49 protein-coding genes, 1 tRNA gene, 2 other RNA genes and 1 pseudogene (1 of these 53 cut by a window edge) are annotated in these 56,092 nt (G+C 68.0%); 21 read left to right on the top strand and 32 right to left on the bottom strand.

Going from position 1 to position 56,092, the window contains the following annotated elements; translation table 11 throughout:
- Window positions 1–350: 350 nt before the first annotated feature.
- The 5 genes from EV668_RS19990 to EV668_RS19970 all read right to left on the bottom strand — a co-directional run bounded on the left by EV668_RS19990 (window position 351) and on the right by EV668_RS19970 (window position 4,374).
- Window positions 351–425: transfer RNA gene (locus EV668_RS19990), tRNA-Gly, on the bottom strand.
- Window positions 426–521: 96 nt separating this feature from the next.
- Complete coding sequence (locus EV668_RS19985; RefSeq protein ID WP_245513326.1) at window positions 522–1,196, bottom strand: class I SAM-dependent methyltransferase; 675 nt, start codon at window positions 1,194–1,196, stop codon at window positions 522–524.
- A gap of 13 nt (window positions 1,197–1,209) precedes the next feature.
- Entirely contained in the window at window positions 1,210–2,379 is a 1,170-nt protein-coding gene (locus EV668_RS19980) for a GNAT family N-acetyltransferase (RefSeq protein WP_133773429.1), read from the bottom strand.
- A 1-nt stretch (window position 2,380) separates the two neighbouring features.
- Window positions 2,381–3,319, bottom strand: a complete 939-nt coding sequence (locus EV668_RS19975) for a hypothetical protein (protein ID WP_133773427.1) — start codon at window positions 3,317–3,319, stop codon at window positions 2,381–2,383.
- Window positions 3,320–3,468: 149 nt separating this feature from the next.
- Entirely contained in the window at window positions 3,469–4,374 is a 906-nt protein-coding gene (locus tag EV668_RS19970) for a LysR substrate-binding domain-containing protein (RefSeq protein ID WP_133773425.1), read from the bottom strand.
- Between the two features lie 283 nt (window positions 4,375–4,657).
- Here EV668_RS19970 and EV668_RS19965 point away from each other — a divergent pair, with 283 nt between their 5' ends.
- The 5 genes from EV668_RS19965 (at window position 4,658) to EV668_RS19945 (ending at window position 10,378) form a co-directional block, all read left to right on the top strand.
- On the top strand, window positions 4,658–6,019 hold the full coding sequence (locus EV668_RS19965) for an NAD(P)H-dependent oxidoreductase (RefSeq protein WP_133773423.1): 1,362 nt from the start codon (window positions 4,658–4,660) through the stop codon (window positions 6,017–6,019).
- A 55-nt stretch (window positions 6,020–6,074) separates the two neighbouring features.
- Window positions 6,075–7,067 (top strand): TRAP transporter substrate-binding protein, encoded by a 993-nt coding sequence (locus EV668_RS19960; RefSeq protein WP_166652564.1) that lies wholly within the window; start codon window positions 6,075–6,077, stop codon window positions 7,065–7,067.
- 187 nt (window positions 7,068–7,254) lie between these two features.
- Entirely contained in the window at window positions 7,255–7,755 is a 501-nt protein-coding gene (locus tag EV668_RS19955; RefSeq protein WP_166652563.1) for a TRAP transporter small permease, read from the top strand.
- 190 nt (window positions 7,756–7,945) lie between these two features.
- A complete protein-coding gene (locus EV668_RS19950) occupies window positions 7,946–9,232 on the top strand; it encodes a TRAP transporter large permease (RefSeq protein ID WP_133773417.1) in 1,287 nt (428 codons plus the stop codon).
- Between the two features lie 171 nt (window positions 9,233–9,403).
- Entirely contained in the window at window positions 9,404–10,378 is a 975-nt protein-coding gene (locus EV668_RS19945) for an alpha/beta hydrolase (RefSeq protein ID WP_133773415.1), read from the top strand.
- A gap of 55 nt (window positions 10,379–10,433) precedes the next feature.
- Here EV668_RS19945 and murD read toward each other — a convergent pair whose 3' ends face one another.
- From murD to EV668_RS19905, 8 genes and pseudogenes are all read right to left on the bottom strand, one after another.
- The gene (gene murD / locus EV668_RS19940; RefSeq protein ID WP_133773413.1) at window positions 10,434–11,882 is read right to left on the bottom strand and encodes a UDP-N-acetylmuramoyl-L-alanine--D-glutamate ligase; all 1,449 of its coding nucleotides are present in this window, start codon (window positions 11,880–11,882) and stop codon (window positions 10,434–10,436) included.
- 202 nt (window positions 11,883–12,084) lie between these two features.
- On the bottom strand, window positions 12,085–13,170 hold the full coding sequence (mraY, locus tag EV668_RS19935; RefSeq protein ID WP_133773412.1) for a phospho-N-acetylmuramoyl-pentapeptide-transferase: 1,086 nt from the start codon (window positions 13,168–13,170) through the stop codon (window positions 12,085–12,087).
- Between the two features lie 96 nt (window positions 13,171–13,266).
- Window positions 13,267–14,709, bottom strand: coding sequence for a UDP-N-acetylmuramoylalanyl-D-glutamyl-2,6-diaminopimelate--D-alanyl-D-alanine ligase (locus tag EV668_RS19930; RefSeq protein ID WP_133773410.1), 1,443 nt, complete (start codon window positions 14,707–14,709; stop codon window positions 13,267–13,269).
- Complete coding sequence (locus tag EV668_RS19925) at window positions 14,706–16,181, bottom strand: UDP-N-acetylmuramoyl-L-alanyl-D-glutamate--2,6-diaminopimelate ligase (protein WP_133773408.1); 1,476 nt, start codon at window positions 16,179–16,181, stop codon at window positions 14,706–14,708. The genes EV668_RS19930 and EV668_RS19925 overlap by 4 nt, the downstream gene beginning before the upstream one ends.
- Before the next feature lie 191 nt (window positions 16,182–16,372).
- Window positions 16,373–18,175, bottom strand: a complete 1,803-nt coding sequence (locus EV668_RS19920; protein ID WP_133773406.1) for a peptidoglycan D,D-transpeptidase FtsI family protein — start codon at window positions 18,173–18,175, stop codon at window positions 16,373–16,375.
- Between the two features lie 4 nt (window positions 18,176–18,179).
- Window positions 18,180–18,755, bottom strand: coding sequence for a cell division protein FtsL (gene ftsL / locus EV668_RS25620; RefSeq protein ID WP_208111589.1), 576 nt, complete (start codon window positions 18,753–18,755; stop codon window positions 18,180–18,182).
- A gap of 35 nt (window positions 18,756–18,790) precedes the next feature.
- Window positions 18,791–19,765: pseudogene (gene rsmH, locus EV668_RS19910) on the bottom strand (16S rRNA (cytosine(1402)-N(4))-methyltransferase RsmH); the annotation flags it as partial.
- Window positions 19,762–20,247 (bottom strand): division/cell wall cluster transcriptional repressor MraZ, encoded by a 486-nt coding sequence (locus EV668_RS19905; RefSeq protein ID WP_133773402.1) that lies wholly within the window; start codon window positions 20,245–20,247, stop codon window positions 19,762–19,764. The gene EV668_RS19905 and the pseudogene rsmH, both read right to left, overlap by 4 nt.
- A gap of 356 nt (window positions 20,248–20,603) precedes the next feature.
- On the opposite strand from EV668_RS19905, the gene EV668_RS19900 reads away from it, so the two are divergent.
- Window positions 20,604–20,912: a hypothetical protein gene (locus EV668_RS19900; RefSeq protein ID WP_133773400.1), complete on the top strand. Its 309-nt coding sequence runs from the start codon at window positions 20,604–20,606 to the stop codon at window positions 20,910–20,912.
- 15 nt (window positions 20,913–20,927) lie between these two features.
- On the opposite strand, the gene rnpB is transcribed toward EV668_RS19900, so the two are convergent.
- An RNA gene (gene rnpB / locus EV668_RS19895) (RNase P RNA component class A) lies at window positions 20,928–21,322 on the bottom strand.
- Window positions 21,323–21,530: 208 nt separating this feature from the next.
- Here rnpB and EV668_RS24915 point away from each other — a divergent pair.
- The 4 genes from EV668_RS24915 to EV668_RS19880 are packed head-to-tail and all read left to right on the top strand — an operon-like array spanning window position 21,531 to window position 24,228.
- Window positions 21,531–21,800: a hypothetical protein gene (locus EV668_RS24915; protein ID WP_166652562.1), complete on the top strand. Its 270-nt coding sequence runs from the start codon at window positions 21,531–21,533 to the stop codon at window positions 21,798–21,800.
- Window positions 21,801–21,860: 60 nt separating this feature from the next.
- The gene (locus tag EV668_RS19890) at window positions 21,861–22,577 is read left to right on the top strand and encodes a TerB family tellurite resistance protein (RefSeq protein WP_133773398.1); all 717 of its coding nucleotides are present in this window, start codon (window positions 21,861–21,863) and stop codon (window positions 22,575–22,577) included.
- A 2-nt stretch (window positions 22,578–22,579) separates the two neighbouring features.
- On the top strand, window positions 22,580–23,362 hold the full coding sequence (locus EV668_RS19885) for an N-acetylmuramoyl-L-alanine amidase (protein ID WP_133773396.1): 783 nt from the start codon (window positions 22,580–22,582) through the stop codon (window positions 23,360–23,362).
- A 14-nt stretch (window positions 23,363–23,376) separates the two neighbouring features.
- Window positions 23,377–24,228 carry a VanW family protein gene (locus tag EV668_RS19880; protein WP_133773394.1) on the top strand — a complete coding sequence of 284 codons (852 nt, stop codon included), beginning with the start codon at window positions 23,377–23,379 and terminating at the stop codon, window positions 24,226–24,228.
- A gap of 25 nt (window positions 24,229–24,253) precedes the next feature.
- Here EV668_RS19880 and EV668_RS19875 read toward each other — a convergent pair whose 3' ends face one another.
- A complete protein-coding gene (locus EV668_RS19875; RefSeq protein WP_245513325.1) occupies window positions 24,254–24,607 on the bottom strand; it encodes a tautomerase family protein in 354 nt (117 codons plus the stop codon).
- A 197-nt stretch (window positions 24,608–24,804) separates the two neighbouring features.
- Between EV668_RS19875 and EV668_RS19870 the strand changes: the two genes are divergently transcribed.
- Window positions 24,805–25,863 (top strand): ketopantoate reductase family protein, encoded by a 1,059-nt coding sequence (locus EV668_RS19870; RefSeq protein ID WP_133773390.1) that lies wholly within the window; start codon window positions 24,805–24,807, stop codon window positions 25,861–25,863.
- A gap of 23 nt (window positions 25,864–25,886) precedes the next feature.
- Here the strand turns inward: EV668_RS19870 and EV668_RS19865 are convergent, their stop codons facing one another.
- A complete protein-coding gene (locus tag EV668_RS19865) occupies window positions 25,887–27,098 on the bottom strand; it encodes a pyridoxal phosphate-dependent aminotransferase (RefSeq protein WP_133773388.1) in 1,212 nt (403 codons plus the stop codon).
- A gap of 90 nt (window positions 27,099–27,188) precedes the next feature.
- Window positions 27,189–27,635 carry a large conductance mechanosensitive channel protein MscL gene (gene mscL / locus EV668_RS19860; protein WP_133773386.1) on the bottom strand — a complete coding sequence of 149 codons (447 nt, stop codon included), beginning with the start codon at window positions 27,633–27,635 and terminating at the stop codon, window positions 27,189–27,191.
- A 99-nt stretch (window positions 27,636–27,734) separates the two neighbouring features.
- Here mscL and EV668_RS19855 point away from each other — a divergent pair, with 99 nt between their 5' ends.
- A complete protein-coding gene (locus tag EV668_RS19855) occupies window positions 27,735–31,259 on the top strand; it encodes a hybrid sensor histidine kinase/response regulator (RefSeq protein WP_133773384.1) in 3,525 nt (1,174 codons plus the stop codon).
- 48 nt (window positions 31,260–31,307) lie between these two features.
- Here the strand turns inward: EV668_RS19855 and EV668_RS19850 are convergent, their stop codons facing one another.
- The 7 genes from EV668_RS19850 to EV668_RS19820 form a co-directional block, all read right to left on the bottom strand.
- Window positions 31,308–32,021, bottom strand: a complete 714-nt coding sequence (locus EV668_RS19850; protein ID WP_133773382.1) for an ABC transporter ATP-binding protein — start codon at window positions 32,019–32,021, stop codon at window positions 31,308–31,310.
- Between the two features lie 16 nt (window positions 32,022–32,037).
- A complete protein-coding gene (locus EV668_RS19845; RefSeq protein WP_133773380.1) occupies window positions 32,038–32,805 on the bottom strand; it encodes an ABC transporter ATP-binding protein in 768 nt (255 codons plus the stop codon).
- Window positions 32,805–33,800: a branched-chain amino acid ABC transporter permease gene (locus tag EV668_RS19840; RefSeq protein ID WP_133773378.1), complete on the bottom strand. Its 996-nt coding sequence runs from the start codon at window positions 33,798–33,800 to the stop codon at window positions 32,805–32,807. The genes EV668_RS19845 and EV668_RS19840 overlap by 1 nt, the downstream gene beginning before the upstream one ends.
- Complete coding sequence (locus EV668_RS19835) at window positions 33,797–34,702, bottom strand: branched-chain amino acid ABC transporter permease (RefSeq protein ID WP_133773376.1); 906 nt, start codon at window positions 34,700–34,702, stop codon at window positions 33,797–33,799. The genes EV668_RS19840 and EV668_RS19835 overlap by 4 nt, the downstream gene beginning before the upstream one ends.
- A 178-nt stretch (window positions 34,703–34,880) precedes the next feature.
- Window positions 34,881–36,140 carry an ABC transporter substrate-binding protein gene (locus EV668_RS19830; RefSeq protein WP_133773374.1) on the bottom strand — a complete coding sequence of 420 codons (1,260 nt, stop codon included), beginning with the start codon at window positions 36,138–36,140 and terminating at the stop codon, window positions 34,881–34,883.
- A gap of 136 nt (window positions 36,141–36,276) precedes the next feature.
- Window positions 36,277–37,272, bottom strand: a complete 996-nt coding sequence (locus tag EV668_RS19825) for an alpha/beta hydrolase (RefSeq protein WP_133773372.1) — start codon at window positions 37,270–37,272, stop codon at window positions 36,277–36,279.
- A gap of 180 nt (window positions 37,273–37,452) precedes the next feature.
- On the bottom strand, window positions 37,453–39,078 hold the full coding sequence (locus tag EV668_RS19820; protein ID WP_133773370.1) for a flavin-containing monooxygenase: 1,626 nt from the start codon (window positions 39,076–39,078) through the stop codon (window positions 37,453–37,455).
- 181 nt (window positions 39,079–39,259) lie between these two features.
- Here EV668_RS19820 and EV668_RS19815 point away from each other — a divergent pair, with 181 nt between their 5' ends.
- Window positions 39,260–40,201 carry a LysR family transcriptional regulator gene (locus tag EV668_RS19815; protein WP_133773368.1) on the top strand — a complete coding sequence of 314 codons (942 nt, stop codon included), beginning with the start codon at window positions 39,260–39,262 and terminating at the stop codon, window positions 40,199–40,201.
- On the opposite strand, the gene truA is transcribed toward EV668_RS19815, so the two are convergent.
- The 5 genes from truA to EV668_RS19790 are packed head-to-tail and all read right to left on the bottom strand — an operon-like array spanning window position 40,186 to window position 43,776.
- Window positions 40,186–40,932 (bottom strand): tRNA pseudouridine(38-40) synthase TruA, encoded by a 747-nt coding sequence (gene truA / locus EV668_RS19810; RefSeq protein WP_133773366.1) that lies wholly within the window; start codon window positions 40,930–40,932, stop codon window positions 40,186–40,188. The genes EV668_RS19815 and truA overlap by 16 nt on opposite strands.
- Window position 40,933: 1 nt before the next feature.
- Complete coding sequence (gene fmt, locus EV668_RS19805) at window positions 40,934–41,848, bottom strand: methionyl-tRNA formyltransferase (RefSeq protein WP_133773364.1); 915 nt, start codon at window positions 41,846–41,848, stop codon at window positions 40,934–40,936.
- Entirely contained in the window at window positions 41,845–42,366 is a 522-nt protein-coding gene (gene def / locus EV668_RS19800; protein WP_133773362.1) for a peptide deformylase, read from the bottom strand. The genes fmt and def overlap by 4 nt, the downstream gene beginning before the upstream one ends.
- Window positions 42,367–42,397: 31 nt before the next feature.
- The gene (locus EV668_RS19795) at window positions 42,398–43,183 is read right to left on the bottom strand and encodes a hypothetical protein (RefSeq protein WP_133773360.1); all 786 of its coding nucleotides are present in this window, start codon (window positions 43,181–43,183) and stop codon (window positions 42,398–42,400) included.
- Between the two features lie 53 nt (window positions 43,184–43,236).
- Window positions 43,237–43,776, bottom strand: coding sequence for a type III secretion system chaperone family protein (locus tag EV668_RS19790; protein WP_133773358.1), 540 nt, complete (start codon window positions 43,774–43,776; stop codon window positions 43,237–43,239).
- Between the two features lie 180 nt (window positions 43,777–43,956).
- On the opposite strand from EV668_RS19790, the gene EV668_RS19785 reads away from it, so the two are divergent.
- Window positions 43,957–44,436: a hypothetical protein gene (locus EV668_RS19785; RefSeq protein WP_133773356.1), complete on the top strand. Its 480-nt coding sequence runs from the start codon at window positions 43,957–43,959 to the stop codon at window positions 44,434–44,436.
- A 95-nt stretch (window positions 44,437–44,531) separates the two neighbouring features.
- On the opposite strand, the gene EV668_RS19780 is transcribed toward EV668_RS19785, so the two are convergent.
- Together EV668_RS19780 and dnaN are read right to left on the bottom strand one after the other, a co-directional pair.
- A complete protein-coding gene (locus tag EV668_RS19780) occupies window positions 44,532–44,888 on the bottom strand; it encodes a PAAR domain-containing protein (protein ID WP_133773354.1) in 357 nt (118 codons plus the stop codon).
- 55 nt (window positions 44,889–44,943) lie between these two features.
- On the bottom strand, window positions 44,944–46,074 hold the full coding sequence (gene dnaN / locus EV668_RS19775) for a DNA polymerase III subunit beta (protein ID WP_133773352.1): 1,131 nt from the start codon (window positions 46,072–46,074) through the stop codon (window positions 44,944–44,946).
- Window positions 46,075–46,187: 113 nt separating this feature from the next.
- Here dnaN and ssrA point away from each other — a divergent pair.
- Both ssrA and EV668_RS19765 read left to right on the top strand, forming a co-directional pair.
- Window positions 46,188–46,523: a transfer-messenger RNA gene (ssrA, locus tag EV668_RS19770) on the top strand.
- Between the two features lie 149 nt (window positions 46,524–46,672).
- A complete protein-coding gene (locus tag EV668_RS19765) occupies window positions 46,673–48,523 on the top strand; it encodes an ABC transporter ATP-binding protein (protein WP_133773350.1) in 1,851 nt (616 codons plus the stop codon).
- A 97-nt stretch (window positions 48,524–48,620) separates the two neighbouring features.
- Here EV668_RS19765 and EV668_RS19760 read toward each other — a convergent pair whose 3' ends face one another.
- Window positions 48,621–51,314 (bottom strand): calcium-binding protein, encoded by a 2,694-nt coding sequence (locus EV668_RS19760; protein WP_166652561.1) that lies wholly within the window; start codon window positions 51,312–51,314, stop codon window positions 48,621–48,623.
- 336 nt (window positions 51,315–51,650) lie between these two features.
- Between EV668_RS19760 and EV668_RS19755 the strand changes: the two genes are divergently transcribed.
- From EV668_RS19755 to EV668_RS19735, 5 genes are all read left to right on the top strand, one after another.
- Window positions 51,651–53,072 (top strand): MATE family efflux transporter, encoded by a 1,422-nt coding sequence (locus EV668_RS19755; RefSeq protein ID WP_133773346.1) that lies wholly within the window; start codon window positions 51,651–51,653, stop codon window positions 53,070–53,072.
- A gap of 142 nt (window positions 53,073–53,214) precedes the next feature.
- Entirely contained in the window at window positions 53,215–53,781 is a 567-nt protein-coding gene (gene petA / locus EV668_RS19750) for a ubiquinol-cytochrome c reductase iron-sulfur subunit (RefSeq protein ID WP_133773344.1), read from the top strand.
- A gap of 22 nt (window positions 53,782–53,803) precedes the next feature.
- Complete coding sequence (locus EV668_RS19745; protein WP_133773342.1) at window positions 53,804–55,078, top strand: cytochrome b; 1,275 nt, start codon at window positions 53,804–53,806, stop codon at window positions 55,076–55,078.
- A 23-nt stretch (window positions 55,079–55,101) separates the two neighbouring features.
- Complete coding sequence (locus tag EV668_RS19740) at window positions 55,102–55,974, top strand: cytochrome c1 (RefSeq protein WP_133773340.1); 873 nt, start codon at window positions 55,102–55,104, stop codon at window positions 55,972–55,974.
- Window positions 55,975–56,078: 104 nt separating this feature from the next.
- On the top strand, window positions 56,079–56,092 hold the 5' end (the start) of the coding sequence (locus EV668_RS19735) for an S-methyl-5'-thioadenosine phosphorylase (protein ID WP_133773338.1). Its footprint extends 868 nt past the window's final position; only the first 14 of its 882 coding nucleotides appear in the window; its start codon is at window positions 56,079–56,081; its stop codon lies off the right edge, out of view.

Genomic DNA, 56,092 nt, shown 5'->3' with positions numbered 1-56,092 from the left:
ATAATATCGCCAATATCCGTTATTTCTTCAATAGCGATATCGCTACAGTATCGCACCAGCGGGCATACCCTTTCACGCTCTCGGATATCGACGCGACGCTGAGCCGGGGCGATCACGGAGACGGAAGACACCGGAGCTGATCTGGATACGATCCGATCGGCAGCGGGCCATAGCCAGGTGTCGACGACGATCCGATTTTCGCGTGGAGCAGTCGGGAAGTCCCGATCGGTGGCCTTGAAGCGGGCGGCCGCGCAGAAGCGGAACAAGACCTAGAACCGGTCCTGGGGAACGCGGCTGGGAACGGAGCTCGACGGCAATCGCCAAACGAGCTGACGCTTCAATGGGTTAGTTGGAGCGGGTGATCGGGATCGAACCGACGACATTCAGCTTGGGAAGCTGACGTTCTACCACTGAACTACACCCGCGCTCCCACGCGCCGTCCGGCGAGCGGCCGGTCTGTGGAAGTCCGGCATGTCGATAGCACGAAATCGCGCGCCGGCCAGCCCCTCTGCTGCGCCGTGTCAGTGGATCGCGATGAGCGATTTCGTGAGGCCGAACACGCGCTCGCGCTCGATCCGGGCCTCGGGAAACAGCTCGGCCATCTCGCGCGCATCGACGAGGGAGGCGTCGTCGAGGATGCGGTGGGCTTCGTCGAGCGTCTGCGCCTTCGGATAGAAGCCGAGCGCCCGGCGCATCACGAGGCCGCGGCGCCACATCCGCGGCATCCAATGGATCGCGGGGGTGCGGAAATGCGGCTCGACCGGAAACCAGTAGTTCGGCGTCTGCACGAAGTAGCGGGGCGCGAGGCGGCGCACCTCGTTGGCCATGCGCCGCTTCTGCTCCCAGCCGCCGACATGCTCGATGACCGAATTCGAATGGACGATGTCGAAGGAGCCGTCCGCCATCTCCGGCAGGCTGCAGGCATTGCCGGCGAGGCTGACGAAGCGGGCATCCGGCACCGGCTCCTCGGCGAGATTCACCAGCGTGATCTCGATCGGCCGGTCGCGCCATGCCTCCTCGAGGCCCTTCCAGTAGGACACCCCGCCGCCGAGATCGAGCACGCGGACGCGGTCCTGCTCCTTCAGCACGTCGTCGACGAGCGCGAGGAAGGCGGCGAAACGGCGCCGGCGGAAGGCATTGCCGTAGACCGCCTTCTCGCGCGACGCCTGATCCTTCCACAGCAATGTCGCGATCATCGATGAACTCCTGTTACGAGCCCTGGCAGGCTGGGCGGCGGAGCCAGTGCCGCACACGGCCTTCCAGGGCGGGATTGTCGCGCAGCCAGGCTTTCGCGCGGGTTTCGGCGAGGATCGGCAGGCCCAGCGGCGTCAGGGCCCGCACGAGATCGACGAGCGGCCGGGGCTCGACCATGAACCGGCGCTTATAGTCGAAATTGCCCACGCTGAAATCGAAGTTCCTCACGCCCTCGGCATGAAGATGCGCCATGGCCTGGATGATGACCAGACGGCCGGGCGAACAGTTCGACCAGACCGGGTCGGCGTCGTGGCTCACGCGGATCATGGTGAAGGCGTCGCCGTGCCGCAGCCCCATCAGGGCCGCGACGACGCCTGTCTTGGCCGTGAGGCACAGCAGCACCACACGCTCGCCGCAGGGGTCGCTTTCGACGAGGCGCCGATAGAAATCGGCGGCACTCGGCTCGTCGAGCCAGTAATGCTTGCCGACGATCTGCATCCGGATCGGCTGCTGGTGCTCGATGGCGGCCAGGAGCTCGCGCCTCGCATCGAGGGTGCTTGGGACGTTGAAATGAGCACCTTCATGCCGCGTGAAGACGCGCCACGACCGCTCGAACTCCTTGCGCATCACGCGCTTCAGGGTGCCGCGCAGATACTCGTCGAAACTGTCGCCGACCTGCACGAGATTGCTGTTGAGACGGCTCGGCACGGTCGGCAGCAGCGCGAAGGGGTTCGGCACGCCCTCGACCTCCGGCGGCATCTTGCGGAGGTCCAGGACGTCCGCGGGCGGCAGGGCGCGGCGCAGCGCGCGAAGCAGGCGCTCCGCCCCCGCGGCGTCGCGCGGCGAGGCGGGACCGATGATCGGCGCATTGGTGTCGACGAGGTCGAAATCCGCAAATCCGATCGTCCGAACGGCGCCCCGGCGCGTGCGCACCAGCGGAAGATGCAAAGCCGCCTCGCCCGTGCGCGCATCGCGGATGGCGACGAGCAGCGGGTCGATCCCCGGCCGCGCCGCCATCGCGGCATACCAGGCCTCGAGAACGGGCACGTCCTGGAACGGCGTCTTGGCTCCTCCCCGTCTGGCCGCGGCCCACGACTCCGCGCCCGCATCCCAGTCGCGCTCGATCTCGACGCGATACTCGGACGTTGGGATCGCCAGATCGGGCAGGACCGCCGCGACCGCCATGTCAGGCAGCCGCCTTCAGGTCGACGATCCCGCCGAGATGCTGGTCGTCGAGGCGGAAATCGACCGTGCGGCCTTCCGTGCGCTTCTTCTTCGCCCAACTCGTCTGGCGCATCACCTTCTGGAACACCGCCTTCGCCCAGAAGGATGCGCCGCCGGTCTGCCTGCCGAGCCCGTCCATCCCGAAGCGGTGCCGGAGAAGGCCGTTGGCGAGATTGATCGTCTGGAGGCGCCGGATCTCCTCGGTGACGTATGACACGGTCATCGAGACGTTGAGCGTGTCGAGGTTCTCGACCCGGTGCGGCGCGTTGAGCGGCCAGGCGAGCATCTGGCCCGGCTCGAGATCGTAGGGCACCGCATGCTCCTCGTACCAGTCGGCATAGGGCATGCTGACCTCGATATCGTTGACGGCGATGTCCTCGAGATGGCGCGGCGTCACGAACGGCGCGGCCGCCGGATAGACGTGGACGCGCTTGCGGCCGGCGATCTGCCAGAGGCACTGGCCGGGCAGATCGGTGTGATAATAGACCTGCGCCGAGGGCGAGGAGATGAGGATGCCGGCGGTGCGGGTCGGGGCGGAGAAGCCCGGCACGCGCTCGGAGAGTTCCGCGAAGACCTCGTCGAGCATGTCCTTATAGGCGCGATCGGCGCTCGTGATGTCGCGCAGGTTCAGCCACATGCGCCCGTTCGCGATCGCGTCGATGACCTGACGGCCACCGAGCGAGCCGATCTCGCCCTCGCGCCAGAACCGCTTCGATTCCCCTTTCGCACCCATATGGACGAGGCTGTAATTGGCGCGGGGATAGCGCGAGATCAGGTCGGCGAGACCGTCCATCGAGAAGAGCGGCAGCTGATGGAGCCTGTGTTCGAGGCGCAGCGGCTGGTTCTCCCAGAGCGCGCTCGCCTTCTGCGGCCAGGACGTGAAGATCGGATCGCTACGCATCGCATCCTCCTCGGATCGGCCCCTTCCGGCACGGAGCGTTCCCGATCCGGACAGGCTGTCCCACGATGGATCAGGCAACGGGCCGGACGTCGTCCGATGCCAGTCCTACGCAATCCCGATGCGAGGACGACGTGCTCGGGCTGATCGGCTCAGCGCCGATCGGGATGGCGCTCCTGCGCGAGCAGGCCCGTGATCCACTCCAGGAAGGCCATGATCTCCGGATTGTCGCGATCCTCGCGGCGATAGACGAGACGATGAGCGATGGCCGGCACGCCGAGCGCTCCGAACGGCATCAGCAGTTCGCCGCGGCGCAGATGATCGCCCGCCTGCAGGGTCGATTCGAGCGCGAGCCCGAGGCCGTCCGCCGCCGCCGCGAGCGCCAGATGGGCGCGATCGAATTGCAGGCCGCGCGGATTGAGCGGGACGTGCGGCGAATGCCGGGCCGCCCATTGGTCCCATGGCGCGACGCACCGAAGCGAATGGATCAGCGGCACGCGGGCAATGTCGCCCGGCTCGCGCAGCCGATGCTCGGCGACGAAGGTCGGACCCGCCATCGGCACGATCAGTTCTTCCGCAAGCGGCACCGCCTCGCAGGATTCGGGCACGGGCCGCGCATATTGGATATCCACCAGGATGCCGTCCTGCCCGAGGCGCGCAGGTTCGTGGCTGGCATAAAGGGCGACATCGATCGACGGATGCGCGCGCAGGAACTGCTTGAGCCGCGGGACCAGCCACAACGTCGCGAAGCTCGGCGAAGCGTGGATCGGCAGGCGGCGGGCGTCGGCCCCGGACGAGACCCGGCTCGTCGCCGTGACGAGCCGGGCGAAACTCTCGCCGATCGAGGCGCTGTAGGCCAGCGCCTCCTCGGTCGGAACGACGGTCCGCTTCACGCGCAGGAAGAGCGGGCGCTGCAGTCTGCCTTCCAGGGCACGCATCTGATGGCTGACGGCGGACGGCGTCAGGTTCAGCAGCTTGGCCGCTCCGGCGAAGCTGCCGGCCTCCATCACCGCGCGGAAGGTCAGCAGCCATTGCAGCGGCGGCAGCCCGCCGATCATTGACGAATCCTCATCATCGATATGGGCATCCTAATTCGCTTTTGGGCGCCTGATATCCCGTGCTAGCATTCGATATTGAGGAATACAGCTCACCAAAAGAGCTGCAGATGATCGGGAGGAGACGTCGCCCGCTTGCGCGGGAGGCGGAGATCGTCGGGGCGCCCTGCGCACCCGCCGACTGGCAGTCCGCCGCCGGATACGCGGCGCGGCGCGCGCTTTTCGTTCGTCCTGTCCTCGCTGGATGAGGCAGGCCTGATCGGCCGAAGGCGGAAGGCGCGACGTCATGAATCTGCATCGCATGCTGCTCGAGCGTAAGGCGGCCGGGCGTCCGGTCACGGTCGGCGTGGTCGGCGCGGGCAAGTTCGGCACCATGTTCCTGGCTCAGGCGCGCACGACCGACGGCATGCATGTCGTCGCGGTGGCCGATCTGAACGTCCAGCGCGCAAAATCCCAGCTCGCGATGGCATCCTGGCCGGCCGAGCAATCCGCAGCGACCTCGCTCGACGATGCGCTGAAGTCCGGCAAGACCTTCCTCACCGAAGACGCCGAGGCGATGATCAAGCATCCCGCCATCGAGGTGATCGTGGAGGCGACCGGCGATCCGCGCACGGGCATCCGCCTGTCGACGATGGCGATCGAGAACGGCAAGCACATCGTGATGGTCAATGTCGAGGCCGACGCCCTCGCAGGGCCGATCCTGGCGCGCCGCGCGCAGCGCGCAGGTGTCGTCTATTCGCTCGCCTGGGGCGATCAGCCGGCCCTCGTCTGCGAGCATGTGGACTGGGCGCGGGCGGCCGGCTTCAAGATCGTCGCGGCCGGCAAGGGCACGCGGTACCATCCGACCTATCACCAATCGACGCCCGACACGGTCTGGGACATCCTGTCAAAATACATGCACATCAAGGACGAGGATCGCGGCTCGATCAATCCGAAGATGTTCAACTCCTTCGTCGACGGCACGAAATCCGGCATCGAGATGACGGCGATCTGCAACGCGACGGGCCTGCATTCGCAGACGGAAGGTCTCTCCTTCCCGCCGGCCTCGCGGTTCGAGCATGCCGAGATCTGCAAGCCGAGGGCCGATGGCGGCGTCCTCGAGAAGTCGGGCGTCACGGAGGTCACCTCGTCCGTGAACCGCGACGGGTCGGACCGGCCGCACAACCTCGTCATGGGCACCTACGTCGTCTTCGAGGCGGCCGAGGACAACGACTATTCGCGGCGCTGCTTCACCGAATACTCGATGCTGCCCGACAAGAGCGGCCGCTATGCCGCCCTCTACCGGCCGATCCACATGATCGGGCTCGAACTCGGCATCTCCGTCGCGTCCGCCGCGCTTCGCAGGGAGGCGACCGGCGCGCCCTTCTGCTTCAATTCCGACGTCGTCGCGACGGCCAAGCGCGACCTCAAGCCCGGCGAGATGCTCGACGGCGAGGGCGGCTTCTGCGTCTGGGGCAAGCAGACGCCGGCCGAGGCGTCGCTCCGCGAGGGCTACCTGCCTCTCGGCCTCTCGCACAACGTCAAGCTCAAGACCGCCATCAAGGCGGGCGAGCGCCTGAAATGGAGCGATGTCGAGATCGACGAGACCGATGTCGCCGTCACGACGCGCCGCGAAATGGAGGCCGCCTTCGCGAGACCCAACGCCTGATCTTCGCTTCATCTTCGGTTCAATCAGAAAAACATCGACATCGAGGGAGTGGAACATGACAAGGATCACGCTGACGCCGAGCCGCCGGGGCGCCCTCGGCCTTCTCGCGGGGGCCGGCGCCGCCGTCGCGATGCCGTCCATCGCCAAGGCGCAGAAGGTGACGTGGATCGGCGCCTCCGCCGTCGCGCCGAGCGACTTCATCGCCCAGTCGATCGACTTCTTCGCCAAGCGCCTCGGCGAGTTGAGCAAGGGTCAGATGACCCTCAACAACCATCATGGCGGCGCCCTCGGCGGCGAGCGCGAGCATATCGAGGCGATGCTCCAGGGTGCCGTGCATTTCGCGACACCCGGCCAGGGCCTGCTCGCCGGCTGGTATCGCCCGGCCGAGGTCTGGACGCATCCTTATCTCTTCAAGGACGTGCCCCATAAGGACCGCGTCTGGGACGCGGTCCGCGTCGAATACATCGCCGACGTCGCCAAGACCGCGAAGCTGCGGCCGATCGCGGCCATCCCGCGCATGCCGCGGCAGCTCTCCTGCAACAAGGTCGTGAAGACGCCGGCCGACATGAAGGGGCTCAAGATCCGCGTGCCGGAGACGGCCCTGTGGCGGCGCACCTTCGAGATGTTCGGCTCCTCCCCGACGCCCCTGCCCTTCCCGGAGGTGTTCCAGGCGCTGAAGTCGAGCATCATCGACGGCCAGGAGAACCCGATCGCGCTGACCTGGAACTCCGGCATCTTCGACGCCAACACGCATCTGTCGCTGACCGAGCACATGATGCAGGACAACTGCATCCTCATGGGCGAGGCGGTCTATGCCAAGCTGACGCCCGACCAGCAGAAGATCGTCGATCAGGCCGCCCGCGACGCCGAGGCCGAGATGCGCCCCAAGGTCGTCGCCGACGACAAGGAGATCCTCGACAAGGTCAAGGCCAAGAAGATCGTCATCTCCGAGGTCGACAAGCCGGCCTTCGCCGCGACGGTGAAGACGCTCGTGAACGAGTTCCCGGCCGGCAAGAAATGGGTCGAGCGCTTCGCGCAGGTGTCGTGAGCCTATCCGCTCCGCAGGCCCCTTCTCCCCTCGCGAGAGAAGGGACCCCGCGGAGCAGGGTCGGATGAGGGGGAACTCTGTCGACGCAGGGTCTCACCCCTCGTCCGTCCTCCGGGACAAGCCCGGGGGCCACCTTCTCCCGCAAGGGGAGAGGGAACTTCGCCCTACACGGCATGCGCGAGATCTCATGGCCCGAACGCTCACCCGCCTCTGCGACGTCGTCACCGAGATCGGCAAGGCCGCCATCGCGCTCTGCATGCTGGCGATCGTCCTGATCACCCTCGCGGCCGTGATCTGGCGCTATGCGCTCAACTCACCGATCGCCTGGATCGAGCAGGTCTCGAACATGCTCTTCATCTGGATGATCTTCATCGGCGCCGCGATCCTCTATCGGCAGATGCTGCATATCGCGGTCGATTTCGCGCTCGAATGGCTGCCGCAGCATGTCAAGCCGATCTATTTCTGGGTCGTGGAGTGCCTGAACCTCCTCTTCATCGTCATCCTCTTCATCTACAGCCTGAAACTCTCCATCGACGTGCTGCCGAACCAGACCGGGGCGCTCGATATCTCGCCGGCCTGGTACTACTTCTCGGCTCCCGTCGCCTCGGCGATGATGATGCTCTACTTCGTCGAGAAGATCTTCGATCCCGACAAGCGCGTGCCGCACGGCCAGGCCGGCGACTTCTGATGCCGGCACCGCGGAACCAACCCTCCCCTGTAGGGTCGCCGGCAAAGCCGGCGGGGTGGGGTGAGACCCACCTCTTCTCATCGTCGACCGCGGGGATGACGCGACCGCGCACCACCCCACCCCGGACCTTCGGTCCGACCCTCCCCCTGCTGGGGAGGGTGTCCGCTCTCTCGCGAGGACGAGACAAGGCATGAGCACGATCCTCGTCGGAGGCTTCTTCCTCTTCATCCTGATGGCGGTGCCGATCGCCTTCGCGATGGGGCTCGCCATCATCTTCACGATCTGGTGGCAGGGCTCGCTGCCGATGACGCTGATGGCCCAGCGCACGCTCGTCGGCGCCGACAGCTACGCGCTTCTCGCGATCCCCTTCTTCATCCTCGCCGGCAACCTGATGAATGTCGGCGGCATCACGACCCGCATCATCGATCTCGCCATGGCCATGGTCGGCCGCTTCCGGGGCGGCCTCGCGCTGACCTCGGTCACGGCGGCGATGATCTTCTCGGGCCTCTCGGGATCGGCCGCCGCCGACGCCTCGGCGCTCGGCAAGGTGCTGATCCCCGCCATGAAGCGGCAGGGCTACCATCCGGGATTCGCGGCGGCGCTGATGGCCTCGGCCTGCGTCAACGGGCCGATCATCCCGCCCTCGATCCCGCTCGTCATCTACGGGCTCTCGGCCGGCAAGGGCGTCTCGATCATCGCGCTGTTCATCGGCGGTCTGATCCCCGGCATCCTCCTCGGCATCGCGCTGATGATCGCCGCCTACTGGATCTCCGTGAAGCGCAACTATCCGACGACGCGGAAATTCGCCCTGCGCGAGATCCCGGGCCTCGCCATCCCGGCCATCCCGGCCCTCCTGATGCCGGTCATCATCCTCGTCGGCGTCACCGGCGGCATCGTGACGGTGACGGAAAGCGCGACCGTCGCCGTCGTCTATGCCTTCCTCGTCGGCATCTTCGTCTATCGGCAGCTCAAGCTCGCGGACCTCTGGCCGATGCTCGTCCAGACGGCGCTCGACACCGCGCTCGTCATGTTCATCATCGCCCTCTCGGCGGGCTTCGCCTGGCTCCTGGCGGTCTCGGGCACGACGGCGTGGCTGGCCCAACTCATCGCCGGCGTCTCGAAGGATCCGCTCGTGATCCTGATGCTGATCAACGTGCTCCTGCTCATCATCGGCATCTTCATGGAGCCGCTGCCGGCCATGCTGATCATGATGCCGGTGCTGATCCCGGTCGTGAGCGCGGTCGGGATCGACCTCGTCCATTTCGGGCTGGTGATGGTGTTCAACCTCTGCCTCGGGCTCCTCACGCCGCCCGTCGGCATCCTCCTCTACATCTGCGCCAATTTCGCCGGCATCAAGCTCGAGGAGGAGGTCAAGGAAATCTGGCCCTTCTTCGGGGCGGGGCTCGCGGTGCTCTTCATCATCACGGTCTTCCCGCAGACCGTGCTCTGGCTGCCGAACCTGCTGCTCGCGCCCTAGCCCCACAGGCTGGCGGCACGAATCGACGACAGGTTTTCGGCAGAGGTGCCCGATCCAGGAAGGGTGGCGATGACGAGGCAGCGACCGGCTGCCCTACGGCACGCTCCCTGCATGTCATGCTCTGGTCATGCTTCGCTGAAGATTGGGCCATGAAGGGGAGAGTACCGCTCGATGGCGCAACCGCTTTTCGTTGACGAAATTGGCAGCTTCCATGTCGGCGGCGGCGTCCTCACGCTCGAAGGCCTGCCGCTGCGCGAGCGGATCAGCACGCCGGGCGGCCCGGTCCATCATGTCGATCCCAACGGCGAGATATTCGCCGGCCAGATGTACGTCCAATTCGTGCGCCTCGCTCAGCCTCGTTCACCCCTGCCGCTCCTGATGTGGCACGGCGGTGGGATGACCGGCGTCAACTGGGAGACGACACCAGATGGCCGACCTGGCTGGCAGATGTATTTCCTGCGCGCCGGTTTCCACACCTACGTGTCCGATGCCGTGGAACGCGGTCGATCCTCCTTCGCGCCATTCCCGCAGGTGTACGACGACGCGCCCTTTTTCCGCACCGCGCGAGAGGCGTGGGAGGAGACCTTCCGCTTCGGCCCGCCCGGCTCATGGAACGCGGACCCGGCGCTTCGCCGGCCTTACCCTGACCTCCGCTTCCCAGCGGCGCATATCGAGAAGTTCATGGCGCAGTTCGTCCCGCGCTGGGACGGCAACGATGCCCGGACCCAGTCCGCCTACGACTCGCTGATCCAGAAGATGGACGGTGGTACGATCATCCTCACCCACAGCCAGGGCGGCAATTTCGGCCTCACGGCTGCGCTGCACGCGCCGGACAGGGTAAAGGCGGTGATCTCGCTGGAGCCCTCTGGCGCTCCCGATCCGTCCACCAGCGATGCTCGGCTGGTGGCCGACGTTCCGCATCTTTTTATCTGGGGCGACTACCTCGACCGGCACGAATTCTGGCGCCGTTCGCGCCCGGCTGCGGAGCGCTGGCGCGACGCCCTACGGCTGGCTGGCTGCGAAGTCGAATGGATCGACCTGCCTGCGCGCGGGATCACCGGCAACAGCCATGCATTGATGGCGGACGACAACAGCGACGCCATCGCCGGCCTCGTGCTCGAATGGCTGGAACGGCAAGGCCTTTAGACGAGCGTGACCGCATGCTGCTGTCGGACAGCCGCGTTCCACTTTTCGCAGCCTGCTAAGCCGGCAGCGCCCGGACGAGATCGCGGAAATGGTCGCCGCGGATCTCGAAGTTCCGGTACTGGTCGTAGCTCGCGCAGGCCGGCGAGAGGAGGACGACACGCTCGCCCTCACCGGCCGCCGCGGCATCGGCCGCCGCCGCCGCGACCGCCTTGTCGAGCGTGCCGCAGAGGACGTGCGGCACCTCTTCACGGAGCGTCGCCGCGAAGGCCTCGCTCGCCTCTCCGATCAGATAGGCCTTGGCGACGCGCGGGAAATAGGGCCGCAGCGAAGCGATGCCACCCTCTTTCTGCTTGCCCCCGAGGATCCAATAGACGCGCTCGAAAGACGCGAGCGCCTTTTCCGTTGAATCCGCGTTGGTCGCCTTGGAATCGTTGACGAAGATCGTCTCGCCCCGCCGCCCGACCTCCTCCATGCGATGCGCGAGGCCGGGGAAGGTGCGCAAAGCGGCCTGTATCGATTGCCGGAGGTGGGTGCGATCGTAGTCCGGCACGACCTCCAGAGCTTCGAACACCCCCGCGGCGAAACAGGCGTTCTGCGCGTTGTGCGCTCCGCGGAGGGAGTTGATGCCGGCAAGATCGCACAGAACAAGCCCTGCGTCGGTCTTGCTGCCCGATCTATGCCGGAGGACGATCCGCGTTCCATCGAGAAAAACGCCCAAGTCCAGCTTCCGCTCGACTGAAACCGGGTAGGCCGAGGCGTGGGTGCGGCTGATCCAACCCTTCTGCACGATCCGTGGCACCGAATGGCGCTCATAGATGGCAGCGCTTGCCGGATCGTCGACACCGATGAACGCCCTTCGGCTTCCTGCGACGACTCGTTCTTTGATCGCCGCGTAGTTTTCCATCGTCCCGTGACGGTCGAGATGATCAGGCGTAATGTTCAACAGGCACGCGACGCTGGGGGCGAGCGAGGGCGTGAGATCGATCTGGAAGGACGACATCTCGACGACGTGCACGCGCTCGCGCGACGGCGGTTCGAGCGACAGGATCGCCGTGCCGATATTGCCGCCCATCTGCACGTCGAGCCCTGCCTCGCGCAGGATGTGGGCGACGAGGGCGGTCGTGGTCGACTTGCCGTTGGTGCCGGTGATGGCGACGAAGGGCGCATCCGGCGCGAGGGCGGCCCGTTCGCGGCAGAAGAGCTCGATGTCGCCGATGATCTCGACATTCGCGGCCTTGGCGAGGCCGACGGTCCAATGCGGCGCGGGATGGGTCAGCGGCACGCCCGGCGCGAGCACGAGCGACGTGAAGCGCGACCAGTCCTCGGCGCGCAGATCCGCGACCGCGATGCCCTGGGCACGCGCTTTCTCGCGGCTGGCTTCGCTGTCGTCATAGGCGACGACATCCGCGCCTCCGGCCTTGAGCGCGAGCGCGGTCGCAAGGCCCGATCCGCCGAGACCGAAGAGCGCGACGCGTCGCCCGGCAAAAGTCGTGACGGGGGTCATGCGGCGCCTCCCGAGCGCGGCGCGAGGAGATCCCGAGCCCCGCTTCTCCCCTTGCGGGAGAAGTCGAGTCGCGTGTCAACGCGACCGGATGAGGGGCCAAGGATACACGCCGCAGCCCAGTGGCCGCCCCTCACCCGGCCGACGCCTTCGGCGTCGCTCGACCTCTCCCGCAAGGGGAGAGGCAGCCTCGCCTCCCCGCCCATCAGCGCAGCTTCAGCGTGGTCAGGCCGACGAGGGCCAGGAGGAAGGCGATGATCCAGAAGCGGATCACGATCTGCGGCTCGGTCCAGCCGAGTTTCTCGAAATGGTGGTGGATCGGCGCCATTCGGAAGAAGCGCTTCCCGGTCAGCTTGAAGTAGCCGACCTGGATGATCACCGAGAGCGCCTCGATGACGAAGAGGCCGCCGACGATCGAGAGCACGATCTCGTGCTTGGTGGCGACCGCGATCGTGCCGAGGAGGCCGCCGAGGGCGAGAGAGCCCGTGTCGCCCATGAAGACCTGGGCCGGCGGCGCGTTGAACCAGAGGAAGCCGATCCCGGCCCCGAGAAGCGCGCCGCAGAGCACCGCGAGTTCGCCCGTGCCCGGCACGAAGCGAATCTGGAGGTAGTTGGCGAAGATCGCGTTGCCGGTGAGATACGCGACGAAGCCGAAGGTCCCGGCCGCGATCAGCACGGGCACGATGGCGAGGCCGTCGAGGCCGTCGGTGAAGTTCACCGCATTGCCCGCGCCGACGATCACCAGCATTCCGAAGACGAGGAAGAACCAGCCGAAATCGACCAGGACGTCCTTCATGAAGGGGAGCGACAGCTTGTTCGAGAGGCCGGGCGGCGCGATGTAGGCGATGGCGAGGCAGGCCGCGAGCGCGATCACCGCCTCCAGGGCAAGCCGGGCCTTGCTGGAGAAGCCGGCATGGGTCTGCCGTTTGACCTTCAGATAGTCGTCGTAGAAGCCGATCGCGCCGAAGCCGAGCGTCACGAACAGCACGACCCAGACATAGAGGTTGCGCGGATCGGCCCAGAGGATGGTCGAGACGAGGAAGCCGGCGAGGATCATCAGCCCGCCCATGGTCGGCGTGCCGCCCTTCGTCTTCACATGCGATTCCGGCCCGTCGGTGCGGATGGGCTGGCCCTTGCCCTGCCGGATGCGGAGCGAGGAGATCGCCGCCGGGCCGAGCCAGAAGACGAAGAGCAGCGAGGTCGCGACCGCCCCGGCCGTCCGGTAGGTGATGTACCGGAACACGTTCAGCGGCGTCAGGAGATGGGCGAAATCGGCCAGGAAGACCAGCATGTCGGCAGCCTCTGGAGCCGGCCGTCATCAGCGGGACGGCGGCGGGCCCCTTCGAGTTGTGGGAAATCGGGAGACTTGCCCGGCGGGCGTCCCTCGTTATTGCGCGGCGCGCCCCGTGCCGGCCTGTTTGTCGGCCGATGCGAATCGCGCCCGGAGCGAAGCCGCGAGTTTCGAGACGAGCGTATATTTCGAACCCTTCACCATGACCACGTCGCCAGGGCGGATCGCATCCGCGACCGCGTCATGGAGGCCTGAGGCGTGATCCGCGTGGGCCGCGCGGATCGAAGCCGGCAGGTGCGGCCAGAGGTTCAGCATCAGGGGGCCGGCGGCGAAGACGAGATCGGCCTTCGAGGCGACGACGGGCTCCGCAAGCCCGGTATGGGCGGCTGGCCCGGCCTCGCCGAGTTCACCCATTTCCGCGAGCACGGCGATGCGGCGGCCGCCCTCCGGCACCTCGGTCAGCGCGAGCGTCGCAAGGGCCGCGCGCATCGAGGCGGGATTGGCGTTGAAGCTCTCGTCGACGAGGAGGAATTCGCCCCCGCCCGGCAGGGCGATGCGGGCGCGCTCGCCGCGCCCTTCGGCGGGTTCGATCGCGGCATAGGCCGAGGCGGCCGCGTCGATGTCGAGGCCGAGAGCCGCGACGGTCGCGAGGACCGCGAGCGAGTTCAGGGCGACGTGCCGACCCGCCATCCCGATCCGGTAGGCGACCCGGTGGCCCATCACGTCCGCCTCGACCATGGAGGCATCGGCCCCGGCCGCGATGCGGAGCGCACGCACATCGGCCCCCTCCCCTTCGCCGAAGGAGACGATGCGCCCGGCCCGAGAGGCCTGGGCGTGAGCGGCGAGGCGCGCGAAATGGGCATTGTCGCGCGGCAGCACGGCGACGCCGCCGGGCTCCATCCCCGCGAAGATCTCGCCCTTCGCGTCGGCGATGCCCTGGATGGCGCGGAAATGGCCGATATGGACGGGTTCGACGCTCGTCACGATGGCGATTTCCGGCCGGACCATGGCGGTCAGCGGCAGGATCTCGCCGGGGTGGTTCATTCCGATCTCGAAGACGCCGAAGCGGCTCGCCTCGGGCATCCGCGCGAGCGTGATCGGCACGCCCCAATGGTTGTTGAAGGAGGCCGTCGCGGCATGGGTCGCGCCGAAGCGGCCGAGGACGAGCCGGAGCGCATCCTTCGTGCCCGTCTTGCCGACCGAGCCGGTCACGGCGACGATCCGGCCTCGCGTCCGGGCGCGGGCGGCCCGGCCGAGCACCTCGAGCGCCGCGAGCACGTCGGGCACGACGACGAGCGCACCCGCCTCAGAGAACGCGGCCTCCCGGCCCTCGGCCACGACGGCCGCGGCGGCGCCCTTCGACAGAGCCGAGCGGACATGGTCATGCCCGTCCGAGGCGACGCCGCGGATGGCGAAGAAGACGTCGCCCGGCGCGAGGGTCCGCGTGTCGATGGAGATGCCGCCGACCGGGCCGGGCTCGCCGAGGAGGCGCGCGCCCGGCAGGGCCGTGAGATCGGCGCGGCTCCACAGATCGGTCAAGAACGTGACTCCCGCGAGCGCGCCTGCATGGCCGCTCGGATTTCGTCGTGATCGGAGAAGGGCAGGACCGTATCCCCGACGATCTGGCCCGTCTCGTGGCCCTTGCCCGCGACGACGAGGACGTCGCCCGGCCCGAGTTCGGCGACGGCATGGCCGATGGCCTCGCGCCGGTCTCCGATCTCGCGCGCGCCGGGCGCGGCGGCGAGGATCGCGGCGCGGATCGACGCCGGGTCTTCCGAGCGCGGATTGTCGTCGGTGACGACGACGACGTCCGCCTTCTCCGCCGCGATCGCGCCCATGATCGGGCGCTTGCCGCGATCGCGGTCGCCGCCGCAGCCGAAGACGCAGACGAGGCGCCCCGTCGCGAAAGGCCGCAGCGTGTCGAGCACGGCGGCGAGCGCTTCGGGCTTGTGGGCATAGTCGACGACGCAGAGCGCGCCCTCCACCTCGCCGATGCGGTCGAGGCGGCCGGCGACGCCCGTCAGACCGGACATGCGCCTCAGAACCGCGACCGGATCGAGGCCCGGTTCCGCTGCAAGGACGAGGCCCGCGGCGACCAGCGCGTTCTCCACCTGGAACCCGCCGACGAGGGGCAGATCGACGCTGATGTCGCGCCCGCCCGCGCGGAGCATCAGCCGCTGCGCGAAGCCGACACGATCGACCGAGAGCAGCCGGACCGCCTCGCCCTCGCGGCCGACCGTCATCACCGGATGGCGGTGTTCGGCGGCGAACCGCGCGACGCGGGCCCCTTCGGCCCCGTCGAGGTTGACGACGACGGGCCGTCCCTCCGGCAGCAGATCCCGGAAGAGACGGAGCTTCGCCTGCAGGTAGTCCTCGACGGTCGGGTGGTAATCGAGGTGGTCGCGGCCGAGATTGGTGAAGGCCGCTGCCGCGAGGCGCACGCCGTCGAGGCGGCGCTGGTCGATGCCGTGGGAGGAGGCCTCCATGGCGAGATGCGTCACGCCGTCCCCGGCGAGACGCTCGAGGTCCTGGTGGAGGGTGATCGGATCGGGCGTCGTGAGCGAGCCGTAATGCGCGCCGCCTCTCGTCGTGATGCCGAGCGTGCCGAGGCTCGCGCTCTCGCGGCCGGTGGCCTGGAAGAGCTGCCGGACGAATTCGGCGACCGAACTCTTGCCGCTGGTGCCGGTGACGGCGACGACGGTCTCGGGCTGGCCCGGATGAAGCCGCGCGGCAGCGAGCGAGAGGGCCCGCCGGGCATCGGCGACCTGCAGATACGGGATTTCGGGAAACAGCGTCGGCGGCCGACGGACCTCGCCGACGATCGCCTTCGCGCCGCGCGCCAGCGCATCGGCGATGAAGGCGGCGCCGTTCGCCTTGGTGCCGGGCACCGCGACGAAGGCGAAGCCCTCCTCGACCTTGCGGCTGTCATAGGCGAGCCCGCTCACCGGGCTCTCCGCCCCCTCCCCCGCCTCGGGGAAGAGAGCGCCGAACGTCGTTTCGACATGGGTCATCGCGGCAACGGAGGTAGCGGCTGCGGCCGGCCCTGCCAACCGTCTCGACCCCGAGAGCGGCACCTCGCCGCGTGCGGCCGCACATCCGGCGATGGAGCCATTCGACGACCTTGCATCGGGATCGCTTGCGCCGACGACGACGCTGGCTGTCGGCTCATCGTCCAGCTTCCGGACGATGCCGATCGAGTCCATCAGCGGGTCCCCCAGGCGCCGAGCCGGGCCATCAGCGGGAAGGGGTTCTTCGGCGGGTCGAAGCGGGGGGGCACCGAGAGCATCGGGGCGATGCGCTCGAGGATACGCCCCGTGGTTTCGCCGGCATTCCAGGCGGCCGTCGCGTAGCCGTGCGATTCCGGCGTCGGCTGCGGCTCGTCATAGACGGTGACGAAGAGATAGCGCGGGCTGTCGGCCGGCGTGACGGCCATGAAGGTCGTGAACAGCTTCGTCTTCGAGTAGCGGCCGCCCACCACCTTCTCGGCCGTGCCGGTCTTGCCGCCGACGAAATAGCCCGGGACGGCGGCCTTGGAGGCCGAGCCCTTCTGGGCGTTGAGGCGCATCACGTAGCGCAGGGCTTCGCTCGTCTCCGGCTTGATCACGCGGACCGCCTTGGCCCGCGCCTCCTCGGCGCTGCGCTTCAGGAAGGTCGGCGTGATCATGAGGCCGCCGTTCAGCAGCGCGCCGACGGCGGCCGTCGCCTGCATGGGGGCGACTGCGATGCCGTGGCCGAAGGCGATGGTGATCGTGTTGAGGTCGCCCCACCGCGCCGGCACGATCGGCATGGAGCTCTCGGGCATCTCGGTCCGCATCCGGTCGAGCTGGCCCATCTTCTTCAGGAAGGCCTTGTGGCCCTCGACGCCGACGGCGAGCGCCATCTTGGCGGTGCCGATATTCGAGGAGTGGAGGAAGACCTCGGGGACGGTCAGGATGCGGTTGGTGCCGTGATAATCGCCGATCGAGAACCGGCCGTAGCGAAGCTTCGAGCGCGCATCGAAGGTCGAGTTGATGTTGGCCTTGCCCGAATCGAGCACCATGGCCGTCGTCAGCGCCTTGAAGGTCGAGCCCATCTCGTAGACGCCGACGATCATGCGATTGATGCGGTCCTTCTCGAGCGCGTCGACCGGGTTGTTCGGGTCGAAATCGGGCAGCGAGACGAGCGAGACGATCTCGCCCGTCGTCACGTCCAGCAGCATCGAGGCCGCGGCCTTGGCCCGGAAATAGGCCATGCCCTTCACGAGTTCGTCGCGCATCGCGTGCTGGATGCGAAGGTCGATCGAGAGCTGCACCGGCTTCAGGTCGTTCGCCTGGCGGGCGAAGCCGAAGCCGTTGAGATCCTGCAGGCCGCTCGAATCGATGTATTTCTCGATCCCCGCTATGCCGACATTGTCGATATTGGCGAAGCCGAGGACGTGCGCGGCCGCGACGCCGTTCGGATAGACCCGCTTCGATTCCGGCACGAAGCCGACGCCCGGAATGCCGAGGCGGTGGACCTCGGCCTGCTCGCGCGGCGTCACTTCGCGCTTCACCCAGACGAAGCCGCGCCTCAGGTTGAGCTTGTTGCGGAGGTCGGCCGCGTTGAGGTCCGGCAGCACGGCCGTGAGCAGCTCGACCGCCTCGTCCTTGTCGATGATGTTGCGCGGCTCGGCGAAGATCGAGACCATGCGCACGTCGGTCGCGAGGACCTCGCCGTTCCGGTCGATGATGTCGGGCCGCGCGGCCACGGAGGCGGCGGAGGCGAAGCGGCGGATGTTCTCCGGCTCCTGCGGCATGACCGCGAGATAGATCAGCCGTCCGCTGATCAGGCTGAACAGCCCGAGGAAGACGGCGCCGACGATCGCGACGCGCACCGCGCTCTGCTCGATGCGGAGCCGGAACAGGCCACGCGCGAACGCGAAGGCGCGCTGCCGGCCGCTCAGCTGCGGCACGACCGGCTCCTCGACGTATTCGGGCTCGGGCGCCGGATCGTGTGGGACGCGATCGGAGGAGTCGTCGGCCGACATGGGACTATCTCGCCGCAGGCTTCGCAGAGGGTTGCGGGACGGGCCTGGCCGGGACTGGCTTGGCCGAACCCGTCGAAGGCGCCGGCTTCGCGGCGGTCTTGGCCGCAGGCCGAGCCGGCGGCTTGGTCTGCACGGTCCGCTGCGGAACCGGCGCCGGGCCGAGGCCGAGGCTGGTCAGCTTGGCCGCGATGCCGTCGCGCTTCGGGGCGGGCCTCGGCTTCGGCGGACCTGCCGGCGTCGTGCTCCCGGTCGAGGTGGGTTCGAGGCCCAGGGTCTCGAGCTTGGCCGCGATCGCGTCCCGGTTCGGCTTGTTCGGGATGTCGGAGAACCGGGCGAGTTGCGCCACGTTCATCGCCTGCAGGTCGAGATGCCGGTCGACCATGCGCTGAAGCCGGTCGGGCCGTGTCAGCAGCGCCCATTCCGCCTTCACGATGGCGAGGGTCTCGCGCTCCTTCTGGAGCTTGGCCTTCATCTTGGAGAGCGTCTCCGAATAATAGAGCGTCTCGTATTTGGTCGTGTAGGCGTAGGCGGCCGAGCCGATCAGCAGGCTGATGGCCAGGAGATGGAGCAGGCGGATCATCGGGGCGATCCTTTGCGCGCGTCCCGGACGGATCCGGCCGGCGCGTCCGTGCGCTCGACCGCCCGGAGCTTGGCCGAGCGGGCGCGCGGGTTGCGGTCGGTCTCGTCCCGGCCGGCCGCGACGGGGCCGCGCGTGACGGGCGTGAAGGTGGGAACGGCCGGCTCGGGCGACGGGAGATGGCGCGAGGCCCGGGGGGTCCGGCTCGTCCGCTCCTGCATGAACAGCTTGACGATCCGGTCCTCGAGCGAGTGGAAGGTCACGACGACGAGGCGCCCGCCCGGCGCGAGCGCGCGCTCGGCCGCGTCGAGCGCCGACGTCAGTTCGCCGAGTTCGTCGTTCACCGCGATCCGGAGCGCCTGGAAGGTGCGTGTCGCGGGGTGGAAGCCCGGCTCACCCCTCACATGCTGGGCGACGAGATCGGCGAGTTCGGCGGTGGTGCGGAGCGGTGCGCGGCGGCGGCGTTCGATGATCGCCCGCGCCACGGCGCGCGAGCGGCGCTCTTCGCCGTAGCGATAGATGATGTCCGCGATCTCCGCTTCCGGAGCCTCGTTGACGAGATCGGCCGCGCTCGGCCCATCCTGTCCCATGCGCATGTCGAGCGGGCCGTCCTGGCGGAAGGAGAAGCCGCGTTCGGCCTGATCGAGCTGCATCGACGAGACGCCGATATCGAGCACGACGCCCTGAAGGCCCTCGCCTCCGGCGGCCTCGCGCGCCAGCGTGTCCAGCTCGGAGAAGCGCCCGTGCAGCAGCGTGAGGCGGCCTCCGGCGCGCTCGACCAACGCCGCGCCGTTCGCGATCGCGTCGGGATCGCGATCGATCGCGACGACCCGGTTCCGCGGGTGAGCGTCGAGGATGGCGGCGGTGTAGCCGCCCGCACCGAAGGTGCCGTCGAGAAAGACCCCGCCGCGCGCGACGTCGAGCGCCTCGGCGACCTCCGCCAGGAGCACGGGAATATGAGGGGCCGGTCCGCCAGCGGCGTCGGCCTGCGGGCCTTCGCCGCGACCCGTCATCGATCCCGTGCTCCCGGCGGCTGAAGGTTCGCCGTCCCAGTTCCCCCAAGCATCCGTTTCAGCTCCCTCACGCGTGCCCGAGCCTCCTCGAGATGCGCGCGGAAGCGTTCGGGCTCCCACATCTGGAACTTGTGTCCGAGCCCCACGAACGTCACCGCGTCCGTGATGCCGGCATGCGCCTTCACCGACTCGGTCAGGCTGACCCGCCCCTCCCCGTCGAGCTTGAGCGTGTCGCTGCTCCCATAGAGAGCCACCGACAGCAGATCGCGCTCGTCCGAATAGGCCGGCCTCGTCGACAGCAACGCGTCGATCTCGCCGAGAAGCGCGTTGCCTCCCGCGTCCAGCGCCGGCGCATCGAGCGCCGGATGGACGTAGAGGCCCTCGTACCCGTCCCGGCCGAGAACGGCCCGGAAGGGCGCAGGGATCGAGACGCGACCCTTCGCATCCAACCGATTGGTGAAGTTGGACACGAAGCGGTCCATTCGACGCCCGCCCGCTCCATGACGTCAGCCGCACAGCGATGGACGATCCATCGCACCCCGACCGGTCGGGACGCACCGGGGCGACACGGGACGCACCGGCATCGATCCGGTGCCCCGCAGGCCTTCGGCAACCTCTCCTGCTCGGGATGATTTGGGATACCATGGGCATTTATGGGCGTCAATGGACAGGGCCGGGCGGAGCACCCGTCGTTCCACCCGCCATTCAGAGCCCATCACGGTTAACGAAGCCTTGCGTACGTCCCCGGACAGCCCTGGGCGCATGGCAGGGAGTCGGGCGGGAACAGGCGGCCGTCGAACGGGTTGGGTCCCGACACGAACACGAACGGACACACGTCATGCGCTTCAAATTTCTCGCACTTGCCGCCGCGCTCGCCATCGCCCTGCCAGCGGGAGCGCATGCCCAGGGCATCGGCCGCGGTGCGCAGGAAGGTGCCCGGACCGGAGCCGGCGTTGCGGGCCCGGTCGGTGGTGTCGTCGGGGGCGTCGTCGGAGGCGCGGTCGGCGGAGCCGCCGGCGGCGTGAAGGGCGTGCTCGGCATTCCCCAGCGCACCGGATATCGCCGCGGCTACCGCAGCCGGCATTATCACGGCCAGCGCTACAGCCGACGGCACTCCCACCATCGGCGTCACTATCACCGCCGCTGACATGGCGTACGGGAAGGCGTCAGCCGGCCTGTAAGCCGGGTTCGGTAGGGCCCGGGCGCGAGCCCGGGCGTGGCGGCCATTCCTCTGGGGCGGCCGTTGCCGGCCGCCTCGAGCAATCAACCCGGGCGACGGGCCTGGAGACCTGCCCTGCGCCTTGCGGCGCGTGCCACCCCTATTCGATCTTGCTCCCGGTGGGGTTTGCCTGGCCGTCCGCGTTGCCGCGTCCGCGGTGCGCTCTTACCGCACCTTTTCACCCTGACCCGCCGGACGAGGAATCCCCGGCGGCGGGCGGTATGTCTCTGTGGCACTGTCCCTGGGGTCGCCCCCGCCGGACGTTATCCGGCACCGTGTCTCCCTGGAGCCCGGACTTTCCTCCCCCGCATGACGGGAGCGGCCGCCCGGCCGGCTGACCTTCGCGATGTGCGACCGCCGCCGATCATAGTCAAGCGACGGATCCGGGTCCGGAATCCGAGAATTCGCCGGAAAATCGTAACGCTGCGGCGAGGGAACGCGGCAACAGACCGCCGAAATCCACCCCCGGTTCGCTTCGGACGCTTCACAGCCCGCCTGCGGCATGGTCACTGGCTGGCCTTGGCTTCGATCAGAAAGGCTCAGACCATGAAGAAGATCATTGCGGCCAGCCTCGCCGGCGCGCTCGCTCTGTCCGTCGGCGGCTGCTATTCGCCCGGCGACCGCGCGGCGGGCGGCGCCCTCCTCGGCGGCGCGACCGGCGCGGCGATCGGCGCGGCCGCCTCGGGCGGACGGGCCGGCGGCACCCTGGCCGGCGCTGCGATCGGCGCGGCCGGCGGCGCGATCCTCGGCGCGGCCACGGCCCCCTGCCCCCACGGCACCTATCGCGACTATTACGGCAACGTGTATTGCCGCTAAGCGCGTAAACCCGCGTCCCGGATTCGTCCGGGACGCTTTTCGGAGCCGGCCGCCGCGGCGATGTCAGTTTGGGGCAAGCTCAGCGGAGGCGGGATCGGCCTGACGATCGGCGGTCCGATCGGCGCCCTGATCGGGGCCTTCGCAGGCCATTACCTGATCGATCGCGACGGCGCCCTCTTCGGCGCGCCGCCTCGCGACCTCATCCTCACCACCGGCCTCATTGCCCTCCTCGCCAAGATGGCGCGGGCGGACGGCGTCGTGCTTCGCTCGGAGGTCGACGCGTTCGAGGCGGTCGTCGTGGTGCCGCCGGGCGAGCACGAGAACGTCCAGCGGCTCTTCCGCCTCGCCCAGGAGACAACGGCCGGCTACGAGGTCTATGCGCGCCAGCTCGCCCACGCCTTCGCCGACGAGCCGGCGCTTCTCGACGACATCATCGAAGGGCTCTTCCTGATCGCGCGGGCCGACGGGGCCATCCACGAGGCCGAACTCGTCTATATCGGCGCCGTCGCAGCGATCTTCGGGCGCGACCAGGCCTGGTTCGACGCCATCGTCGAGCGCCATGTCCACCGGCGCGACGATCCCTATCTCGAGCTCGGCGCCGACCGTTCCTGGAGCGACGGAGCGCTGAAGGCCCATCACCGCGACCTCGTCCTGAGACATCATCCCGACCGCGAGATCGCGCGCGGCCTGCCGCCGGAGGCGATCAAGATCGCGACCGACCGGCTGGCGACGATCAACGCCGCCTGGGACCGCATCGCGAAGGAGCGGAGACTCTGATCATGGCCGTTCCGCGTTCGGACCTCACCCCGGATTCCCCCCTCGCGTCGAAGGTCCATCCCTCGCCCAACCATGGCGAGCGCCGCGACGGGCGCCGGCCGGACATGCTGCTCCTCCACTATACCGGGATGCCGACCGCCGCCGGCGCGCTGGCGAGGCTCTGCGACGCGACGGCCAGCGTCTCGGCCCATTACCTCGTCTTCGAGGACGGGCGCGTCCTGCAGCTCGTTCCCGAAGGAAGACGCGCCTGGCATGCGGGAGCCGGCTCCTGGGCCGGGGAGACCGACATCAATTCCTGCTCCATCGGGATCGAGATCGTCCATCCGGGCCATGCCGGCGGGCTGCCGCCCTATCCGGAGGCCCAGATCGCTTCGGTGGCGGCGCTGTCCGGCGACATTGTCCGGCGCTGGAGCATCCGGCCCGAGCGCGTCCTCGCCCATTCCGACGTCGCCCCTTCCCGCAAGGAGGATCCCGGCGAGAACTTCCCCTGGGCCAACCTGCACGGCGCAGGCGTCGGGCATTGGACCGATCCGGCCCCGATCCGCGACGGGCGGGTTTTCGCGGCCGGCGACCAGGGCCCCTCCATCGAGGCCCTTCAGGCGCTGTTCGCGCTCTACGGCTATCCGATCGAACTCAACGGCATCTTCGACGAGACCACCACGGCGGTGGTCACGGCCTTTCAGCGCCATTTCCGGCAGGAGCGCGTCGACGGGCGCGTGGATGCCTCGACCATCGCGACGCTTCGGGCGCTGATCGAGACGCTTCCGTCCTCTCCTGCCGGGTAGCGGCGGCCGAGGCGATGGCCGTCGAGGCAGGCTTCCGCGGCCCGGCGGCGCGCCCGCCGCTCACGACGCGATATCCGTGGCTCTACCCGCTCCGCGTCTGGCAGCGTCAGATGCTGCGCAAGCTGCGCTGGCGGATCGGCCCCGAGCGCTTCGCGCTGACCCGCCAGCCGGAGAGCCTGCCGAGCAAGGTCTATCGCCACCAGTCGAAGCTGCGGCGCGCCGTCTCGGCCGATCCCCGCGACGCGGCGTGGCAGGACAACAAGGTCCGCAACCACAGCCTGGCGATTCCCCGTCTCGACGGCATTCTGATCCGGCCGGGCGAGACCTTCTCGTTCTGGCGCCTCGTCGGGCCGCCTGTCGCTCGCCGGGGCTTCGTCGAGGGGATGGAGCTTTCGCGGGGACGTGCCCGCGGCGGCATCGGCGGCGGCCTGTGCCAGATCGGCAACCTGCTGCACTGGCTCGCGCTGCATTCCCCGCTCGAGGTGACGCAGCGCGCCAATCACAGCTTCGACCCGTTCCCGGACCAGGGCCGGATCATCCCGTACGGGACCGGGGCGGCCCTGTTCTACAACTATGTCGACCTCTGGCTCTTCAACCCGACCGACCGAACCTTCCAGATCCGCCTCTGGCTGACCGAGACGCTCCTGAACGGCGAGATCCGCTGCGATGGCAGGCTCCCGCACCGCTACCGGATCGTCGAGCGCAATGCCGGCTTCGAGCAGGCGGGCGATCGCTGGGAGCGCTTCAACGAGATCTGGCGCGAGACGATCGCCAAGGGCGAAGGCGGGACGACGATCTCGACCGACTTCCTCTACGCCAACCGCGTCCGGGTCATGTACCAGCCGAGGTCGGAGGAGCCCGGTTGAGAGGCCGGCTCGCCCTGCCTGTGCTTCAGATGTCGATCCGGAAACCGAGATCGAGTTCGGAGGCAGGGACCCCACCGCGAAGACCCCAATTCTCGGCCGGGATCTCGTACAGGATGATCTTGACTTCATCGCGCGGCACGCCGAGCGCCTCCAGCCCGTCCACGAGGGCCTTGTAGAAGGCGCGCTTCGTCTCGATCGTCCGACCGGAAAAGAGGGATACCTCGATCCGAGTGTAGCGCTCCGACCGGCCGGTCGGCACGATGCGGCGGGCGTTGTCGTAGATGTCGAGCACGATGTCGCGGTCCCAGTCCGGCACCTTCAGGGTGGCGAGAGTCGCGGACTGAACGGCCTCGATCAGGACCGTCTCGGACCCCCGCACCCAGTCGAAACTCGCGTACTGGGCATCAGGTCGTCTCCGTTCCGTCGGAACGCGGCTCAGCCGCTCAGTCCCCATCGCAATCGCAGGAATTCCGTAGGAAGCAAAGCCGCGCTTCGCCGTCCGACCTCATGGCCCCGGCGAACCCGGCTGGACCGATCCCGACCCGGCGTGGAAGATGCCGGCCGGGAGGATCGCTCATGCGCGCAGCTATCGTCGGCGCCGGCTCGCTCGGCACGATCATCGGAGCCTTGATCACGCGGGCCGGAAAGCAGATCGACCTCGTCGACAGCCATCGGCAGCATGTCGAGGCGATGAACCTGTCGGGCGCGACGATCACCGGCTCCCTGGATCTCGAGGTCAAGGTCACGGCCCTGGTGCCGGAGGATCTCTCCGGCACCTACGACCTCGTCTTCCTCCTGACCAAGCAGACGGCGAACCGGACCATCCTGCCCCTGATCCTGCCTCACCTGCACGAGAGCAGCATCGTCTGCACTCTTCAGAACGGCATTCCCGAGGATGCGGTCGCGGCCCTGGTCGGGGCCGACAGGACGCTCGGCGGCGCCGTCGGCTTCGGAGCCACATGGCTGCGGCCGGGCGTTTCCTGCCTGACCTCGAGCTACGAGGCCCTCAAGAACTTCGCCTTCGAGATCGGGGAGATCGACGGGGTTCATCGCCCGCGGCTGGAGACCGTCAGAGACTATCTGGAATGCGTCGGCAGGACGGAGATCAGCCCCAACCTGATCGGCATCCGCTTCACCAAGGTCCTGATGAACGCGACCTTCAGCGGCATGTCGGCGGCGCTCGGCTGCACCTTCGGCGACGTGCTCGGCGACCCGAGGGCGATGGCCTGCGTGGCGTTCCTCGCCGACGAATGCATCAAGGTCGCCCACGCGCGGGGCGTCGACCTGGTCCCGATGCAGGGCGCGAATTTCGAGGAGCTGGAACTCGGGAGCGCCGCCGACATCCCCTCGAAGATGCCGCTCTATCGCCGGGTCTGGGGCGACCATGTCCGGCTGAAGGCGAGCATGCTCCAGGACCTCGAGAAAGGCAGGGACACGGAGATCGACTACATCAACGGGCTGATCTCCGAGCAGGGGCGCCGGCACGGCGTTCCGACGCCGTTCAACGACAGGGTCGTCGAGCTCGTGTCGGAGGCGCAGCGTCGCCGGGGCGTCAACGAGTTCGGAGCCCTCGAGCGGTTCGCTCCGCTGCTCGCCGCCCATGCCGGCGCGTTGCCGGGCCAGGCCGCCTGGTAGCGGCGCGGCGCCCTTCAGCGCGCTCAGGCGGCCTCAGCCCTCGCCAGTCGCGGCAGGACACGGGCCAGCCGCTCGACAGCCTCCTCGAGCTGCAAGGGGTCCCGCAGGAAGCAGAGGCGCAGATGCGCCCCTCCCCCGGGACCGAAGGCCGATCCCGGTGCGAGCCCGACGGCGGCATCGTCGACGATGTCGCGCGCCAGGGCGCGGGTATCGGGTCGCCCCAGTACGCGGAAGAAGGCGTAGAAGGCCGCAGGCGGCGGCGGCAGGTCGACGACATTCGTCGCAGCGAGGCCCTCGCAGACGATGGCGCGTCCGCGCCTCGACTTGGCGATCTGGTCGGCGAGGAATTCTTCGCCCTCGTCGAGCGCGGCCACCGCGCCCCGCTGCAGGAAGTGCGGCACGCCCGAGGTCGAATACTGCACGAGGTTCTCGACGATCTGGCCGAGTTCCGGCGGCGTCTCGAGCCATCCGATCCGCCAGCCGGTCATGGCCCAGTTCTTCGAGAAGGTCTGGATGAACAGGACGCGGTCGTCCTCGCCCATCACGTCCCTGAAGGACGGCGATCGACCCTGCTCCGCGAAGGCGGGATCGTGCACGAAGCGGCCATAGATCTCGTCCGCCACGATCCAGAGCCCGTGCCGGCGCGCAATCTCGAGGATGCCGGCGAGATCCTCCCGGCTCGCCGTCCAGCCGGTCGGATTGGCGGGCGTGTTGACGAGCAGCGCACGCGTCCGCGGTGTGACGGCATCGGCGAGGCGGCCGAGATCGAGCGTCCATCCGTTCGGCCCGCAATCGAGCGGGACAGCGATGGGAACCGCGCCGGTCACGCGCGCGACGCCGTCGAAATTGGGCCAGGCCGGGCTCGGGATTAGCACCTCGTCGCCCGCCCCCGAGACGATGCGGAGCGCCATCTGGGCCGCATGCATGCCGCCGACCGTGACGGTGAACCGGTCCGGATCGAACCGGCCGCCGAAGACTCGCTCGTGATAGCGGGCGATGGCCTCGCGCAATTCGGGGATGCCGCGCTGATAGGTGTAGAAGGTCTCGCCGTCGGCGAGCCCCTGGCGCGCGCGCTCCAGAACGAAGGGCGGCGTCGGCAGGTCGCCCTCGCCGACATAAAGGGGGATCAGCCCCTCGCGCCCGCGCGCATAGGTCATGATGTCGACGATGCCGCTCGTCGGCGCATCCCGCGCTTCGGGACGGATCGGATCGAGCGGCGCGGCGGGACGGAGCATGAAGGCTTCCTGGACGTGAACGCGCCCCATATCAGGAAGCCTGCGCTGCGTCCGCTCAAGCCGCGTGATGGATCCGATCGATTTTCGTGATCAGCGCGGCGGGGCGGAGGTCGGCGCGCGGCCGCTCGCCAGGAGGTCGCGGATCTCGCCGAGAAGCTTGACGTCCTCGGGGGCCTCCTTCGGCTCCGCGACCTTCTCCTCCTCCTGCTTCTTGAGCTTGTTCATGGACCGGATCGCCAGGAACAGGACGAAGGCGACGATGAGGAAGTTGATCGCGATGGTGATGAAGTTGCCGTAGCCGATGACGGCGCCCTGCTTCTTGGCGTCGGCATAGGCCAGCCCCTCCTGGACGGTGGACGAGAGCGGGATGTAGTAGTTCGAGAAATCGAGGCCGCCCGTCACCGCGCCGATGATGGGCATGAAGATGTCGCCGACGAGCGACGTGACGATCTGGCCGAAGGCCGCGCCGATGATGACGCCCACGGCGAGGTCGACGACATTGCCGCGCAAGGCGAACTTCTTGAATTCTTCCAACATTCTTCAAGCCCCAGCCTGCCGATGGATGTTGCGGGGACGTAGCCCAGAAATCCCACATCGGCTAGGCTCGACGACCGTGCCATCGACAGAGAACTTCCGGTGACGCAGAGCTGGATCGTCGTCCTGACGGCGCTGGTGTATCTGTGCCTGCTCTTCGCCATCGCCCATTGGGGCGATCTTGCCGGGCGGAGAATCATGCGGCGGCCCCTCCGCGGCACCATCTACGCGCTCGCCCTGGCCGTGTACTGCACGTCCTGGACCTTCTACGGCTCCGTCGGGCTCGCCTTCCGCTCCGGCCTGGACTTTCTCACGATCTATATCGGGCCGGTCCTCGTCATCGGGCTCGGCTATCCGTTCGTCCTGCGGATCCTGCGCATCGCCAAGGCGCAGAACATCACCTCCGTCGCGGACTTCGTGGCGGCGCGCTACGGCAAGAGCGAGAGTGTGGCCGCGCTGGTCTGCGTCATCGCCCTCGTCGCGACGATTCCGTATATCGCGCTGCAATTGAAGGCAGTGTCCTCGTCGCTCTCGGTCTTCATCGTCACCGAAAGCGGGGGCCGCCCGCCTCCACTACCCATTTTCGGCGATCTCGCGCTCATCGTGGCGCTCGTCCTGGCGGGCTTTGCCGTCGCCTTCGGGACGCGCCACGCGGACGCGACGGAGCACCAGAACGGCCTCGTCCTCGCCATCGCCGTGGAATCGATCGTCAAGCTGGCGGCCTTCCTCGCAGTCGGCCTCTTCGTCGTCTATTTCAGCTTCTCCGGCTTCTCGGAGATCGCCGCGCAGTTTCACAACGACGGGCCCGTCCACCACTCGCTCGGGCCGACCTCGTCGGCCGTGAACTACCTGACGCTGGTGCTGCTGTCCTCGTGCGCGGCCCTGCTCCTGCCGCGCCAGTTCCACATGACGGTCGTCGAGAACCGCTCGCCGGGCGATCTGCGTCAGGCGGCCTGGCTGTTCCCGCTCTACCTCGTCCTCATCAACCTGTTCGTGGTGCCGGTCGCGCTCGCCGGGCTGCATGTCCTGCCGCCCTCGGCCGATCGCGACATGACCGTCCTCACCCTGCCGCTGATGCTGGGATCGGAGACGATGGCGCTGCTCGCCTTCGTCGGCGGCCTGTCGGCCGCGACCGCCATGGTGATCGTGGACACGGTGGCCGTGTCCATCATGATCTCGAACCACCTCGTCCTGCCGCTGCTCCTGCGGCGCCGGGCCTTCTCGGCCGAGAACCGGCCAGGCGGGGACTTGCCGAACCTCGGAGCCTTCGTCCTCACGATCCGCCGCATCGCGATCGTCGCCGTCACGATGCTCGGCTACCTCTATTACCAGGTGGCGGGCGACGACGCCCTCGCCTCGATCGGGTTGCTGTCCTTCGCCGCCATCGCACAGATCGCTCCGGCCTTCGTCGGCGGCATGATCTGGCGGCGGGGGAGCGAAGCGGGCGCCAATGCCGGCCTGCTCGTCGGGCTCGGGGTCTGGACCTATACGCTGCTCCTGCCGGTCCTCGTCGCCGGATCGACCTGGGAGGGGATCATCCAGGACGGCCCGCTCGGGATCGGCGCGCTCAACCCGATCTCGCTGTTCGGCACGGACCTGCCGCGGCTCACCCACGGGACCCTCTGGAGCCTCGGCCTGAACCTCCTCGCCTATGTCTCGGTGTCCCTCATCCGCAATGCCGGAGCGCTGGAGCGCATCCAGGCCGTCGCCTTCGTCGGGGACCGGTCCGTGCCGATCTCCCCCTCGCTCAGGCTCCTGAACGCGAACGTCACGATCGACGAGTTGCGGGCGAGCGTGGCCCGCTTCCTCGGGCACGAACGGACGCACCGCTCCTTCGCGGGCTATGCGCAATCACGCGGCATCCCCCTCGACGGACGGCAGGAAGCGGACATCCATCTCCTGCGCTATGCCGAGCATCTGCTCGCCTCGGCGATCGGGGCGAGTTCGTCACGGCTCGCGCTCTCGCTGGCGCTGCGCCGCCGCAACCTTTCCGGCTCCGCCGCTCTCCGCCTCCTGGACGAGGCGTCGGCCGCGATGAAGCACAACCGCGACCTCCTGCAGCACGCCCTCGACCACGCGCAGCAGGGCATCACGGTGCTCGACGCCGATCTGCGTCTTCTCGCCTGGAACCAGTCCTTCATCGATCTCTACGAATTCCCGCCGGAGCTGATCCGGATCGGCGTCGGCCTCGAAGAAATCGTGCGGACCAACGCGGAACGCGGCGCCTACGGGCCGGGCCGTGTCGACGACCTGATCGCGCAGCGCCTCCATTCGATGCTGCACGAACAGGGGCCCGTGCGCCTGCGCCTGGCCTCGGGCCGCGTCATCTCGATCCGTTCGAACTATCTGCCCGAGGGCGGCCTCATCGCCACCTATACCGACGTCACCGAGGCCGTGGCCGAAGAGGAGGCGCGGGAGCGCGAGAACGAGACGCTCGAGGCACGCGTGCGTGAGCGGACGGAGGCGCTGATGCACCTCAACGAGGAACTCCGCCGCAAGACCCAGGAGGCGGACGACGCCAACGCCACGAAGACCCGCTTCCTCGCCGCGGCGAGCCACGACATCCTGCAGCCGCTGAACGCCGCCCGGCTCTACGCGACCTCGCTCCTCGAGCGCTCGCGCCGGACGCCCGATGCCCAGCTCGCCGAGAACATCGACGCCTCGCTCGATGCGGTCGAGGAGATCCTGACGACCCTGCTCGACATCTCGCGCTTCGATTCCGGCGCGCTCCCGCCGCAATACGCGGCGGTGTCCCTCGACGAGGTCCTCCGCCAGCTCGAACGCGAATTCGCGCCGAGCGCCCAGGAAAAGGGGCTCTCGCTCCGTTTCCTCCGCACATCCGTCACGGTGCGCACGGATCGACGCCTCCTGCGGCGCCTGCTTCAGAACCTGATCTCGAACGCCATCAAATACACGGCGTCCGGCCGGGTGCTGGTCGGGGTGAGGCGATGCGGGGACACGCCGCGGATCGAGGTCTGGGATACCGGCCTCGGGATCTCGGATGCCGACCAGCCGACCGTCTTCCGCGAGTTCCGGCGCCTGCCCGAGGGGGCGAAGGCCGCCCGTGGCGTCGGCCTCGGGCTCTCCATCGTCGACCGCATCGGCAAGGTGCTGGGACTGCGGATCAACCTCCGCTCGAGCCCCGGCCGCGGCTCGGTCTTCTCGGTCACGCTGCCGCTGACGCGCGCGACCGCGGCACCGCCTCCGCCGGCCCAGCAGCGTCGGCGCAACGCGACGCCTCTTGCCGACCTCGCCGTGCTCGCCATCGACAACGAACCGTCGGTGCGCGACGGCATGCTGCAACTTCTCGCGGGCTGGGGCTGTCAGGTGACGACGGCCGCCTCGGGCGACGAGGCGCTGGCCGCGCTCGGCCGCCTCGACCGCTCGCCGGATGTGGTCATCGCCGATTTCCATCTCGACGAAGGCGACGGGCTCGCCGCGATCGCCGCCATCCGCCGGAAGGTCGCCGACGACCTGCCGGCGATCCTGATCACGGCCGATCAGTCGCAAGGCGTCGCGCAGAACGCGAACGCGGCCCATGTCGCGGTGCTGAACAAGCCCGTGAAGCCGGCAGCGCTGCGGGCCCTTCTCGGCCGGGCGCGCGCGACGCGCCTGGCCGCGGAGTGAGGCCACGCCGTCCGCTCGGCCCGCCGAGCCGAGCGCGCGCAGCCGCTCCTACACCGCGAGGTAGCGGCTCTTGATTTCCTCGTTGTGGCGCAGCTCTTCGATCGTCGCGCGATAAACGATCTGCCCCTTGTCGACGACCGTCGCATGGGTCGCGATGCCGAGGCAGAAATGCATGTTCTGCTCGGCAAGGATGATCGTGACGCCCATGTCGCGCAGCCGCCGGATCAGATCCGCGATCGCCTGGACGATGATCGGAGCGAGCCCTTCGGAGGGCTCGTCGAGCAGGATCACGTCCGGGTTGCCCATGAGCGTGCGCGCGATGGTCAGCATCTGCTGCTCGCCGCCGGAGAGACGGCCAGCCAGGCGGGTCTTCATGCCCGCGAGGATCGGGAAGACCTCGTAGATGCGCTCCGTCGTCCAATGCGCATCGCCGCGCGGCCCCTTCTTGGCACCGACGATCAGGTTGTCGTCGACGGTGTGCTCCGGGAAGACTTGGCGATCCTCGGGCACGTAGCCGATCCCCGCCCGGGCGATCCGATACGGCGGCTTGCCGGAGACCGTCTCGCCCGCGAGGCGCACCTCGCCGCGGCTCGGCGGGGCGAGCCCGGCGATCATCTTGAACGTCGTCGACTTGCCGGCGCCGTTCCGGCCGAGAAGCGCCATCGTCTGGCCCTTCTCGACGGAGAAATCGACCCCGAACAGGATCTGGCTGGCGCCGTAGAAGACATCGGCGCCGGCGATCTTGAGAAGTGGTTCGGCCATCATTGTCCTCCGGCCGTCATTCTTGACCCGCCGCATGGGCGAGATGGTGGTCGGTCCCGAGATAGGCGTCGATGACGTCCTGATTGCGCCTGATCTCGTCGGCGGTGCCCTGGGCGAGCACCGCACCGTATTTCAGCACGTGGATCGCCTGGGCGATCTTGAAGACGATATCCATGTCGTGCTCGATGAAGAGCACGGTCATCTTCTTCACTTCCCACAGATGCTGGACCTTGCCGATCATGCGCCAGCGCTCGTCGGGTCCCATTCCTGCCGTCGGCTCGTCGAGAAGCAGGACCTTGGGGTCCATGGCGAGGGCGAGGCCGATATCGAGCAGCTTCTGATCGCCGTGGCTGAGATTGCGCGAGAGCGTGTTCGCCTTCGAGGAGAGCCCCAGCAGTTCCAGGATCTCGTCGGTGCGATGCTGCGTGCCCTCGAGCGGGAAGCGCTGCAGCAGGGTCCAGGACTTGCGCTGATGCGACGTCACGGCGGCCGTGACGGCGTCCTTGACCGTCAGGCTCGGGAACAGGGCGGCGACCTGGAAGGCTCGCGCCATGCCGAGCCGGACGACCTCGAGGCTCGAACGGCCGACGATGTCCTGCCCCGCGAAGACGACCTTGCCGGCATCCGGCCGGATCGCTCCGGAGATCAGGTTGAAGAAGGTCGTCTTCCCCGCGCCGTTCGGGCCGATGATGGCCGTCAGGGAGCCGTCGGGGAAGTCGATCGAGACATCGCGCGTCGCCTGGACGCCGCCGAAGCTCTTCGAGAGGTTCTGGACCGAGAGCATCAGGCCGCTCCTTTCTCGGAGGCGACCGAGGCCGCGGCGGCCCGCGTCTCGCGCCTGCGTTCGAGCCAGTCGACGATGTAGTCGGCGACGCCCTGGCGCAGACCGAGCACGATCACGAGGATGACGGCGCCGAGCACGAGGCCGTGATGGTCCGTGTAGATCGTCACGAAGTGATCGAGCAGCCGCAGCAGCACGGCGCCGATGACCGGACCGATGAAGAGCTGACTGCCGCCGAGCATGATCATGAAGATCGCCTCGCCCGACGTCGTCCAGAAGCCGAATTCGGGATAGGCGCCGGACACGAACAGCGCGAGCAGGACACCGCCGACGCTCGCCATCGATCCGGCGAGGACGAAGATGCCGAGCTTCACCCGCACGACGTCGGCGCCGAGGAAGTTCGCACGGGTCGGGTTGTCGCGGATCATCCGCAGCGTGAAGCCGAAGGGCGAGCGCCACACCTGCCGCATGATCGCGATGCACAGGATGAACACGACGACGCAGAACACGTAGAGCGTCATGGCGTCATTGAGGTCGATGCCGAGGAAGGGCGGGCGCGGAATGCCGCCGCGAAGCCCCTGGTCGCCGCCCGTGAGGCTCACCCAGGTCAGGATGATCGAGTGGATGAACATCTGGAAGGCGAGCGTGATGAAGGAGAAGTAGATCTCCTTCAGCCTCACGCAGATCGCTCCGATCACCAGCGCCAGGACCGCCGTGCCGCCCACCGTCGCCAGCATCGCGACCGGGATGCCGACCGTTCCGCTCTGCATGAGCAGGCCGAACATGTAGGCGCCGGAGGCGAAGAACGCCGCATGTCCGAACGAGACGAGCCCCGTCAGCCCGACGAGCAGGTTCAGGGACATCGCCAGAAGCCCGTAGGCCATGACGTAGATCAGAAAGTCCCTCAGCGCGGGCTTCGGGAAGAGGATCGGCAGGACCAGGAGAAGCGCGACGAGGACGGCGCCGACTGCGAGGTCGCGGAGCACCCCGGACTTCATCGTGCGGGCTCCCGACCGAGCAGTCCGCTCGGCTTCAAGATCAGAACAAGAGCCATCATGGCGAACATCAAGCCGTCGACGAAGAGGGGAAAGCCGATCGCGCCGAAGGCGCGGGTGAATCCGATCAGCAGCGCCGCGATCAGCGCGCCGACGATCGAGCCCATCCCGCCGATGACGGTCACGATGAAGCTCTCGATCAGGATGGACAGGCCCATGCCGGGCGTCAGGGTCCGGGTGGGGGCCGCGAGCGCGCCGGCGATGCCGGCGAGGAGGCTGCCGACGCCGAAGACCCCGGCATAGAGCATGGTCGTATTGATGCCGAGCGCGCTCACCATCGGGGGATTGATGGCCAAGGCCCGCACGATCTTCCCGAGCCTCGTCTTCTCGATCGCGAGCCACAGGCCGATACCGATCGCAAGGCTCGCCAGGATCATGAAGACGTAATAGGCGGGCACGAAGCCACCGCCGAATTCCAGCGGAGGCAGAGCGAACGCCTCCGGCATGCCCATCATCTTGTATTCCGGCCCGGCTATGATCTTCACGAGGTCATCGAAGATCAGGATCGCGGCGTAGCAGACGAGGAGCTGCATCAGCACGTCCTTGCCGTAGACGCGGCTCATGATGAAGCGTTCGAACAGGATGCCGATCAACCCGACGCCGAGCGCACCGGCGAGGAAGGCGACCGCGAAGCTCTCCGTGGCCTGGTAGGCCGCGTAGGCGAAATAGGCGCCGACCATGTAGAAGGCGCCGTGCGCGAAGTTGATCACGCCGAGCACGCCGAAGATCAGCGACAGCCCGGACGCCACCATGAACAGCAGCATGCCGATGATGAGCGCGGTTGAGACCTGCGTGACCGCGCAGGCGCTTGTCGAGAGACAAGAGGCCAGGGCTTCGAGATTCAACGGAGACTCCGACTAACGGATCGGATGTCCCTTGCGGGACATGAAGTCTCCGGGCCGAGGCCCGGAGACGGTGAGCGGCAGAGGCCGGATCGGCGACGCGAGGATGCGACCTCTCATGTCGCAGCGCGCCGATCGCCTTCTCCCGCAAGAGGACGGGAAAGAGCCCGGGGGACCGAGATCAGGCCCAGCCCTTCTCCTTCTTCCACTGCTGTTCGATCTCGAGGATCTTCGACCACTCGGTATCGACGTAATCGACGACCCACGGGGCCTTCGACACGGTCTTACCCCAGGCGACGGGGTAGTTGATGATGGTATGATCCGTGTCGCGCATGGTGATGGTGCCGCCGACGCCGAGCGGCGTCTTCAGCTGCATGCCGCTGACCTCGGATGCGAGCGCAGCGCCGTCCGTCTTGCCGGCCGTCCGCTTCAGCGCCTCGATGACGAAATTCGCCGCGACGAAGTTCTGCCAGCCCCAGTTCGTCGGCTCGTGCTTCACGAGCTTGACGTACTCGTCGTTGAACTGCTCGTTGCCCGGATTGTCGGGGAACTTCTTGTTGTAGCGATAGGCCGTGTTCAGGCCCTGGGGCAGGTTCTTGATCGCCGTCAGGATCGGCGGATCGCCGAGGCCTCCCGAGAAGAAGGCCGTGTTCTGGAACACGCGATAGAGGTTCGACTGCTCGATGAAGGCGACGAGATCGCCGCCCCACAGCGCCGAATACACGGCCTGCGGCTTCACCTGCATCGTCTTGGTGATGCTCTCGGTGTAATCCGGCGCGAACAGCTTCGGCCAAAGCTGGTCGACCACCTCGATCGACGGCTCGAAGACCTTGGCGTATTGGATGAACTCCGCCGTGTTGTCACGCCCGTAGGCGTAGTCCGGCGAAATGGTCATCCACTTCTTGAGGCCCTTCTCCTTGGCGATCTTCGCCGCGTAGGAGCCGCCGGCCACCGCGTCGTGGATGCCCTGGCGGGCGCAGCGGAAGGCCGTCTTGACCTTCTGCTTCGGGTCGGCCGTCAGGGTCGAGGATTCCGAGTTCGTGTGGAGGCACAGGACGCCGAGATCGCGGATGACCTCGTGCACGGCGAAGGAGCCCGAGGAGGCTTCGCCATCGAGGATGATTTCGCAGCCGTCGTTGTTGATCAGGTCGCGCGTGACCTTCGCCGCCTCGTCCGGACGGCCCTTGGAATCGCGGGTGACCAGTTCGAGCTTGCGCCCATCGATGCCGCCGGCGGCGTTGATGGCGTTGAACGCGACCTGGACGCCGGGAATGCTCGACGTTCCAAGGATCGCGACGCGGCCCGACAGGATCGTCGGCATGCCGACCTTGATGACCTTCGCCTGGGCGCCCGCGATATGCGGGAAGCCAGTGACCGCGGCTCCGGCAACGGCACCGCCGATGAAGGTGCGGCGCCCGATACCGCTCTTGATCTCACTCATTCCATTCCTCCCTGGTATCTCTGAGGGTTTTCCCCCCCGCTCGTCTTGTTTGACGTCGGGATGAACCCTGGCCATTCCCTCGATCTTGCGCAAGCCGGTTTATTGGCGCGCACCCTGATTACCTCTGCAGAGGGACTCAATGCCCGGCCGCTCCGGTCGCTGCCGCCGGCGCGTCGCCGGACGGGGCGCTCTGGAACGCTCCACGCAGCGCGGCACCCACATAGGCGATGATGCCGGCCGTCGGACGAATCACTTTCGTCATGGTCAGGATGCCGTGCGTCTGATCGGCGAGATGCAGCGCCGTCACGGCCACGCCGTCCCGCTCCAGCCGCTCCGCATAACGCCGCCCTTCCTCCCCCAGCGGATCGTGGCCGCAGGTCACGACCAGCGCGGGCGGGAGCCCGGCAAGCGTCGCGGCCTTGATCGGCGAGGCCCGCCAATCCGCGCGCGTCGAGACGTCCGGCGCGTAGTGGTCGAGGAAATACGCCATCGTCGCCCCGGTGATCGTCATTCCTGGGCTGTTCGGCCCGTAATCCTCGATCGTCCGGTCGAGATCGACCACGGGATAGAGGAGGATCTGGAACCGGGCGGGGGCTAGGCTCCCGTCGCGCGCCATGATCGCGAGGACCGCCGCAAGGTTGCCGCCCGCGCTGTCGCCGCCGAGCGCGAGACGCCCCGGGTCGACCCGGAGAGAGCCCGCCTCGCGCGCCACGTGGCCATAGGCCGACGCGCAATCCTCGACGGCGGCAGGGAACGGATGCTCGGGCGCGAGGCGGTAATCGACGGCGACGACGCAGCACCCCGCCTCGTTCGCGAGGCGGCAGCAGAGCCCGTCGTGGGATTCGAGATTGCCGAAGACCCAGCCGCCGCCATGCATGTAGACGAGGCAGGGCAGGATCTCGTCAGCCGTCGCGCCGACCGGGCGATACAGCCGGAGCGCGAGCGGACCGCCGGGGCCCGCGATCGTGATGTCGCGCTTCTCGGACACGGCATCGGGCGGAAGCTGCAGGAGATCGCGGCGCGATGCATAGGCGCGGCGCGCCTCGTCCGGCGACATCGCCTCGAACGGCAGGCTGCCCGCAGCCTTGCCGGCCGCGATGAGCGCCTCCACGTCCGGATGGACTGCCCGCATGGCCTCTCCTCAAGTCCTTCCCGAACCGGCATCGTGACCGGGTGGTTGATTTGGCGGTGTCGTTCGCAGGGCGCCGCAGCAGCGGGCGGCGCCCCTCGCGGGCGCACCTGCCCGCGTCTCTCGAGGCGGGCCCGAGGCCCGCCGTCCCGCAGCGTTCGTCCGCCGGCGGGAGCCGGTCTCTCAGCTCAGAGAGAAGCCGCGATAGCCGCCCTGCGCGACCTCATCGCAGATCCCGGTGTAGCGGGCGAACCCTCCGGCATAGGGCATGAAGACCCGCGGCTTCCCGGGCACGTTGGCCCCGAGATACCAGGACGAGCTCGCCATCGGCAGCAGCGTCGCATCGGCGGCCGCATTGACGTGCTCGACCCACTTCTCGGCCGCGTCGGGCTCCGCCTCGATCCGCTTCAGCCCCTTCTCCCGCATGTCCTTGATGCAGGCCGTGATCCAGTCGACATGCTGCTCGATGGCGATCGGCATGTTGCAGAGCACCGACGGGCTGCCGGGACCGGTGATCGTGAACAGGTTCGGGAAGTGGGGCGTCTGAAGGCCGAGATAGGTGCGCGGACCGGCCGCCCACGCCTCCTTGAGCTGATAGCCCTTGCTGCCGGCGATGTTCAGCGAGAGCAGCGCTCCCGTGAGCGCATCGAAGCCGGTCGCGAAGACGACGATGTCGAGCTCGTATTCCTTCTCCGTCGTCCGGATCCCCTTCTCGGTGATCTCGACGATCGGCTCCTTCTTGAGGTCGACGAGGAGCACGTTGTCCCGGTTGAAGGTATCGAAATAGTTCGTGTCGATCGGCGGACGCTTGGTGGCGAAGCCGTGATCGTAGGGCGTCAGTCGCTCCGCGACCTCCGGATCCTTCACGATCTCCTTGATCTTGCTGCGCAGGAAGTTCGAGGCGACCTCGTTGGACTTCGGGTTCATCAGGACATCGCTGAACGCCGCGCGGAAGCGCAGCCCGCCGCGGGCCCAGGCCTTCTCGAAGATCTCTTCGCGCTCGTCGTCGGAGACCGCGAGCGCCGATTGCTCGGAGACGGTGAAAGGATGACCGTTCGTGCTGGCCCGCGCGCGGCGCCAGATGTCGTCGTAATGCGTGCGCGTGAGACGGATATCGTCCTGCGTCACAGGCGCGTTGCGGGCCGGAATGCTGTAATTGGCGGTGCGCTGGAAGACGGTCAGGTGCTTCGACTGCTCGGCGATCACCGGAACGGCCTGGATGCCGGTCGAGCCTGTTCCGATCTGGCCGACGCGCTTGCCGGAGAAGTCGACGCCTTCATGCGGCCAGTCGCCCGTGTGGTACCACTTGCCCTTGAAGTCCTCGAGGCCCTTGAACTTCGGCACGTTCGTCGTCGACAGGCAGCCGACCGCGGTGATCAGGAACGGGGCCTTGAAGGTCTCGCCGCTTTCCGTCTCGACGGTCCAGGTGTTCGTGGCGTCGTCGAACGACGCGCCGACGACCTTCGTCTCGAGCTGGATGTCGCGCTTGAGGTCGAGCCGGTCGGCCACGAAGTTCAGGTATTTCCGGATCTCGGGATGCTCGGGATAGCGCTCGCTCCACTCCCATTCCTGCTCGATCTCCTTGTTGAAGGAGTAGCAGTAGTAGTAGCTCTCGCTGTCGCAGCGCGCGCCCGGATAGCGGTTCCAGTACCAGGTGCCGCCGATGCCGGCGCCCTTCTCCAGGACGCGGACATTGAGCCCGAGTTCGTCGCGCAGCTTGTGGAGCTGGTAGAGGCCGGAAAAGCCGGCGCCGATGATGATGGCGTCAAGGGCCTTCGGGCCCGAACCGTTCGTCTGTGTCGCAGACACTGTGTCTCTCCTCCAATCTCGACGCGCGGGAGCCTTTGGCTCGGCGCTGTATTTTTTGGTGGCGCGAGGCGAGTGTCCGCCCTCAATCCGCGCAACAGGGCTACCACCATAATCGCTTGCGCGGGATCAATCCATTTCCTAGAATTCAAACCCTGCGTGAACTGAATTCACACTTCGAGCCATGAACCGCTACGCCGAAATGCTCGTCTTCGTCCGCGCCGCGGAGGACGGCAGCTTCTCGGCCGCCGCACGCAATCTCGCTCTGACGCCCTCGGCCGTCAGCAAGTTGATCTCGCGGATCGAGGCCAGGCTCGGGGTCCTTCTGTTCCGACGCGCCCACCGCGCGATCGCGCTGACCCCCGAGGGTGAAACCTTTTACAAGGCGAGCCTGGCCGCGATCGAAGCCGTGGAGGCGGCCGATGCCGCCGTGTTCTCGGGCCATGTCGGACGGGAGACGCTACGGATCCGCTCCATGCCGATCTTCGCGACCCATGCCCTCGCGCCGAGGCTGCAGGGATTCTGCCGGCGGCATCCCCTGCTCAAGGTCGAGGTCCAGTTGCGAATCGATCCCGGCAACCTCCTCGGAGAGGGGATGGACGTCGCCATCCAGGTGGGAGCGCTGCACGATTCCTCGCTCGTCGCGCGCCGCTTCTCAAGCACGCGCTGGATCATCTGCGCGGCGCCGGACTATCTGGCCGCCCACGGCGCCCCGTCCCACCCCGACGACCTCGACCGGCATGTCTGCCTGAACTTCATCCCGAGCATCGGCGCGCGGATCTGGACGGTCCGCGGCGAGGGTTCGCCATCGCGCGCGCTCGATATCGACGCCGCCGTCCTCAGCAACCAGGCCTCGATGCTGATGGCCTTGGCGCGGACCGGGATGGGGATCGTGCGCCTGACCGAATTCCAGGTCGCCGATTCTCTCGCCTCAGGCGAACTGGTCGAGCTGTTCCCCGACCACCAGAGTCACGAAGAGGATCCGATCTACGTCGTCTACCAGAGCCGGCGGCATCTCAGCACGCGGGTCCGGGCCTTTCTCGACTTCCTCGACGAATCCTTCTCCGACCCGCCGCCCTGGCGGTACTGGCGGCCCGACGCGGGGACGGCTCACTCCCCCTCGTAATCGACACCGACGAATGTCAGTCCCGCCGCGGGAGCGAGGGGGCCGCAGGCCGCCCGGTCGCAGGCATCGAGCGCGGCCCGGACCTGGGCCACGCTCCAGCGCCCTCCCCCCGCCTGAGCGATCGTGCCGACGAGCGAGCGAACCTGGTGATGGAGAAAGGACCGCGCCGCCGCCTTCACGCGGATCTCGTCGCCCTCCCGCGTCACGTCGAGCTGCTCAAGCGTCCGGATCGGACTGTTGGCCTGGCATTCCGAGGCGCGGAAGGTCGTGAAATCGTGGCGTCCGATCAGCGTCTGCGCCGCCTCGTGCATCACCGCCGCGTCGAGCCGCCACGGCACGTGCCAGTAACGCGTCCGGTCCAGAGCCGGCGGGGAGCGGCGGTTCAGGATGCGATAGACGTAGTGCCGCCGGATCGCCGAGGTGCGAGCGTGAAACGTCTGCGGCGCCGCAAAGGCCGCGACGACGGCGACGGGATCCGGACGCAGATGCGCATTCGCAGCGTCGCGGATCGTATCGGGCCGCCATTCGCGCGCGACGTCGAAATGAACGACCTGATGCGAGGCATGGACGCCGGCATCGGTCCGGCCGGCGCAATGCAGCCGGACGGCTTCGCCGAGGAACCGCCCCAGCGCCCGCTCCAGGGCCTCCTGAACGGAGCGGCCGTTGCGCTGGTGCTGCCAGCCCGAGAAGGGCGTGCCGTCATACTCGACGACGAGCCGATAGCGGGGCATCTCAGGCCGCCGGCTTGACGCCGCGCCAGAAGGCGTCCGCCTCGATCGGCCCCTTGCCCGGGCGCTGCACGAGAAGCGGCCGGTAGGCGCCATCCGCGCAGGCGATCAGGCCGCCCGGCAGGACAGTCCCGGGCTCGCCGCTGCCGGCTTCCGGCTTCCCCCTCAGGATCTTGATGCGCTCCGGACCGCGGCCGAGATCGAGCTCGACATAGGCACCGGGCGCCGGAGAGAGGCCGCGCACGAGATCGTGCACCCGCCCGGCCGGCTGGCTCCAGTCGATTCGCGCCTCCTCGTTGCCGATCTTGCGGGCATAGGTGACGCCGTCCTCGGGCTGCGGCCGGAAGGCGAGCGTCCCGGCTTCAAGGGGGCCGAGTGCCTCAGCCATCAGGCGCGCGCCCTCGGCGGCGAGGATGTCGTGAAGGTCTCCGGTCGTCTGGTCCCGGCCGATGGGAATGCGCGTCTCGAGCCCGATGGGGCCGGTATCGAGCCCCTCCTCCATCCGCATCACCGCAACGCCCGTCTCCGCGTCGCCGGCCATCACGGCCCGGTGGATCGGCGCCGCGCCGCGCCAGCGCGGAAGGAGCGAGGCATGGAGGTTGAGGCAGCCGAGGCGCGGCGCGTCCAGGATCGGCTTCGGCAGCAGCAGGCCGTAGGCGACGACCACGGCGACATCGGCTTCACGCGCCTCGAACCCGGCGCGATCGGCCGGATCGCGGAAATTCGGCGGCGTCAGGACCGGGATCCCCCGGCCTTCGGCCGCCTGATGGACCGGCGACGGCCGCTGCTTCAGCCCCCGTCCCGTCGCGGCCGGAGCGCGCGTATAGGCCGCGACGATCGCATGCCCCGCCTCCGCCACGGCCTCCATCACGGGAACGGCAAAGGCCGGCGTCCCCATAAAGACGACGCGCAGGCTCATCCGCCCGCGGCGTCGCGCTTTGCCGCCTTCTCGAATTTCTTCACGACGCGCGAGCGCTTGAGCCGCGAGAGGTGGTCGATGAACAGCGTCCCGTCGAGATGGTCGATCTCGTGCTGGAGGCAGGTCGCGAGGATCCCGTCCGCCTCGGCCTCGACCACCACGCCCTCGAGATCGCGGTAGCGGTAGCGGATACGATCCGGCCGCTCGATCTCCTCGTAATAGTCCGGGATGGAGAGGCAGCCTTCCTCGTGGACGCGAAGCTCCTCGGAGGTCCAGGTGATCTCGGGATCGACGAGGACGATCGGCCGGCGCTCCTCATCCTTCTTGGCGGTGTCGATCACGACGAGCCGCTTCGGTACGCCGATCTGGATCGCGGCGAGACCGATGCCCGGGGCATCGTACATCGTCTCCAGCATGTCGACCGAAAGCGCGCGAATCTCGTCCGTCACGGTGCCGACGGGCGCCGATACGAGCTTCAACCGGTGATCCGGCAGTTCCAGGATCTTTCTGAGGGCCATCGGCGCGAGATAGGATGCCGTCCGCGGGTGGTCAATCGCCCGTTGCGGGCGAAGCGCCGCTGTCGCACCGGGTCCGGGCACCCTGTCTTGCGAGCGCGGTGCAAACGAGCGCGTCGAACGCGCCGTCGTCGGCCGGCGCGGAGACCGGGCGCGCGCCCTCCCCCTGTTCGAGACGCGCGATGAGGCGCGCGCCGTCGGGAGCGGCCGGATCGATCCAGACGACCCCCATGCCATGGTCGAGGGCCTCGGCGAGCACGCTCGCGGTCCCGCCGATTCCTGCGGCCGCGGCCCCGTCCCAGACCGCGATCAGGCAATCGATCCGGCGGACGAGAGCCCGCCCCAACGCCTCGTACTGACGGTCGCGCGCGGCACCGGTGGGGGCCGGATCCCGCCCGATGAGGGGCAGTTCCGTGACCGACGCGGCACAGGCGAGATGGCGGTCGAGGGCGTCGAGAGCCGGGCTGGTCGTCTCGCCCTCGGGCAGGAAGTCCGCAGCATAGACCGCCCGCGGCATGGGCAGCAGCGCTTCGCGCTCCCAATGGGCGGGAGCCGCCTCCGCGGCGAGGCTGTCGGCGCCTTCGGCAAGGGCCGTGACGAGCCGGCATCCAGGCCGGCTCGACGCCTGAAGGCGCAGCAGCGAGGCCTCGATCGCGCGCATCGTCCCGGCGAGCGTCTGCCGGATGCGCTCCGGCAGATCGCCCGGCAACTTGTTCGGGCGATGCCCGGTGATGCCGACGCGGAGTGTCGGACGCGGCCGGGCAAGCCGGCCGGGTCCGCCGTCAGGCGCGCCTTCGGGATGGCTGTCCGGCTCGGCCAAAGGGCAGCCCTTCGGTCAAGACGAGAGCCGCGGCGCGGAGCCGACCGTCCCGATCAATTGGACAGGAGGGTCTTGAGGGCGTTGCCGAAGATGGCGCCCGAAACGGCGAAATTGCCGGGCCCGACCCCGCCATAGAGCTGGCCGTCGAGCTGCAGCACGACGGCGCCGTCGTCATTCGTGTAGAGCCGCGCGAAGCGGTTGTTGCTGTTGAAGCGGTTCAGGAAATCGGCATTGACCTGCTGCTTCCCGAAATTGGTCAGGAAGAGGTAGCTCGAACAGCCGTCCTGCTTGCAATCGACGAGACCGACCACGACGGGCGTGCCGTTCACCTCCATCTTCACGGCCTTGAGGCCGCCATCGAGGTTGAGCATCTGGCCACCCTTGAAGCCGGCCGATTGCAGGACGCGCACGGCGGCTTCCGGCGAGATCCGCTCGATGACATTGGTCTGCTGCTGCGGGGCGCCGCCACCGCCGCCCAAGCCACCGCCGCCGCCACCGGCCGGCCGGTCGAGCCTGATCTGCGCCGCGGCGCCTCCCGCCAGCCCGACGGCCAGAACGGTCCCGGCCAGAACTGCAACGACCCGTGACTTCATGGTCCTACCCCGTCATAACGGCGGTGCCCGCCGGTTCGCGCGACAGCTAGACAGCCATCGCCGGCAAACCGCAAGAGCTATTCGGACTCGGCTCGACCGATACATTGAAAATCCACGTCCAGGCCATCGAAACGCCGCATTGAAACGTATAGATCAGGTCAGTTGAGAGGGATCATGGAAATGAGCAAGATTTCAGTTCGGTTTCTTGTTGGTTTCGTCGCCGTAACGGCAGCGGGAGCAGCGGCGGCTCAAAATCTCGATCCGGCGAGCCTGTCGAACAGCGTGTCCTCGCAGATTTCCTCGGTCGGAAGCACGGTGTCCGACACCAAGCTGAACACGCCGTCCAGCGCTCTCTCCCTTCCCACCGCGTCCTCGCCTGCCGCGAACATGATGTCCGCGCTCAAGGCATCGGGCAGCGAGATGCCGATCGCGAATGCGAAGCTCGGCACGGGGTCGGGCGTCGCTGCTCCGAGCGCTTCCAATCCCTTCGCGGAGCAAGCCAAGAATTCGATCGCGAACGCGGCCAACGCGCTCAGCACCGGCGCCGACAACGCGCTCGCAGGCTCTCAGGCGGTCGCCTTCATCGGCGCCGGGACGACCAACATGGCCGATACGCTCGCCGCCCAGGCGACGACCAGCCAGCGCATCCAGATCCGTTAAGAAGCGCTCCTTCGGGAGCCTCGCAGCCGATGTGGCCTCGCGCCGCATCGGCTTTTTTCATGTCGGCGCGACCTCGGACCCGGCGCGCCGGACGCTCAGCAATCCGAGACGCCATCCCCTGCGCGCGCCAGCGGCCTGCCGTTCACGAAGACCGTGGACGAGCCCTGCACCACGACGCCGCAGCGCGTCCGGTCCCCGACCCTCACGGCGGGCTTGCCGTTGATGAAGACGTTCGGCGACCCCTCGACCGCCCCGGCCCCGCCGTTGCTGGTGGCATCGCCGGAGCGAGCCGCCGGCAGGCCGTCGACCGTCACGGACGAACTGCCCCTCGCGATCACGCCCGGTTGCGGCGCTTCCGCCGGAGCGGGAGACGGGCTCTGGGCCTGGGTCTGTGCCACGGCCGGCCCGGCGAGGGCGACCAGGGCGACAAGCGGATAAAGACGGATTCTCATGACCGTATAGTGCCGCGGCCGGGCCCGAAGGTTCAAGGCCTGCCGGCCCGCCGCCTCACACCCGCATCGGCATGAGGACGTAGAGGGTGGCCGATTCCTCGCGGTCCTGGATGATGGTGGGCGAGCCGGGATCGGCGAGCTTGAAGAGGGCCGTGTCGCTGTCGAGTTGCGAGGTGATGTCGAGGAGGTAGCGGGCGTTGAAGCCGATATCGAGGGGCGCCGCGTCGTAATCGGCGTCGATCTCCTCGACCGCGTTGCCCGAATCCGGGTTGTTGACCGAGAGCGTCATCTTGCCTTCGGCGATGGCGAGCTTCACCGCGCGGCCGCGCTCCGACGAGATGGTCGAGACGCGGTCGACCGCATCCTGGAAATCCTTCTTCTCGATCGTCAGCCGCTTGTCGTTCCCGGCCGGGATGACCCGCTGGTAATCGGGGAAGGTGCCGTCGATCAGCTTCGACGTCAGGACGACGCCGCCGCCCTCGCCGAAGGTGAAGCGGATCTTGGCGGGGCTGAGTTCGACGCGAACGGCCTCGCCCGCCTCGTCGACGACGAGCTTCTGGATCTCGGCCACGGCCTTGCGCGGCACGATGATCCCCGGCATGCCGTCGGCTCCCGCGGGCGCCGGCAATTCGATCCGGGCGAGGCGATGGCCGTCGGTCGCGACCGCGCGCAGCCGCACCTCCCCCTCGACCTCGATCGTGTGCAGATAGATGCCGTTGAGATAGTAGCGCGTCTCCTCGGTCGAGATCGCGAACTGGGTCTTGTCGATCAGGCGCTTGAGATCGGAGGCGCCGATCGAGAAGCCGTGGGGCAGTTCGCCCGCGGCGATGTCGGGGAAATCCGTCTCCGGCAGGGCCTGCAGCGAGAAGCGCGAGCGGCCCGAGCGAACCTGCATCTGGCTCGTCTCGCCCGAGGTCTCGAGCGAGACCTGCGCGCCGTCCGGCAGCTTGCGGACGATATCGTAGAGCACATGCGCGGGAACGGTGATCGCGCCCGCCTGCACGACCTCGGCCCGCACCGTCTCCGTCACCTCGATGTCGAGATCGGTCGCCTTCAGGCGGAGCCCGCCCTCCTCCGCGCGCAGCAGCACGTTCGAGAGGATCGGAATCGTGGTTCGGCGTTCGACGACGCGGTGCACGTGCCCCAACGCCTTCAGCAACGCGGCGCGCTCGACGGTGACCTTCATCGCTGTGACTCTCGACCCTGACCTGGAACCCCGCGCGACGGCGTGCAAGCGGGGGCGGCACATTGGCGAAGCCTGGGCGGCTGCGCAAGAGCACTCGCCGATCGCTGCGGCAGGCCGTTGAATTCCGGGCGCGGATCGCCCATATTCCGACTGCCGGGGCGACCCGGCTATGATCGTAGATGTCGGGTGGAATAAGCGTTTAGGACGCGGGTTCAATTCCCGCCGTCTCCACCATGAGCCCGTTCGACGAGAGACCCTCGCGCGGCGGGCTGATGATGGGGACGACTTGGGTTCGACTAGGCGTGATAAAGGCTCAGCGGCGATTGGGCGAGCTACGGCCCTGACAGTGCAAACACACAAATGCCAACGACAACGTTGACATGGGTGAGGTTCGCCTCGCGGCGTAACCATCCGGGGCTCGGGAAAGCCTAGCAACAGAAACGGCACCTTCGGGTGCCGTTCCCATTTTTGCCCCTGAGTCACGCTCGTCATCCGAGGTGGTGTAACCAAACGGCCCGAGACGCGTTGCCCGTCGCCGCGCCATCACCCGCATCCCGGCCGCCTCCCGCGCGCGACGCCCGAAAGACCACCGAAAGCCATGTTCCGGCGCCTCGAAAGCCTCATCGATCCGTTCGCGCCGTTCTCGGACAGCGAGATGCCGCCGACGAGCGTCGCCCGCTTCATGTGGCACTATCTGCGCCCGGTCCTCGGCTGGCTCGGCGTCCTCCTCGCCATCTCGGTCGTGACGGGGATCGTCGAGAGTTCGCTCTATCTGCTCGTCGGCTGGTTCGTGGACCTGCTCGCGCGCTCGAGCCCGGAGACGATCCTGGCCGATCACGGCCATCTGCTGCTCCTGGCCGCGCTCCTGATCGCCGTCGTCCGGCCGCTCCTGCAATCGCTGGACGAGCTGGTCCAGAATCAGATCATCGTGCCGCAGACGACCAACCTGATCCGCTGGCGGACGCATCTCTACACGCTGCGCCATTCGGTCGGGTACTTCCAGGGCGACTTCGCGGGGCGGCTCGCGAACCGCATCGTGCAGGCGGGCCCGGCCATCCGCGAGATCGCGGTCACGCTGCTCGACACGCTCGTCTATGTCCTGATCTTCGCCGTCACCGCGCTCGCCCTCTTCGGCTCGATCAGCCTCTGGCTGGCCCTGCCGATGGCGCTCTGGATCGCCGGCTACGGCGCGCTGATGTGGTATTTCGTGCCGCGCGCCCAGACCCGCTCCCTCGCCAATTCCGAAAGCCGCTCGCTCATGGTCGGGCGCGTCGTCGACAGCTACACCAACATCCTGACCGTCAAGCTCTTCGCCCGCACGGATGACGAGCGCTCCTCCGTGCGGGACGCGCTGGACCAATGGTTGCGCAGCTTCCTCGACCTGATGCGCCTGATCACGGGCGTGACGGCGGCCCTCGCCTTCATGAACAGCGCCCTCCTCGTCGCGACGGCCACCCTGTCGCTGCGTCTGTGGATGAACGGGCAGATGACGCCCGGCGAGATCGCCGCCGGTCTCGCCCTCGTCATGCGGGTCATCACGATGTCCGGCTGGGTGATGCACACGGTGCGCGGAGTCTTCGAGAATATCGGCGTCGTGCAGGAATCGATGGCGACGATCGCCCGCCCGCATGCCGTCGTCGACGCGCCGGGCGCGCCGGACCTCGCCGTGACCGAGGGCGCGATCCGGTTCGACCGCGCGACCTTCAATTACGGACGCGAGACGGGCGTGATCACGGATCTCGACCTCGCGATCCGGCCGGGCGAGAAGGTCGGGCTGGTCGGGCCGAGCGGGGCCGGCAAGACCACGACGACCTCCCTGCTGCTGCGCCTGCACGACCTCGAAGGCGGGCGGATCACGATCGACGGGCAGGACATCGCCGGCGTCACGCAGGATTCGCTCCGCCGCCAGATCGCGGTCGTCACGCAGGACACCTCGCTCCTGCATCGTTCGATCCGCGAGAACATCTCCTATGGCCGCATGGGTGCCAGCGACGCGGAGATCGAGCGCGCCACGCGCCTCGCCCATGCCGACGGCTTCATCGCGGACCTCGTCGACCACAAGGGCCGTCGCCGGCTCGACGCGCATGTCGGCGAGCGGGGCGTCAAGCTCTCCGGCGGCCAGCGCCAGCGCATCGCCATCGCGCGCGTCATCCTGAAGGATGCACCGATCCTCGTCCTCGACGAAGCGACCTCCGCCCTCGACAGCGAGATCGAGGCGGCGATCCAGGAGGCGCTGTCCACCCTGATGGAGGGCAAGACCGTGCTCGCCATCGCCCACCGCCTCTCGACCATCGCCGCCCTCGACCGCCTCGTCGTGATGGATCACGGCCGAATCGTCGAGCAGGGCAGCCACGGCGAACTTCTGGCGAAGGGCGGCCTCTATGCGAGGCTCTGGCACCGCCAATCCGGCGGCTTCCTCGGCGAGAAGGAGGCGCAGGCGGCGGAATAGCGCCCGCCTCGAAGCCCGCGCGACCGTTGTGCCTGCTTCGAGGCTCGGCTTCGCCGAGCGCCTCAGGATGAGGACGGGAGAGTTTCCCGTGCCAGCCTCACAGCACGAAATCCGCCTGGCTCAGGCTGGCGACGTTGACCACCCGGATCACCATGTCGACCTGGGCGTCGCCGTCGAAATCGACCTGCACGTTGACGTTGCTGCCGGATTTGACCGTGCGCACCTGCCCCTTCACCTCGGACGGGTCGGCCACGGTGAAGTCGGTGACGAACCGGAAGGCCTGGTCGCCGGGCTTGGTCGTGTCGGCATCGATCAGGCTGAGATCGATCAGGTCGGACGTGGTGTCTCCCGCGAAGGCGGACGCCCGGAACTGCATGATCTGGTCCCAGTCGGCCACATTGGTTCCGCCGCCGCTGTCGGTGCGCGAGGCGTAGACGAAGGTGTCGCGCGCCGTATCGAGGCCCGCATACATCGCGTCCGCGCCCGCCCCGCCTTGGATCACGTTGCTGCCGGCATTGCCGATGATGCGATTGGCGAAGGCATTGCCGGCGAGGTCGATGGCCGCGGTCCCGGCCCCGTCGGAGGTGCGCAGCGTCTCGATCGAGACGCCGGCGGCGAGCGCGTAGCTGACGCTGGTGATGACCGTGTCGTTGCCCTGGCCGGCCGCCTCGATGATCACGTCGCCGGCATCGTCGACGATGTAGGTGTCGTCGCCCGCGAATCCGCGCATCGTGTCCGCGCCGCCCTTCCCGTCGAGGCGGTTGTTGCCGGCATTGCCGAGCAACGTCTGGGCGAAGGCGTTGCCGGTGAGGTTGATCGCGGTCGTGCTCGCGAGGTCCTGCACGCGCAGCTGCTCGATCTCGCTGCCGGCGCGCAGGGTGTAGCTCGCCGTGGTGAAGACGCGGTCGTTGCCGCCGCCCACGGCCTCGATCACGACGTCCGATGCGCCGTCGACATAATAGACGTCGTCGCCGCCGAAGCCGTACATGACATCGGTGCCGCCTCCGCCGCGGATGGCATTGACCCCGTCATTGCCGAGGATCGTCTGATCGAAGGCGTTGCCGGTCAGGAAGATCTGCTCCGTCCCCGCGCGGCCGAGGATCTCGAGCCGTTCGATCTCGCTGCCCGCCCGGAGCGTGTAGCCGGTTGTGGTGAGGACCCGGTCCGTCCCGCCCCCGACGGCTTCGAGCACGACGTCCCCGGCGCTGTCGACGTAATAGGTGTCGTTGCCGTCGAAGCCGCGCAGAGTGTCCTCCCCGCCCCCGCCCCTGAGGATGTTGGCCCCGGCATTGCCGAGGATCGACTGGCTGAACTCGTTGCCGGTGAGGTTGATGGCGGTCGTCGCGGCGCGATCGGCCGCGAGGATCTGCTCGACCTCGGCACCTGCTCGGAGGACGTAGCTGACCGTGGTGTAGAGCCGGTCGTTCCCCTCGCCCACGGCCTCGACGACGAGGTCGCCCGCGCTGTCGACCCGATAGACGTCATCGCCTGCCCTGCCCTCCAAGCGGTCGTTGCCGGCGCCGCCGTCGAGGACGTCCGCCGCGAGCGAGCCCACGAGATGGTCGTCGCCGCCGCGGCCGCGAACGGTCACACCCGAGGCGACCGCCGTGAGGTTGTCGGCCCCCTCCGTTCCCGTGACCGTGCCTGTCCGAGGATCCCAGATCGCACCGACGATGTCGGAATCGCCACCGTCGAGCCTCGTGTCGACGAGGCCGATGCGGCCGTCCGCGAGGAACACCGGCCGGCCGCTGCCGAAGACGAACTCGTCGACGATCGGATCGCCGTCCGCGTCGAACAGCCTGCCCTTATACGTCCGCTCCGGACGGTCGTACCAGGTGACGAGGAACCCGCCTTCCGGCGCCGCCACGATCTGGGGTTCCATCTGGCGCAACGGGTCGCCGGAGGAGACCTGCACCTGCCGAAGGAGGCTGCCGGCATCGCTGTAAAGATTGAGCTTGATCCCGCCACCGGCTGCACGCCAGGTCACGGCGAAGCCATCTTCCAGCGCGGCGAGATCGTGGTCGAAGTTCAGGTAGCCCCCGGGCACGCTGAGGGTGGTGAGTTCCACACCGGCCTGATCATAGGTCGTGACATTGACGACGCTGTATTGGCCGTCTCCGCCCGAGCCGATGGCATGGTCCAGCACGACGACATGACCGTTGGAGAGGAAACCGATATCCAGAGGATCGAGCCAGACGCGCTCATCGCCGTTGAAGGCCAAATCCTCGTATCGGACGCGCGCGACCTCGATCTCCGGTCCGGGCACACCGGACGCGCTCACAAACCTCATCATGCCGACATAGGACGGTCCCGTCGGCTCCACTCCGCCCGGGTCCTCGGGTTCGAATTCGAGCGTATAGCCGATCACGTAGCCGCCGGACGGGTCGGCGATGATCCGCGGATCGGACGCGACATCCCCATCGACCTTGATGGAATCGGCGGCAACGAAAGCAAGGTTCGCATCGAAACGCCGGACGAGGACGTCGTCTCCGGAAGTGTCCCGGTAGGCGACCGCGATCCCGCCATCGGCAAGGACCGCGACCGAGGGGCTGTCCTGCGAGGCAGGGCCGGAGCCGAGGACGACCTCGCCGCCGACCTTCTCTCCCCGGAAGTCGTAGCGCTGGCCGACGATGGCCGAGCCGCTCGGGTCGTGGACACCGCTCTCGTCGGTCCAGACCACGAGGAAACCGCCATCGGGCAGGGCGACCATCTGGCCGTCTGACTGGTCGCTGTTTCCATCCGACGTGTTGACCTGGAACGGAGCCTTCCAGATCGCTGGGGTCGTCACCATCATCCGCCTCCGTTGTGTGGAGCGTTCCCTCTCGCATCGCGCGGAACGTTGTCCCGCTTAAATCTAAGTCTGTCAATCATCACTACTGATGACAGCAAGACCACATTCGCTATCTCCAGAGTTCCTTGAAATGTTTCAAAGCAGAAACATTTCAAGGAACTCTTCTCGTCTGCGACTCCCACTGCCGTGCCTCGGGTCGCGAGGCCTTCGAAGCTCCCCGCGCACCCCGAAAGGTCGCGGGGATCAGCCCGGTGCACCCGCCGGCCACCGGGCTCACGACACGATGTCGCGCGCAACCGGCTGCCCTCCGCCGACACGGGCGGGTAAGAGGCCGCGATGAACCAGGGGGCTCCTTCCACCGTCGCCGGAGACGGCGCGCGCCATCCGCCGTTCGGCCGGGCGTTCCGGCGCGAATTCGCGGCGACCTTCACGCTCGCGCTTCCGCTCGTCGCCACCAATCTCGCGCAGATCGGTCTCGGAACCGCCGATGTCGTGCTGCTCGGCCGTCTCGGACCCGAGGCCCTGGCCGCGGGAGCGCTCGGCACGAATCTGTATTTCGCGCTCGCCTTCCTCGGGATCGGGCTCGTCTCGGCCACCGCTCCCCTCATGGCGGAGGCGATCGGCGCACGCCGCCACGCCGTGCGGGACGTGCGTCGGACGGTGCGGCAGGGCCTCTGGAGCTGTCTGGCGATCACGCTGCCCGTCTGGGCCATCCTGTGGCAGGGCGAGACGCTCCTCCTCGCGCTCGGCCAGCAGGCCAGCCTTGCTGCGGAGGCGGGCCGCTACCTGCGCAGCCTGCAATGGGGGCTGCTGCCCTTCCTCGCCTTCGCGGTCCTGCGCTGTTTTCTCGCAGCGCTCGAGCGTCCAGGCTGGGGCCTTGCGATCAGCCTCGCCGCGATCCCCATGAATGTCGGCCTCGCGATCTGGCTGATCGGCGGAGGCTGGGGCGTGCCGCCGCTCGGGCTCGTCGGGGCGGGCGTGGCGACCTCCCTCACCAGCTTCGCGATGTTCGTCGCCGTCACCCTCATCCTCGTGACGCATCGGCGTTTCCGGCGCTGGCACCTGTTCGGGCGCTGGTGGCGCCCGGACGCGCCGCGCTTCCGCCGACTGTGGATCCTCGGCATCCCGATCGCCGCGACGCTCGCCTTCGAGGTCGGCGTCTTCAACGCGGCCGGCCTCGCGATCGGGCGCTTCGGAGCGATCCCGCTCGCCGCCCACGCGATCGCCCTGCAGATCGCCGCCGCCCTGTTCATGGTGCCCCTGGGGATCGCCCAGGCCGCCACGGTCCGGGTCGGAATCGCCTATGGCGCGGGCGACCGCGAGGGGATGACCCAGGCGGGCCGCGCCGCGCTCGTGCTCGCGGTCGCGTTCATGGCGGTCAGCATCGCGGTCCTGTCCCTCGCCCCTCGCCTTCTGATCGAAGCCTTCGTGGACCGCGACGTGCCGGCCAACCAAGAGGTGATCCGCCTCGGGGTCGCCCTCCTCTTCGTCGCGGCGATCTTCCAGCTGGCCGACGGCCTGCAGGCCGTCGCCGCGGGGCTCCTGCGCGGCATCCAGGACACCCGCGTCCCGATGCTGCTGGCCGGCCTCGGATATTGGGGGATCGGCGCCACGCTCGGCGTCATCCTCGCCTTTCCGGGAGGGTTCGGGCCCATCGGCATCTGGATCGGCCTCGCGACCGGGCTCGGGGTGGTCGCGGTCCTCATGCTGTGGCGGTGGCGGCGACGCGACTCCCTCCTTTCCGCACGGCCCGGTTGAGACGGGCGCCTCCCCCTTCACCGAGGCCGTCTCAGACACATCTGCGGCGTGGACAGCCGTCTGGAACCATGCCAAAGACCGGCCATCCTGACGGTTCGCGGTTCTCGCGGACCACTCCGTACAATCCCTCTGGAGCCTCGTCTTGGCTACGACCGCCACCGCAGCCCCGGCCACTCGGCGTGATTTCCTCCTCATCGCGACCGGCGCCGCGGGCGCCGTCGGCGCGGGCGCGCTGGTTTGGCCCTTCGTGGCGTCCCTTGCGCCTGACGCAGCGGTCATCGCCGCCGGCGCGCCGGTCGACGTCGATCTCGCGCCGATCCAGGCCGGCCAGATCGTGAAGGTGTTCTGGCGCGGCAAGCTCATCTTCGTCCGTCACAGGACCGCGGATGAGATCAAGTCGGCCGAGGACGTGAACGTTGCGACGCTCCGCGACCCGCAGGCAGATTCGGCCCGGGTGAAGCCCGGACACGCCGCCTTCCTCATCGTCTACGGCAACTGCACCCATCTCGGTTGCGTGCCGCTCGGCCACGAGGGCGAATACAAGGGCTGGTTCTGCCCCTGCCACGGTTCGGTCTTCGACACCTCCGGGCGCATCCGCCAGGGGCCGGCGCCGACGAACCTGCCGATCCCGCCCTACTCCTTCGTGTCGGACACCAAGATCCGCATCGGCGAGGAATCGAAGGGCGGGGCCGCCGCGGCCCACGGTTGAGGACGGTTACAGGTCAGACGTCATGAGCCACGAATCCACCTACGTCCCCAAAAGCGCCCTGGCGAAATGGTTCGAGAGCCGCCTGCCGATCGCCGGCATGGTGCACTCGTCCTTCATCGCCTATCCCGTTCCGCGGAACCTGAACTATTTCTGGACCTTCGGCGCCATCCTCAGCTTCATGCTGATCGCGCAGATCGTCACCGGCGTCTTCCTCGCCATGCACTACGTCTCCGATTCGAAGCTCGCCTTCGAATCCGTCGAGTCGATCATGCGCGACGTGAATTACGGCTGGCTCCTGCGCTACCTGCACGCCAACGGCGCCTCGATGTTCTTCATCGCGGTCTACATCCACATCTTCCGGGGGATGTATTACGGCTCCTACAAGGCCCCGCGTGAGATCCTGTGGATCCTCGGCGTCGTCATCTTCGTGCTGATGATGGCCACCGCGTTCATGGGCTACGTCCTGCCCTGGGGTCAGATGTCCTTCTGGGGCGCGACCGTCATCACCAACCTGTTCTCGGCGATCCCGGTCGTCGGCGACACCATCGTGTCGCTGCTCTGGGGCGGCTACTCGGTCGGCAACCCGACCCTGAACCGGTTCTTCGCGCTGCATTACCTGCTGCCCTTCATGATCGCCGGCGTCGTCGGCCTCCACGTCTGGGCGCTGCACGTCGTCGGCCAGAACAACCCTGCCGGCATCCCGATCAAGACGGCCAAGGACGCCGTTCCGTTCACGCCCTACGCGACCATCAAGGACCTCTTCGCCACGGTCCTGTTCATGATGTTCTTCGCCTGGTTCGTGTTCTACCTGCCGAACTATCTCGGCCACTCGGACAACTACATCCCCGCCGATCCGGCCGTGACGCCCGCGCATATCGTGCCGGAATGGTACTTCCTGCCCTTCTACGCGATCCTGCGCGCCATTCCCGACAAGCTCGGCGGCGTGCTGGCCATGGGCGGCGCGATCGTGGTGCTGGCATTCCTGCCCTGGCTCGACACCTCCCGGGTCCGCTCGGCGGCCTACCGCCCGCTCTACCGGCAGTTCTTCTGGATCTTCGTCATCGTGTGCCTGCTGCTCGGCTGGCTCGGTGCGAAGCCGGCGGAAGGCGGCTACGTGATCGCCTCGCAGATCTGCACGGCCTTGTATTTCGCCTACTTCCTCGTGGTGCTGCCGCTGCTCGGTCTCTTCGAGACGCCGAAGCCTCTGCCGACATCGATCCTCGAATCCGTCACCAAGGCCAAGGGCGGCTCGGGAATCCCGGCTGGAGCGGCGGCCGCGCCGTCCACCAAGGGCTGACAGGACCGGACGACGATAGACCCATGACCATCAAGTCCTGCCTCGCCGCCGCCGCCCTCGTGCTCGTCGCCGCCGTGCCCGCGCTCGGAGCTGAAGGCGCGCCGCCTCCCCCGCGCCAGAATTGGTCGTTCTCGGGGATCTTCGGCACCTTCGATCGCGCCCAGCTTCAGCGCGGCTTCAAGGTGTACCGAGAGGTCTGCCAGTCGTGCCACCAGCTCGACATCCCCTTCCGGACGCTCTCGCAGCCGGGCGGACCCCAGTTCTCCACCGCCCAGGTCGCCGCGCTGGCCGCGGAGTACAAGATCCAGGACGGGCCGAACGACGCGGGCGACATGTTCGAGCGTCCCGGTCGGCCGGCCGACAAGTTCCCGTGGACCTTCCCCAATGCGCAGGCCGCGGCGGCCGCCAATGGCGGGAAGGCTCCGCCGCCCCTGCAGCTGATGGCGAAGGCCCGCAGCTACGAGCGCGGCTTCCCCTGGTGGATCATCGATACGCTTCCGGGCTTCGTCTACCAGGAGCACGGGCCGGACTATCTGCATGCGCTGATGGTCGGCTACGAGCCGGCGCCGGCCGGCTTCACCGTTCCCCAGGGCGGGCACTACAACAAGTACTTCCCCGGCCACATCATCGCGATGCCGAAGCCGATCGCCGATGGCCAGGTCGAGTATCCCAAGGGTCCGGACGGCAAGTCGCCGGTCCCGGAGACGATCGATCAGTACGCGAAGGACCTCGCCGCGTTCCTGATGTGGACCGCCGAGCCCACCCTGGAGCAGCGCAAGCGGACCGGCTTCATGGTCATGATCTTCCTCGCGGTCTTCGCCTACGGGATGTATTACACCAAGAAGAAGATCTGGTCGGGGCTGCACGACGACGAGCACGCCGCGACGAAGGCCTGAGGGCCCGAACGACGCAACGAAATCGGCCCGGCCTTGCGCCGGGCCTTTTCTTTTGCGGCCTGCGCGCCAGAATCGACCGGCGCAAACGGTGGAGACGGTCGGATATGAAGGCGGTTCT

The organism is Enterovirga rhinocerotis, assembly GCF_004363955.1.
Classification (GTDB): Bacteria; Pseudomonadota; Alphaproteobacteria; order Rhizobiales; family Beijerinckiaceae; genus Enterovirga; species Enterovirga rhinocerotis.
The sequence above is the reverse complement of the archived record's forward strand: the minus strand, read 5'-3'. Positions and strand labels throughout refer to the sequence as shown.

Excerpts from the sequence above, each read along its gene's own strand:
- EV668_RS19985 (WP_245513326.1), bottom strand. The coding sequence starts at position 1,196 with ATGATCGCGACATTGCTGTGGAAGGATCAGGCGTCGCGCGAGAAGGCG.
- EV668_RS19980 (WP_133773429.1), bottom strand. The coding sequence starts at position 2,379 with ATGGCGGTCGCGGCGGTCCTGCCCGATCTGGCGATCCCAACGTCCGAG.
- EV668_RS19975 (WP_133773427.1), bottom strand. The coding sequence starts at position 3,319 with ATGCGTAGCGATCCGATCTTCACGTCCTGGCCGCAGAAGGCGAGCGCG.
- EV668_RS19970 (WP_133773425.1), bottom strand. The coding sequence starts at position 4,374 with ATGATCGGCGGGCTGCCGCCGCTGCAATGGCTGCTGACCTTCCGCGCG.
- EV668_RS19965 (WP_133773423.1), top strand. The coding sequence starts at position 4,658 with ATGAATCTGCATCGCATGCTGCTCGAGCGTAAGGCGGCCGGGCGTCCG.
- EV668_RS19960 (WP_166652564.1), top strand. The coding sequence starts at position 6,075 with ATGACAAGGATCACGCTGACGCCGAGCCGCCGGGGCGCCCTCGGCCTT.
- EV668_RS19955 (WP_166652563.1), top strand. The coding sequence starts at position 7,255 with ATGGCCCGAACGCTCACCCGCCTCTGCGACGTCGTCACCGAGATCGGC.
- EV668_RS19950 (WP_133773417.1), top strand. The coding sequence starts at position 7,946 with ATGAGCACGATCCTCGTCGGAGGCTTCTTCCTCTTCATCCTGATGGCG.
- EV668_RS19945 (WP_133773415.1), top strand. The coding sequence starts at position 9,404 with ATGGCGCAACCGCTTTTCGTTGACGAAATTGGCAGCTTCCATGTCGGC.
- murD (WP_133773413.1), bottom strand. The coding sequence starts at position 11,882 with ATGACCCCCGTCACGACTTTTGCCGGGCGACGCGTCGCGCTCTTCGGT.
- mraY (WP_133773412.1), bottom strand. The coding sequence starts at position 13,170 with ATGCTGGTCTTCCTGGCCGATTTCGCCCATCTCCTGACGCCGCTGAAC.
- EV668_RS19925 (WP_133773408.1), bottom strand. The coding sequence starts at position 16,181 with ATGACCCATGTCGAAACGACGTTCGGCGCTCTCTTCCCCGAGGCGGGG.
- EV668_RS19920 (WP_133773406.1), bottom strand. The coding sequence starts at position 18,175 with ATGTCGGCCGACGACTCCTCCGATCGCGTCCCACACGATCCGGCGCCC.
- ftsL (WP_208111589.1), bottom strand. The coding sequence starts at position 18,755 with ATGATCCGCCTGCTCCATCTCCTGGCCATCAGCCTGCTGATCGGCTCG.
- EV668_RS19905 (WP_133773402.1), bottom strand. The coding sequence starts at position 20,247 with ATGGACCGCTTCGTGTCCAACTTCACCAATCGGTTGGATGCGAAGGGT.
- EV668_RS19900 (WP_133773400.1), top strand. The coding sequence starts at position 20,604 with ATGCGCTTCAAATTTCTCGCACTTGCCGCCGCGCTCGCCATCGCCCTG.
- EV668_RS24915 (WP_166652562.1), top strand. The coding sequence starts at position 21,531 with ATGAAGAAGATCATTGCGGCCAGCCTCGCCGGCGCGCTCGCTCTGTCC.
- EV668_RS19890 (WP_133773398.1), top strand. The coding sequence starts at position 21,861 with ATGTCAGTTTGGGGCAAGCTCAGCGGAGGCGGGATCGGCCTGACGATC.
- EV668_RS19885 (WP_133773396.1), top strand. The coding sequence starts at position 22,580 with ATGGCCGTTCCGCGTTCGGACCTCACCCCGGATTCCCCCCTCGCGTCG.
- EV668_RS19880 (WP_133773394.1), top strand. The coding sequence starts at position 23,377 with ATGGCCGTCGAGGCAGGCTTCCGCGGCCCGGCGGCGCGCCCGCCGCTC.
- EV668_RS19870 (WP_133773390.1), top strand. The coding sequence starts at position 24,805 with ATGCGCGCAGCTATCGTCGGCGCCGGCTCGCTCGGCACGATCATCGGA.
- EV668_RS19865 (WP_133773388.1), bottom strand. The coding sequence starts at position 27,098 with ATGCTCCGTCCCGCCGCGCCGCTCGATCCGATCCGTCCCGAAGCGCGG.
- mscL (WP_133773386.1), bottom strand. The coding sequence starts at position 27,635 with ATGTTGGAAGAATTCAAGAAGTTCGCCTTGCGCGGCAATGTCGTCGAC.
- EV668_RS19850 (WP_133773382.1), bottom strand. The coding sequence starts at position 32,021 with ATGGCCGAACCACTTCTCAAGATCGCCGGCGCCGATGTCTTCTACGGC.
- EV668_RS19845 (WP_133773380.1), bottom strand. The coding sequence starts at position 32,805 with ATGCTCTCGGTCCAGAACCTCTCGAAGAGCTTCGGCGGCGTCCAGGCG.
- EV668_RS19840 (WP_133773378.1), bottom strand. The coding sequence starts at position 33,800 with ATGAAGTCCGGGGTGCTCCGCGACCTCGCAGTCGGCGCCGTCCTCGTC.
- EV668_RS19830 (WP_133773374.1), bottom strand. The coding sequence starts at position 36,140 with ATGAGTGAGATCAAGAGCGGTATCGGGCGCCGCACCTTCATCGGCGGT.
- EV668_RS19825 (WP_133773372.1), bottom strand. The coding sequence starts at position 37,272 with ATGCGGGCAGTCCATCCGGACGTGGAGGCGCTCATCGCGGCCGGCAAG.
- EV668_RS19815 (WP_133773368.1), top strand. The coding sequence starts at position 39,260 with ATGAACCGCTACGCCGAAATGCTCGTCTTCGTCCGCGCCGCGGAGGAC.
- truA (WP_133773366.1), bottom strand. The coding sequence starts at position 40,932 with ATGCCCCGCTATCGGCTCGTCGTCGAGTATGACGGCACGCCCTTCTCG.
- fmt (WP_133773364.1), bottom strand. The coding sequence starts at position 41,848 with ATGAGCCTGCGCGTCGTCTTTATGGGGACGCCGGCCTTTGCCGTTCCC.
- def (WP_133773362.1), bottom strand. The coding sequence starts at position 42,366 with ATGGCCCTCAGAAAGATCCTGGAACTGCCGGATCACCGGTTGAAGCTC.
- EV668_RS19790 (WP_133773358.1), bottom strand. The coding sequence starts at position 43,776 with ATGAAGTCACGGGTCGTTGCAGTTCTGGCCGGGACCGTTCTGGCCGTC.
- EV668_RS19785 (WP_133773356.1), top strand. The coding sequence starts at position 43,957 with ATGAGCAAGATTTCAGTTCGGTTTCTTGTTGGTTTCGTCGCCGTAACG.
- EV668_RS19780 (WP_133773354.1), bottom strand. The coding sequence starts at position 44,888 with ATGAGAATCCGTCTTTATCCGCTTGTCGCCCTGGTCGCCCTCGCCGGG.
- dnaN (WP_133773352.1), bottom strand. The coding sequence starts at position 46,074 with ATGAAGGTCACCGTCGAGCGCGCCGCGTTGCTGAAGGCGTTGGGGCAC.
- EV668_RS19765 (WP_133773350.1), top strand. The coding sequence starts at position 46,673 with ATGTTCCGGCGCCTCGAAAGCCTCATCGATCCGTTCGCGCCGTTCTCG.
- EV668_RS19760 (WP_166652561.1), bottom strand. The coding sequence starts at position 51,314 with ATGGTGACGACCCCAGCGATCTGGAAGGCTCCGTTCCAGGTCAACACG.
- EV668_RS19755 (WP_133773346.1), top strand. The coding sequence starts at position 51,651 with ATGAACCAGGGGGCTCCTTCCACCGTCGCCGGAGACGGCGCGCGCCAT.
- EV668_RS19745 (WP_133773342.1), top strand. The coding sequence starts at position 53,804 with ATGAGCCACGAATCCACCTACGTCCCCAAAAGCGCCCTGGCGAAATGG.
- EV668_RS19740 (WP_133773340.1), top strand. The coding sequence starts at position 55,102 with ATGACCATCAAGTCCTGCCTCGCCGCCGCCGCCCTCGTGCTCGTCGCC.